Raw genomic sequence first — 57,671 nt, forward strand, 5'->3', positions numbered from 1 at the left:
CGATCCGGTTCCCGTCGACCTGGAGCCGGCCGTGTGTCGCCACCGGCGACGCGCCCGCCGCGAACGCCTGCTCATCCGTGAGCTCCTCGCCCACGACCTCCTCGCTCACGCCCTCCGACGGGGCCACGCAGCCGCTCACCAGGGCCGCCGCCTGCATCGCGGCGGCGCACAGACCGAGCCGCCAAGCTGACCCCCTCAGCATACCGAACAGCGCGCTTGTCATCCTGTCCTCCAAGAAGATGCCAGGGCAGATGGCGAGTCACGGCGAGACAGCACCTCGCGTGCATGCTCTCCCGCTCCCCCGAGGCGCAGCAGGGCCCGACGCCTGGACGAGGCATCAGGGCCGCGCGGGGAGGATGCAAGGGAAGAGCGTCGCGGGGCTCGGACCTAGGGTGCCGACTCGCTACCAGCTCCTGACTAAGTAACTCTAACCACGCCCGCTGTTCCAGAGAGGATCTCGGAGAGCGGGCAAAGAAGCAATACAGGATGTTTTAGCACAGTTTCGTCAGAACTCAACGGGATGATTCGTAGACCTCACAAACTCCAATCCCGGTGAATCTTTCGACATGGTGAGGTCGTGACGCCGTGGTTACGCCGTGAGGCCGCCGTCCCGGGCGGGCGATCCTGCGCTGCGTCAAGCGACGATGTGGGACAAGGACCTTGCGGGGTACACCGAGCGCCCGCGCTCGGGCCATGGGCAGCGCCCGATGAACGCCGCCCGGCGCGCCGCGCCCGCGCTCACCGCGCTCACCGCGCTCACCGCGCTCACTGCGCTCACTCGGATTGCGGGACGAGCACCCCCTCGAGCACGGCGGTCAGCTCGTCGACCTTCACCGGCTTCGTCAGGTAGCGGAAGAACCCGGCCTGCTCGGCGCGGCGGGTGTCCGGGGCCATCGCGGCCGCGCTGAGCGCGATGACGGGGATACGGCACGTCTCCGGCCACTCCTGCAGCTTGCGCATGGCCTCGTGGCCGCTCATCCCGGGGAGGTTGATGTCCATGATCACGGCGTGCGGCCGCCGCGCCCGCGCCAGCTCCAGGCCGATCTCGGCGCTCGGCGCGGTGATCAGGCGGACGCGCTCGAACTCCGAGAGCAGGTCTTCCATGAACACGATGTTCGACGGGTTGTCCTCGATGTAGAGGACCACGTACCGAGCGCCGCCCGGCCCGGCGAGCGGCGAGTCCGCCGCGTCCGCCGCCGGCGCCGCCGCCGCGGCGCTCTCCGCCCCCGCGTCGTGCGCCGGGAGATCGATCCAGAACTCCGACCCCTCGCCCGCCGCGCTGCGGAAGCCGACGCCGCCGCCCATGATCTCCGCGAGCCGCTTCGTGATGGCGAGCCCGATCCCGGTCCCCTCGATCGGCCCGGTCTCCTGGCCGGCGCGCTGGAACGGCTGGAAGAGCTTCCCTTGCTGCTCGCGCGCGATGCCGATGCCGTCGTCCGCCACGCAGATCCGGACGGACCCGCCCTCCGGCATCGACACGGAGAACGTGGCGCGCCCCCCCTTCCGGCCGTACTTGATGGCGTTCGAGCCGTAGTTCATGAGGATCTGGGCGAACCGCGTGCGGTCCGCCCGGACCTTCGGCAGCCCGTCCGGCAGCGGCGAGAGGGCCAGATCGACCCCGGCGCGCGCGGCCATCGGGTCCAGCGTCGCCTTGACCTCGACCAGCACGCCGAGGACGTCCACGGGCTCGAGCGACACCGTCACGCGGCCCGCCTCGATGCGCGAGAGATCCAGGATGTCGTCGATGAGCTTGAGCAGGTGCTCGCCGCCCCGGAGGACGTGCTCGACCCGCTCCCGCTGGCGGTCCGTCAGCGGCGTCTTCCGGTCGCGGTGGAGGAGCTGCGCGAACCCGAGGATCGCGTTGAGCGGCGTGCGGAGCTCGTGGCTCATCGAGGCGAGGAACTCGCTCTTCGCGGAGCTGGCCGCCTCGGCCAGCGCCCGCGCCTTGCGGAGCTCCTCGGCGCGCTGCACGTCGCCGGTCATGTCCCAGATCGTGCACACCGTCCCGCCCTCGGCGGTGCGGCGCTCGGTCATGCGCAGGCTGCGCCCGTCGCTCGTGGCGAGGTCCAGCGTGCCGCTCGGCTGCGCGTGGTAGGCGAGGACCCGGGCGAGGAAGGTCGCCGCCGGCTCGCCGCCGAGCTCGAAGACCCCTTCCGCGACGCTCTCGTCGAAGAGCGCCGCGTAGCGCTGCCCGACGATGGATCCGCTCACGCGCGCGCCGAGCAGCTGCCGGTACGCGCTGTTGCAGATCGCCAGCCGGTCCTGGGCGTCGAACACCGCGAACGACCCCTGGATGCTCTCGACCGCGCTCCGCAGGAGATCGTTCGTCCGCTTGGCCGCGGCCTCCAGGCGCAGGCGCTCGCTGATGTCGCGGGCCACCTTCGAGACGCCCACGACGTTGCCGAGCGAGTCGTGGATCGGCGAGAGCGTGACCGAGACGTCGATCTCCCTGCCGTCCTTGCGCCTGCGCACCGTCTCGAAGTGCTCGACGTGCTCGCCCCGCCGCAGCCGCTCGACCAGCCGCGGCATCTCGTCCGCCCGCTCCGGCGGGGCCAGCACCGTGACCGACTGGCCGATCATCTCCCCGGCGGAGTAGCCGAAGATCGCCTGCGCGCCCCGGTTCCAGCTGGTGATGCGCCCGTCGAGCGACTCGCCGAAGATGGCGTCCTCGGAGGAGTCGACGATCGCGGCCATCCGCTTCATCGCGAGCTCGACCTGCCTGCGCTCGCTGACGTCGCGGATCGCGCTCGAGAAGAGCCGGCCCCCCGCGGTCTCCAGCGGGCTCAGGCTGATCTCGACCGGGAACTCCTCGCCGCCCTTCCGGCGGCCGAAGAGCTCCAGCCCCGACCCCATCGGGCGCGCCCTGGGCACCGCGAGGAACGTCGACCGGTGCGCGACGTGCGACCGCCGGAAGCGCTCCGGCAGGAGGATCTCGATGGGGCGCCCGATCAGCTCGCCGCGCGTGTAGCCGAACATCCGCTCGGTCTGGACGTTCACGAACACGATGCGCCCGTGCTCGCCCACGACCACCATCGCGTCGGGCGCCGCGTCGATGAGCAGGCGGTACTTCTCGTCGTCGAGCGAGAGGTCCAGCGCGCCCCCCGGCCCCTGATCGCCGTCCGGGTCCGTCGTGGGCTCGGGCGCCGACGCCGCCGTGGGCTCGGTCGTCGAAGGGAGGTCGGCGCCGCCGGCGTGTTCACGTGTCATCGGGGAACCTCATGCAGAACACGGCGCCCGGCGCGTTGTCCTCGACCCAGATGCGCCCGCCGTGCGCCTCGACCGCCATCTTGCAGAACGTGAGCCCCAGGCCGCGGCCGGCCCGGTGGGCGGCCTGCTCGCCGCCTCCGAGCTGCACGAACCGCTCGAAGATCCTCGCGCGCATCTCGGCGGGGACGCCCGGGCCGGCGTCGGCGACGCGGATCTCCACGGCGGCGCCGGCGCGGGCGGCGCTCACGGTGACCGCGGTCCCGGCCGGGGCGTGGTGGATGGCGTTCTCGACGAGGTTCTCGATCGCGCGGCGGAGCAGGTCCGGATCGGCGAGCACGGCGGGCGCCTCGACGGCCTCCTTGAGCGCGAGCCCCTCGGCGCTCGCCCCGATCTCGAGCGCGGCGAGCACCTCGAGCACGAGCGCGCGCAGGTCGACGCGCGCGCGCTCGGGCGCGAGCCTCCCCTCCTCGCTCTTGCTGATGTCGAGGAGGTTGTAGATGAGCCTGAGGAGCGATCGCGCCTGCTCGCGGATGTGCCGCGCCGAGTCGCGCGCCGGCTCCGAGAGCGCGCGGTCCCGGAGCAGGAACTGCGCGTGCAGGTCCATGCTGCTCACGGGGTTCTTCAGATCGTGCACGACGAACGCCGTGAGCTGCTCCTTCTGGAGCTGCAGGCGCATGAGCGCGTCCCGCTGCTGCCGCACGACCTCGACGTGCTCGCGCAGCTCCGCGCCGAGCCGGCGCAGCCGGAGCGCCGTCTGCACGCGCGCGAGCAGCTCGGCCGGGCGGACCGGCTTCGTGAGGAAATCGTCGCCGCCGGCGCGCAGCGCGCCGTCGAAGGTGTCGACGTCGCGGAGCGCGGTCAGGAAGAGGATCGGCGCCGCCTCGCCCCCGGGCAGGCCGCGGATCCGCGCGCACACGGCGAAGCCGTCCATTCCGGGCATCCGCACGTCGAGCAGCACACACGCCGGCGCGTGGCGCTCGAACTGGCGGATCCCCTCCTCGCCCGTCGCGGCGAGCACGACCTCGTAGCCCTCGTCCTCGAGCGTGGCCTGGGCCAGGGCGCGGTTCTGCTCGTTGTCATCGACGACGAGCACCTTGGCTCGCGGCTCTTGCTGCTCCATCGCGCCCCTCGATCGCGGACGCGAGCGTATCCGACGGGCCCAGGTGCATCCATAGGGCGGAGGGCGGGGGCCGGCGGCGCAGCGGTCCCCGCGCCCGTCCACGCTGCGCCCGCGGCGCGCGGCGCGGAGGTGCTGGCCCGTGCGCGGCGCAGAAATGGCGACGGCCGAGGCGGGCGCTCGCGGCGCCCTGCCTCGGCCGGCCTGTGACGATCACGCTCCCCCGGAGGCGGCCCGCGCCGCCGCCGGGCCCGGCGTCACTCGATGCTCAGCTCGGCCAGCACGCTCGCGCTGGCCGTGAGGCTCGCCTGGATGTTCTCTCCCGCCTGCTCGATGGCATTGCCGGCCGGGATGAGGCACGCGCCCGCCTTCACGCTCCCGGTGACCGCGCCCTGGAGGTTCCCCGCGGCCTCGACCACCGCCTCGGCGTTGTCGACGAGCAGCTTGCCGCGCGCCTGCGCGACGACGAGGAGCCGCGGGAGGTTCGCCTGGAGCGTCGCGATCACCGCCTCGGCGTCGGTCCCGCCCGAGATGGTGACCGCGGGCTCCTTGCACGTGGCCCTGGCGCTCGCGCTCGCCTCGCAGGAGCCGCTGCACTCCGCGCTGCCCTGGCACTCGGCCTTCGGCGGCTTCAGCTCGGCCTTGCACTTCGGCGCCTTGAACTGGACGTCGCACGAGCCCGAGCAGTCCGCGTTGCACTGCACGTTCGCGTCCGCGGCGAACGTGCACGACCCGCGGCACTCGCCCGTGCAGGTGCCGTCGCACGCCCCGTTGCACTCGCCGTTCGCGCCCTCCGCGGCGCAGGTGCCCTCGCACGTGCCCTGGCAGGTGCCCTGGCAGGTGCCCTCGCAGTTGACGGCGAGGTTGGCCGAGCCCTCGCAGCTGCCGGTGCACTGCCCCTCGCACCGGCCCGAGAGCTGGCCGGGATCGCAACGCGCGATGACCTCGGCCGGGGTCACCTGGCACTCGACGTTGGCGCTGCAGCGCGCCTCGCAGTTCGCCTGGACGTTCGCGTCGACCGTGCAGCTCGGCGGCTGGAAGCTGATCGAGAGGCCGGCCGTCGCGTCCCCGAGCGCCTCGATCGCGAGGTTGCACCACGCCGTCGCCCGGTCGCTCGGCTTGGTCGCCGTGATCTGCGTCGCGTCGGCGCCGAGGTCCAGCGCGATCGCCTGGCAGGCGCCGCTCACGTCGGCGACCACGGCGCCCGCGGCGCCGGTGAAGTCCGACACCGCCTGCATGAAGGCACCATAATTGAGCTCGGCGTCGGCCTCGAGCCCCCACTCCACCGCGGCGAGATCGGCGCCCGGCGTGAACTCGCTACAACACAGGTCCTGCTGCGCCTTCGAGACCTCCTCACATCCCACCAGGGGAACTGCGGAGAGCCCCGCCAGGACGAGAGGGATTGTCGCGATTCGCCACGTCCTACGGATATTCATCAGGAAACTCCTTAGATCGGTGTCGGGAGCGCCGCAGGCGCCGGTCGTCTTGAACGCGCGACGAATGCCCGCGAAGGCCGCTCGCCTCGATGACCCGGCGGCAGCGCGCCGCCTCCGAAGCCGCGTGAGAATAGCTCATAGATCTGGCCCGCTGACAAGCATTACGTTGCCGTGATGTTGTCGTTTGCGATGCCGTCCTTAGGGCGTGGCCTGTCAGTGGACCGGCAATCCCATGTGGCATTCAGCTTTGGATGGCCGGCGCGTCGCGGATCGCTGTCTCGCGGCGTGCGCAGCGCGTGATGCGTTACGCAGCGCCGCCCGGGCGGACCGGAGCCAGTGGGGCGCACATGGTCTGTCGAGGGGATCATGGCCGCTCGGTGGATACCTGTTGCAGAGCCCGGCGGAACCATAGGACAATCGGCCCGTGAAGACGCTCCGCCCACGGCTTGCCCGATTCGCGCTCATCCCTCTCGCGCTCGTCCTCACTGCATCGTGCGGGGGCGCTTCCGATGACGTCGAGGGCAACGACGGCCCCAGCGGCGGCGGACCGGGCGGCCAGGCGGGCGGCGAGCCGCCCGCGATGCGCGGTATGACGGCGGCGCACAACCGGGCGCGCGCCGCGGTCGATCCGCCCGCGGACCCGCCGCTGCGCCCGCTCTCCTGGTCGCCGGAGATCGCCGCGGCGGCCCAGGCCTATGCCGAGAAGTGCGTGTGGGAGCACAGCGAGACCGGCTACGGCGAAAACCTTTACGCAACGAGCGGCACGTCGGCCACACCGGACGAGGTGGTCGCCACCTGGCTCGCCGAGGTCGACGATTACGATCTTGAGAGCAACACCTGCAGCGCCATCTGCGGCCATTACACCCAGGTCGTCTGGGCCGACTCGCTGGAGCTCGGCTGCGGCGTCGCCGACTGCACGAGCGGCTCGCCGCGCGACGGGGGCGCCTGGCAAATCTGGGTCTGCAACTACGATCCTCCGGGCAACTACGTCGGCGAGCGCCCCTACTGAGCCGCGGCCGCGGGGCGCGCTCTGCCGCGGCCGCGGGGCGCGCTGGTCGCTCGATCGCTCCCCGCCCCTCGCGCGCTCTGGTATTCGGGCGGCGATGGACTTCGGATGGACCGCTGCCCAGCGCGCCGCCTACGACCGCATGCGCGCCCTCGGCGCGGACGCCGACGCCGCGGCCCCCGAGGATCGCATGGGCGTGCTCGCCCGGGGCGGCGCCCTCGGCCTGGCGATCCCGCGCGCGCTGGGCGGCGAGGGCCTCGACCTGGTCACGACGGCGCTCGCCTACGAGGGCCTCGGCGCGACGCTGCGCGACGGCGGCGTCCTGCTCGCCGCGGGGGCGCACCTCTTCGGCGTGGCCTTGCTGGTCGCCCGGGTGGGCACGGCCGACCAGCAGCGCGCGTGGCTGCCGCGGATGGCGCGCGGCGACTGCATGGCGACGGTCGCGGCGACCGAGGCCGGCGCCGGCTCCGACGTCGCGTCGGTGCAGGCCACGGCCGACCGCACCGCCGCGGGCGGCTTCCGGCTCACCGGCGAGAAGCGGTACGTGACCTGGGCCGACCGGGCCGACGTGTACCTCGCCGTCGCGCGCGCCGGCGGCGAGGGCCGCGCGGTCGTCGACGTCACGCACGTCGCGCACGTCGCGCACGTCGCGCACGCCGCGCACGCCCCGCGCGCCGCCCGCGGCCTCACCGCGCTGCTCGTGCCGCGCGCCGCCGCGCCCGAGGGGAGCGTCCGCCCCGGCGCGCCGCTCGCGACCGCGGGGCTCCGCGGCGCGCGGCTCGCGCCCGTCTCGTTCTCCGGCTGCGAGCTCGGCCCCGACGCGCTCCTCGGCCGCGCCGGCGCCGGCCTCGCCGTCTTCCAGATCGCGATGACCTACGAGCGCGCGCTGATCCTCGCCTTCCGCCTCGGCGCCATGGAACGCGCCCTCGGCGAGGCCGTTCGTTTCACCCGCGAGCGCGAGCTCGGCGGCCAGCCGATCGCGCGCCACCAGGCGGTCGCGCACCGCGTCGCGCAGATGAAGCTGCGGCTGGAGACCTCGCGGCTGCTCATCTACCGCGCCGCCTGGGCGCTGGATCAGGGCGATCGCGCCCAGGCCGAAGCGGCGCTCGCCAAGTGGCACACGTCGGACTCGGCTGTTCTGTTCGCGCTGGACGCCCTCCACCTCCGTGGCGGCGCCGGTTACCTCGAGGAGAGCGGCCTCCCGTCTGCGGTGGACGACGCGCTGGGCGGCAGCATCCATTCCGGCACGAGCGACGTGCTCGCCACGGTCGTCGCGCGGTGGCTGGGCCTCTAGCCGCGCGGACAACCGGCCGCTGTCCGACCGTCCCCCGAGACCCCAGGCCCGGCGCGAGGGTGGCCGCCGCGCGGCGGCCGCCCGCGCAGCAGGCCGGGCGGCTCGGCAGCACCTCCGCCCACCAGGACGCCCCCGGGCCGCCCGTGCTCCGTGCGCCCGGCGCCCGCGCCGCCCGTGCTTCGTGCGCCCGGCACTAGCCAACCTCGGCGCTCGCCTTTACCAAAGAAGGACACGCGCGCGCCGGCCGAGGCGAGCCGGCCGCGCGCCTCCGCCGGCCCAAGGCCCCCAACCAGGAACGACAACGAGAATGACCGTAGCGACCGACAATCCCCTGCTCTCTCTCGGCTTCGAGATCCCGTTCGATCGCATCCGGAGCGAGCACGTCGAGCCCGCGGTGCGCGCGCTGCTCGAGGACGCCCGCGCCCGGCTCGCGGCCCTCGTCGCGACGCCCGGCCCGCGCACCTACGAGAACACGCTCGGCGCGCTCGAGGCCGTCACGGAGCGGCTCGACCGCGCGATGAACGTCGTCTCGCACCTCGAGTCGACCGCGACCACGCCCGAGCTGCGCGCCGCGTACAACGCCGTCCAGCCGGAGGTGAGCGAGTTCCTGAGCGGCATCGCCCTGAACGAGGGCGTCTACGGCGCGCTCAAGACGTTCGCGGCCACGCCCGAGGCCGCGGCGCTGACCGGCCCCCGGCGCCGCTTCTTCACGAAGACCCTCGACGACTTCCGGCGGAGCGGCGCCGAGCTCGACCCCGCCGGCAAGAAGCGCCTCTCCGAGATCGACGTCGAGCTCGCGACGCTGACGCTGCGCTTCTCGCAGAACGTGCTCGACGCGACGAACGCCTTCGAGTTCGTCGTCGAGGATCCCGCCCGCCTCGCCGGCCTGCCGCCGAGCGCGGTCGAGGCCGCCCGCCAGAGCGCGGAGGACAAGGGCGTGAAGGGCTACCGCTTCACCCTCCAGGCGCCGAGCTACATCCCGGTGCTCACCTACCTCGACGACGCCTCGGTCCGGGAGCGCTTCTACCGCGCCTTCAACACGCGGGCGACCGAGGGCGAGCACGACAACCGCCCGCTCATCGCCCGGGTCCTCGAGCTCCGCCGGGAGAAGGCGAAGCTGCTCGGCTACAAGGACTTCGCCGACCTGGTGCTGGAGGACCGCATGGCGAAGACGGGCGCGGAGGCGCGCCGCTTCGTCGGCACGCTGCGCGCGCGCACCGAGCCCGTCTTCGAGCGCGAGAAGGAGGAGCTCGCCGCCTTCCGCCGCGAGCTCGAGGGCCCGGACGCGCCGCCGATCGCGCCGTGGGACGTCAGCTACTACGCCGAGAAGCTCCGCCGCGCCCGCTACGACTTCGACGACGAGGCGCTCCGCCCCTATTTCCCGCTGGATCGCGTCGTCAGCGGCCTGTTCGAGATCGCCCACCGCCTCTACGGCGTGCGCATCGAGCCCTGGCAGGACGCCCCCACCTGGCACCGGAGCGTGCGCGCCTACCGGCTGATCGAGGCCGACGGCGCCCAGAGCGCCGCGTTCTACCTCGATTTCGCGCCGCGCGAGCAGAAGCGCGACGGCGCCTGGATGCACGGGCTCGTCACGGGCGTCCCGCAGGCCGGGCCCGGCGAGGACGCGCGCCACCTCGAGGTCCTGGCGGGCAGCTTCACCCCGCCCGTCGGCGGCCGCCCCGCGCTCTTGAACCACCGCGAGGTCGAGACGTTGTTCCACGAGTTCGGGCACATGATGCACCACGCCTCGAGCCGGGTGCCGATCCGGAGCCTGGCCGGCACCAACGTCGCCTGGGACTTCGTCGAGCTGCCCTCGCAGATCATGGAGAACTGGTGCTGGGAGCGGGAGGCGCTCGACCTGTTCGCCCGCCACCACGAGACCGGCGCGCCGATCCCGGACGACCTGCTCCAGCGGATGCGCGCGGCCCGCACCTTCCGCGCCGGCGCCGCGACCATGCGCCAGCTCGGGTTCGCCGAGATCGACCTCGCGCTGCACGTCGACTGGACCCCCGAGCGCGGCGACGCCGTGGAGTTCGCGCGCGAGGTCATGTCGCGGTACTCGCCGGTCCCGCTGCCCGAGGGCTACGCCATGCTCGCCGGCTTCTCGCACCTGTTCGCGAACCCGGTCGGCTACGCGGCCGGCTACTACTCGTACAAGTGGGCCGAGGTGCTGGACGCCGACGCCTTCTCCCGCTTCCAGCAGGAGGGCCTCTTCAGCCGCCAGGTCGGCGACGCGTTCCGCAGCCAGATCCTCGCGCTCGGCGACACCCAGGACCCGATGGACCTCTACAAGAGCTTCCGCGGCCGCGAGCCCACCCTCGACGCCCTCCTCCAGCGCAGCGGCCTCGCCTGACCCCCGTGGGCGCGGGGGCGGCCGATCGCGCCCCCGCCCCGCACGTGCAGCAACGAATTTTCTGTCCCAGCTAACTTAACCGGTTCCGGTGCGGTCCAGCCCTCGCACCCGCCCGGCGGCTGGCCCCCCCGCGCCATCGACACACAGGCTCCGAGATTTTTTCCGCGCGGCCGCGAGATCGCGTGAAGGACCGGAGGGCACCTCGGCATCCATGAGGCCGCGCCGAGGGCCCGATGTGCCCTGATGGTGCTTCGCATCGGTTCTGGCGAAGGGTCTCCTGGCAAGCCGACATCCATCGAGCAGCAGGCAGGTCGCCTGAAGGGCCGCTTCACGTCGACGCCGCCGCGCGACCGTCCTGCGCAGGAGCCATCATGTCTCTTCGTTATGTATCAAGGTCCCCCTTCATCGCGGCGGTCATGTGCGTCGCGGCGTCCGCCTCTCTGGCCGCGTGCGGCGACGCGGGCGCGCCCGGCGAGCTCGCCGGCGGCGACGCCGAGGAGCTCGCCGCGGGGAGCGCGCGGGCGTTATCGGTCCCGCTGGACATCGACACGCAGCGCTCGCTGATCCTCACGAAGGCCACGGACCCGCTGACCGTCAGCCGGTTCCCGCTCGACGTCGTCCTCAATCAGCTCATCACGAAGGCGGGCACCGGGGGTCAACAGACCGCCCTCACCCTCTACAACCGCTGGTGGGACTACTTCAACCGTGCCGATGTGACGCCTCAGGCGGCTCGGTTCACCGATGTTCCCCATTGCAGCGACCAGGCCAACAGCGACGGTTTCTTCACGCTCAACGGCTACCGGATCCAGTGCCCCCGGCGGGAGGGCCGCCTCGCCTGGAGCAACCCGTTCGACCCGAGCTCGCCGGACTTCGTGGAGCCGCTCGCGGTCGTGAACCGCTTCGATCTCGTGCCGGAGGACGGCGCGCACTGCGGCGAGTACCGGATCGTCTACGGCAAGAAGTCGGGCGGCCAGGCCGACCGCAACCTGATCATCCTCGAGGGCCAGCTCCCGAATCCCCACCCCGAGTGTGGCATCGCCGCGTGCCTCCCGGTCGCCGAGTTCTGGGCGCGCCTGCCGACCCTGAGCGCCGCCGAGCGCGCGCAGGAGGTCGAGAGGTTCTTCATCGCCGGCCTGTCCGAGGCCGGCTTCGGTCCGGTGCTGCACCCGGACAACTACGCCGATGCGGTCCACGGCCCCGCGGGCCGGCCCGGCACGGGCCAGATCCGCACCAACCAGTTCATGGGCAACGCCGGCGCTCCCACCCAGGTCCAGGCCGGGCAGGACTGGGGGCTCCGCGAGTTCAAGCTCGCGAAGGTCTTCGACGGGCCGAACGGCGAGCCGCGGCTCTACGTCAAGCCGGTCCCGGTGAAGGAGAACCCCTTCGCCGAGCTGTTCGGCGTGAACTTCGACCCGAACGACCCCCGCCAGCAGTCGTTCATGAATGACTTCACGGAGTCGGTGGACAAGCTCACGACGTTCAGCCCCGACATCAACGACATCAAGCTCAAGGGCTCGACGCAGGCCCTCTACAACGCGGGCGAGAGCCTCGTCAAGAGCGACAACGACTACGCGCTCCAGCTGGAGCCGCCGTTCAATTTCCCGTGGAACTTCGAGCTGCGCGACCGGATCAACGCCGAGCTCGTGCGCCTCGGGCGGGACACCACCTTCTCGGCCTGGGACGTGGCCGCGCGCGCCACGACCCAGTCGTGCGCCGGGTGCCATCAGCTGAGCGACGGACAGCCGCTCGGCAACGGCGTGACGTGGCCCCGGAAGGAGCCCGAGAAGCCCGTGGACGAGCAGGAGTTCCGGTTCGTCCATGTCAGGGAGGACGGGGAGCTCTCGCAGGCGCTCACCCACTCGTTCCTCCCGCACCGCGACGGCGTCCTCAAGGCTTTCCTCGCGGCGCACGCGGACGGCAACACGTGCTCCCCGGCGTCGGCGGCGGCCGCGTCCGCGTCCGCGGCGGAGGGCGACGAGCCGGTCCCCACGCTCGGCGGCTCGACCACGCACTGATCTCCTGCGCCTCGGGAACCGCCTGCGCCTCTCCGCGCAGGCGGTTCGCTCTCCCCGTCGCCGCATCCCCCGGAACGGGGCGCGTACGGACGCGAGCCCCCTCGCCCCCCTCCTTCACCGGAACTTTCCGCCACCGGAACTTTCCGCCCGCAGCAGAACTTAACCGGTTCCGCTGGAGCGCATCCCGTCGATCCGCCAGGCGGCTGGACCTGACACGCAGTCGACACACAGGCCCCGAGATTTTTTTCGCTCGACCGCAAGATCGCGTGAAGGACCGGAGGGCACCTCGGCATCAAGAGGCCGAGAGGACTGGCCGGCGCATGCCTCACCATGCGTCGCACGTCACCCATGCGCTGACGAGACGCTGACGAAAACGATGCTTGTGGTGCGCTGCGCGGGCCCCTCGGCGGAGGCCCCGGCGGCACCGCTCCATCCGCGCTTCGATAGCCGTGCGGCAAGGCCACGCCTCGCGACGGCGACAGAATCGTGCGCGCCCTCGTTCCATGAAGTTGTGTTAAGGATCAAATGTATCTTTCAGCACAAAACAATTTTGATCACAAAATCGACCTGACATCATTTGATAAATAGAAATCAGCGGACTATCTAAATCGCCGACCGGGTCGCGCCGCGAGCGAACGCGCGCGCCTGTGTCCATTCGCCCACTCCGGTGCGGCGACTTCGATCCTATTTGACAGGAGCGATTGATGATCTTCCGCCATGTCTCCAAGCTCTCGCTCATCGCGACGATCAGCGCGGCCTCGGCCTCGCTCATGGGCGCCTGCACCGCAGGGGCTCCCTCAGAAGATCTCGCGGGTGACGGCGATGTCGAGCTCACGCAGGAGGGCCAGGAGGCCCTCGCGTGCAACCCTGTCCCGAACATCTCGCTGGAGCGCTCGCTCATCGTCACGGACGCGACGGCCCTGGCGAGGTTCCCTCTCGACACCGTCCTGAATCATCTCCTCTCCACGGTGAGCGCCGGCCCGAGCGCGCTGGAGCTCTACCAGCGCTGGTGGGACTCGCAGAACGACGCCGCGGGCGCCGTCTTCCCGGACGCGATCCACTGCGACGCGGACGGCGCCACGATCAACGGGTTCCCGGTCCAGTGCCCCAGGAACGAGGGTTCGCTCGCCTCGAGCGACCCGTTCGACAGCGCGTCCACGAACCCTGATTTCATGAAGCCGGTCGCGATCGTGAACCGCTTCGACCTCGCCCCGCTCGACGGCTCGCACTGCGGCGAGTACCGCATCATCTACGCGAAGCGGTCCTCCGGCGCCCTCGACCGGAACCTGATCATCCTGGAGGCCCAGCTCCCGAACCCGAACCCCGAGTGCGGCATCGCCGCGTGCCGCCCCGTCGCCGAGTTCTGGGCGAACCTCACGAGCACGAACAACGCCGTCACCCGCGCCGACGCGCTCGAGGCGTTCTATTACGACGGCATCCCCGGCTTCGCTCCGGCGCTCCACCCGGACCACTTCGCCGAGGGCGCCGGCCAGATCCGGACGAACCAGTTCATGGGCGGCCCGAACGCCCAGATCTGGCAGCTCCGCGAGTTCAAGCTCGAGAAGGCGTACGACGGCCCCGGCGGCGCGGCCCGGCTCTTCTTCAAGCCGACCACGGTCAAGGAGAACCCCTTCGGCGAGCTGTTCAACGTCAACTTCTCGGACTCCCGCACGGCGAGCTTCCAGACCGATTTCATCTCGCGCGTCGAGCCGCTCATCCCGCCGGGCTCGAACGTGAACCAGATCGTGCTGAAGACGCCGGACCAGTTCAACGCGGGCCAGAGCAACTCACAGGGCCCCGAGAACGACTACTCCATCCACCTGAACGCGGGCGGCGCGAACAACGCCTTCATCCAGGCGATCAACGCCGAGGTCGCGAGCATGAGCCCGCCCCCGCCCCTCCCCGTCTCGGCCGCCCAGGTGGCCGACCGCGCCACGACGCAGTCGTGCGGCGGTTGCCACCAGACGAGCAGCGGCGATTACCTCGGCGGCTTCCACACGTGGCCGCAGCACGTGTCGGCCTTCTCGTTCGTGCACGTCGACGAGAACTCGGTGCTCTCGAAGCCGCTCCAGGAGACGTTCCTCCCGCACCGCAAGAACGTCCTCCAGACCTACCTCCAGAGCACCACGTGCGACGCCTGCACGTCGTCCGTCACCGCGTCCGCCTCCTCCTCGGAAGGCATCGCCGGCACGCTCGGCGGCTCGACGACGCACTGACCTGCCCCCCTCGAAGCGCCCGCGCCTCCCCGCGCAGCCGAAGCGCTCTCCCCCTTCGTCGAACGGCAGGCCTCCCGGGAGGTTGGCCGCCGCGCGGCGCGGGGGGACGAGCCGTTACCTGAGCCCAAGAGCGCAAGATAGAGCCGTCGGCCGCCTTCGTTGAACGGTAGGCCTCCCGGGTGGGTGGCCGCCGCGCGGCGCGGCGGACGGGCTGTTGTCTGAGCCCAATTGACGTCGTGTCTCCGGAGTGCGCAGCACGGAGGGGACACGACGTCCAAGGCGAGTTCAGCCCGTCCCCCGCGCCGCGCGGCGGCCACCCACCCGGGAGGCCGTCCACCTCGGCAACACCCCCCGATCACGTCGTTCGACGACTCCCAGCCTCCGACGGGAGCGCCCTGACCTCCTTAAGGCGCCCCCTCAACGAACCGATTCAGCCATCGTGCGTTATCCCAGCCCCAGCACGGCAAGATAACGACGTTGCCCCCGCACGATTCATCGAAGGCCCCACCTCCCCACAGACATTCACCTGGTCGAAGCGGATGAGAGTCCGCTGAGCTCAAGGAGACCATCGAATGCGACGTTACCATTTCATGATCACGACCTCGTGCGCGCTCGCGCTCGCCGCGTGCGTACAGGGGATCGACACGGACGAGCAGATCATCGATGAGACGGAGCAGGCCCTCGTGGACCCGGCGTCCGTGCTCGGGTTCGAGAGCACCGCCGACTGGACCGTCGCCGGCGCCGTGAAGAGCGCGAGCTCCGATCACTCCCAGGGCAGCTCGGCGCTCGCCCTGCGGAACTTCAACTTCGTCGAGCTCACGTCCGCGGCGCTCTCGACCGTGTCGGGCGTGACCTCGACCATCGCCTTCGACCTCAAGGCGCCGGTGTCCCCCGCCTTCGGCAACGCGCAGCTCTTCGTGAACATCCCGTCTCGCGGCGTGCACAGCGTCATGCTGGGTCAGGTGAGCCTCGCGGGGCTGCCCGCGGGCACGTACAGCCCGATCTCCTTCAACGTGCCGGCGAGCGTCGCCAGCGCCCTGAGCCAGACCTACAGCGATCTGACGTTCAAGATCGTCCTCAATGTCCCGCACACGACCGTCGATTACCTGGTCGACAACCTCCACTTCGTGGGCGGCACGCCGACCGGCCCTTCGAAGGTCGAGCTGCGCGTCTCGAGCGCGGACGACCGGCTCGTCTTCTCGGTGAACGGCCTGCAGCGGAGGGTGTTCGACATCAACGACCCGGACCTCGGCCAGCGCATCGACGTGAGCGACTGGTTCGGCAGCGGCATCAGCGACCTCCGCTTCCTGACCCTCAACACCGGCGGCCCGACGAGCTACGGCGTCGAGGTCTGGGTCGACAACCAGCTCGTCGTGAACGCGCCCTGCCCCGCGACCCTGTGCAACGGCCAGGACGTCCGGACCGGGATCGTGGCGGATCGGACGTTCTCCCTGAACATCCCGAACCGGCCCGCGGTCCAGTCCGTCACCGTGACGGCGAACAGCGCGCAGCCCGGCAAGGTCTACGTGAACGACGTGTTCACGGGGCGCACCACGCCCACCACGCTCCCGCTGCCGCCGGGCAACTACACCATCGGCGTCGGGCTCGGCACCGAGTCGCCGCCGTACGACTACACGGGCTCTTACCGGGAGCAGACCGTGACGGTCGGCGCGTCGCCCGTGGCGGTCGACATCACCGCGAACGCGCCGCTCGGCGTCCAGGAGGAGACGCGCATCGCCATCCTGCCCATCCGGCACAGCATCAACTACGTCGCGTCGCTGGGCGGACCGGACCCGTCGAACACCGGCGTGCTCTCCGACGACGACATCACGGACCTCTTGACGCAGGCGAGGGCGACCAACGCCCGGTGGCTCGAGCCGCTGTCCTACGGGCTCGCCACGTGGACCGTCGAGGTCCTGCCCACGGTCGAGGACGTGCCGATGGTCGAGCAGAACCACGACGGGTGGGACACCAGCCGCTTCCGGAGCGAGTTCCCGACCGCGGCCCTGGAGTCGCAGTACGACATGATCGTGCTCCTCTTCCCGCAGCACCAGGCCAACGGCTCCCTGGTGGACGACGAGAGCAACATCGCGTGGGCCTTCGACGAGCAGTACATCGGGTTCCCCACCACCTTCACCGGCGATGGGATCGGCGTCCCGAACGCCTCGTTCCTCCACGAGGTGATGCACAACTACGAGTCGCACAACGAGAACGTGCTGCGCCTGTACAACGGCATCAACGGGCTGCACGGCTCCGAGCAGCACGGCTATTATGGCGGCGGGAACGGCGAGGTGGACTTCCTGCACTTCTACCGCCACTTCCTCCGCGGCCAGGTCGCCGAGCTCGGCGGCATGCGGTCCGATCTCAGCTGGCCCGCCATCGGGGAGGTCTCGGAGAACTCGGATCTGTACCTCGGCGTCTTCCCGGTGCTGCGCCACGGCTTCAACCCGTGACGTGACCCCAAAAACGACATCGCTCCTCCGGCGCGCCGGAGGAGCGATGGTCACTGGCCCGTGAAGGAGCGTGCGCGCCCGCGAGCCGGGCGCGCGCCCGCCGTCACCGGATCGAGAAGTTGCAGGCCGACAGGGTGGCGCCGTCCACGGTCTGGGTCATCGCCCAGTTGGTGAGCTCCGTGACCTGCGCCTGCTCGCTCCGGAACGCGTAGTTGTTCGCGAGCTGGACCTCGCTGCCGCCGGCCGGCTGGATGAACGCCGAGTAGCGCTTCGCCGCCACGTCGATGACCATCCGGACCTTGTACGTCTTGCCGCCGGAGTACGTGAAGGCGCGATCCGCGAGGTAACGCGAGCCGTTCCGGACCCGGACGTTGCCCTGCTCGTCGAAGATGACGATCGCCGCGAGATCGGTCCAGGCGTCCGCGGCGCCGCGCGAGAGGCCGACCACGCCGTCGATCCCCGACGCGCTCGGCGTCACGTCCCAGCTCACCGTGAACGTGCCCCGCTGGGTGGCCAGCGACGCGTTCGACCACTCGCCCGGATCCACGACCGGGCACGTGGCCGCCGGCGTGGTCGGCGTCGTCGGGGTCGTGGGCGTCGTCGTCGGCGTGGTCGGCGTCGTCGGCGTCGTCGTGGACGTGGTGCCGTACTCGAAGGCGCCGAGGTCGACCCCGCCCTCGGTGGGCCGCCGGGCCGCCGAGCCGACGGCGAGGAGCGCCGCGCGCGGCGGGTGGTAGAGCGGCATCGCGAGCGTCGACGCGAGGGTGTGGCCCGAGATGCCGGACGTCGCGCTGACCCCCGCGTTCCGGAGCGGGCTCGACTGGAGCAGCGTCACGTCGCGCGCCGCCACGTTCGTGAAGCCCGGGTCGCTCACGATCTTCGTCCCCGTGAAGCCGGTGGGCACCGTCGTCCCCGTCGGCACCGCGTTGTTCACGCCCTTGATCAGCGCGCTGCCCGTCGACCAGCTCGCGTCGTCGCGGAAGACCTGGACGCTCCCGCCGCCGACGCGGTGGAAGATGTTGTTGTGCAGCTCGATGCTCTCGATGCCGTCGAACAGGTGGATCGCCGCGCTCGAGCCCTGCATGAGCAGGAACGTGTTGTTCACGAACCGATAACGCCCGTTCGTCTCGCCGGTGCCGTCGCCGCCCACCCGCACCACGAACTGCGTGTGCGTCTTGCGGAAGACGTTGCCGACCACATCGGAGTCCTCGCGCACGAGGCCCGGATCCTGCCCGTCGGCGCCGATGAGCTCGAGCTCCTTGTAAAGCCCGCCCTCGATCCAGTTGTAATAGATCTCGTTCCGGCTCGCGCGCGACTTCACGGCATTGCCGCCGTTCGCGTCGTGGACATACGAATATTGCATCCGGAACACGCCGTTCGGGTACTTCGTCTGGTCCATGCCGATGTAGATCGGGTGCTTCGTCGTGCCGGCGCCGCACTTGTAGACCTCGACGTACTCCAAGGTGAGCGAGCCTGCGTCCTCGTCGGCGCCGAGGATACCGTGTGCGGGGCAGTCGCGGACCACGGCGTCGCGGATGGTCACGTCGTGGCCGTGGTGGAAAATGCAGCGGGACGAGCCGCCGGTCACCTCGAAGCCCTCGAACACGATATGGTTCGCGTTCAGCTCGATGGTGTTCGTGCCGCCCTGGAGGAGGGGGCGCTTGCCATTGACCTTCACGCCGCGGATCGTGATCTTCGACGTGGGCGTGCCCGACTTCGTGAGCCGGATGTTCCCCGCGTAGGTCGCGTTGCCGTCGACCTCCACCACGTCGCCCGCCTGCAGGCGGCCGGCGAGCTCGGTGATCGTCTTGTACGTCCGCGTCGGGCCGACCTTGTACGTCGTGCCGGCGGCCTGCTCGTCCGCGTCGAGATCTTCCGCGGCGATGTCCTCGTCGAGCGGCGCGCAGCCGGCACCGACGATGGACAGCGCCGCCAGCGAGGCGATGCACTTACCAACGGCAAACGACCGCGACCCGAAGCCCTTGATCATCGAGTTCATTGGCTTTTCTCCCCCGGCGTCGTCGAACCCCTGTGGTGAACAGGACCGTTACGGCCGAAGGACCCAGGGAGCAGAAAGGTGCCTCCCGCTGGGATCCTTCGCGCCGCGAACCTTCGGTGCAAGCCATTCAGCACCAGAGGGGCGGATACCGGCGCTCTCGTGAATCAACTTATTCCCGGAACAACCCGATGCGTCAAGATGAAATGGCTTTGGATGACCGAATGTCGCTTTTTTGGTCGCACCAAAGCCCCGCTTTTCACATCGAGATTGCAAAAATGCGATGCGCCGCTGGAATTGCGCAGCCCGGCCGCCATGCAGGGCCTCTGTAGGGAAAACGTCGCCCGCCGGCTCGCAAGTGCGCGAAATCCCGGAGAATGTTGGGCAGCAACCATTTGCGGATCGATTTCCACGGCATTTAACGACCTTCACCTACCTGACCGCGCAGTTGCTCCCCCGATGTCGCGGGTAGCGCGGTGTAGGCAGAGCCGCTGTGGGTCGTGTTCCCGCGGTCGGCGGCGGCGCGTCCGCCAAGCTCTCCACGATCTTCATCGTGGCGGGTTTCGTCCGCGGCATCCTGTAATGGGGCCCATAGGAGCATCACCACGAGCGCCTCGTTGTGGTCCTTTCGGTCATCGCCCTTACCGATTTTGGCCGCGCAGGATTCCGAGCTCACGGCGGCCTGGTTCAACGGGACGGACGCTCGTATTTGGTTGTGACTTTCTCCGCGACAGCGACGTCGGACGCGCGCGATTCTTCTTCGGCGGGTAACACGACCGCGGGAGGTGCCCCGGGTCAGCAGAAAAAACGCCAAGGACGCCAAGGGCGCCAAGACGCCAAGAAGAGAAGAGGGGAAGGGGCGTCACCGCATTTGCTCCCCCAATTTCTCTGCTTCTTGGCGTCCTTGGCGTCTTGGCGCCCTTGGCGTTTTGGCGCTCTTGGCGTTTTGGCGCTCTTGGCGTCTTGGCGCCTCGCATCCGGGCCCGATTTCCCGCAGAGGCAGGGAGGGCTCCCGAGGGAGGCCGGAGCGGAGGAGGGCCCCGCGGCCGACCATTGCGACGGCGAGCGGCTCGACGCGCACGATCGTTATGCGCCGGCGCGCTCGGAGCGCCTCCACGACGCCATTTCGAGCCCTATTTCCAGGGCGGCGCGCCGTGCGGCCTGCGGATTGACGAGATGGATCCGAAATGGCGGCAGAGCGCCGAGGAGGACGGCTGGTCGGCGCTCGCGCAGGGGATCCGGCGCACGCGCGAGGTGGACGCGCGCTTCGCCGGGCGGCCGGGCGGCGCCGGGGAGGCGGGCGGCGGCGTCAGCGCCTTCCCTTGAATCCCATCATCTGCTGCACCACCGCCTCGCTCTCCTCGGCGATGGCCCCCTCCTGCGCCGCGCGGTCGGCGCAGTCCTCACAGACCTTCTTCTTCTTGGTTCCGACCTTGATCGTCTTGAGCTCGTCGACCTCGCTGTCGCACTCGCGGCACGTGGGCATCTCCGGACCTTCCTTTCGCTGGCCCCATCCTATCGCACGGAGGCCGCCTTGCGCGCGGCGCGCCACGCGGCGGCGGCGGCGCGGCGGCGCGGCGGCGCACGCCGACCCGGGCAGGGGCCGCCCGCCCGATGTTTGGCCCGGGCCGGCGGCGCGGCCTACGCTGCCTGCGCTCGAGGCCGCTCAGGAGGAGAGAGGACTGCATGGATCGAAGGCAAGGCGCGCGCGCTCAGGTCGACTTCCCCGTCTCGGCGCTGCTCGACGGCCACAGGCACCGTTGCCGCGCGATCGACCTCTCTCCGACGGGCATGGTGGTCGAGCGCGCGCCCGCGCTCGCGGGCCGGGCGCTGCCCGCCATCACCCCGTTCGAGCTCGACCTCGGCGGCGGACGCCCGATCCGCCTGCGCGCCCGGCCGATCTGGGACCGCGACAACCTGCTCGCCGTCCGCTTCGTGGTGATGAGCGACGCCGACCGGCTCACCATCGCCGAGCACCTCGACCAGAAAGCCCGGCGCCGCGAGCCGCTCCACTGAGCCCTGCGCGCGACGGCGAGCCGACCGCCCCGTAGCCAGGCCCCCCGGCCGCCGGCGCACTGCGCGCCTGCAAGGCGGCGATCGCAGGACTGCAACGTCCGCACGTCCGCCCCGGACACCTCCGCGGAATTGCACGGGTTCCTGACGTTCGCGCCCTGGCACGCGAGCTGCTTCTTCCTGGAGCAGCGTTGCTGGTGTGGCCTTCCCCCCCCCGGGCCCCGGCGACGCTTTTTCTTTTTGTCGCGCTGAGCCCACGGCGCATGACCCGCCGTGGGCCCAGCGCCGGCGCGCGGCGGGTCGGGCGCCGTGGGCCCAGCGTCAGCGCGCGGCGGGTCGGGCGCCGTGGGCCCAGCGTCAGCGCGCGGCGGGTCAGGCGCGCGGTTCGCGGCGCCGGCGCGCGGCGGAGATGGCCGCCCGCGAGATCGTCGCGGTGGAGCGGCGGAGCTCGTCGAGCGCGTGCTCGGCGGGGCGCCGCTCGGAGCGCGGCTCGGCGGGGGCGACGTGGCGGGCGCCGAGGTACGGCCAGAGGCTCTCGCGGATCGGCTCCGGCAGGACGTTCTCCAGGTACTCGAGCGCGGTCCCGCGCAGGTGCGGGTCGTCGGCGTGCAGCGCCCGGTAGGCGATCTCGAGCGGCTCGCGCTCCAGGCAGAGCGAGAGCACGCGGAACACGTGCTCCAGGCTGCGGCTCGTCCGCTCGATGAGCAGGCGCGTCAGGTGCGGCGCCTCGCCCTCGAGCTCCCCGTTCGGGGGCTGCGCGTCCCACACCTGCCGGTCGGCCGCGATCTCGCGCTTCGCGGACTCGATGACGTCCTCGCGCCGCAGGTGGATCGGCGCGCGCTGCTGGAGCAGGCGCGCGAGCGCGACGCCGCACTGGTAACGCACCTCGAAGCGCTCGTCGGCGAGGCCGAGCATCAGCCCGTCCGCGGCGCGCTGGGTGGGGCAGGCCTGGAGCACGCGCGGGATGCGGCGCCGGACGGCGAGGCTGAGGGACGGGTCGAGCAGCGCGTCGAGCAGCTGGCCGGTCGCGCGCGGGGCGACGCCGCGGAGCGCGCGGAGCGCGTCCGAGAGGAGCCCCTCGCGCTCGAGCAGCGGGATGACGTGGGGGACGAGCGCGGGCGCGAGCTCGCCGGCGAGCGCTCGGCGGACGCGCTCGGCGTCGCCGGAGCGGAGGTCGGCCGTGGCCGCGAGCACCGGGTCGGCCGCGAGCGCCGCGGACGCCGCCCTCGCGGAGAGCGGCCCCTCGGCGAACGCGCGGGCCTCGGCCGACCGCGCGCCGGCGCCGGGCTCGCGGCCGTCGACCGACCGCGGGCCGGCGCCACGGCTGATCGGCCCGGCCCCGCGGCTGATCGGGCCGCCGCCGCGGCTGATCGGGCCGGACGCGCCCGCGTACGACGTGCGGTCGCCGTCGCCGGTCGCGGCGCGCCCCCCCGGCGCGGCCTTGCGGAGCGCGGCGAGCTCGGCGAGCACCTTGTCGCGGCTGAGCGCGTCCACGGTGCCGCTCAGGGTGCGGCGGGTGGTCCGATCGACCACGTTCTGGGGGTCGAGCGAGACGGCGCCGGAGATCAGGCTGCCCTCGAGCGCGGCGACGTAGCCGCGGTGCAGCCGCGGCGTGAAGAGCAGCGTGACCCCGGCGGCGGCGCACCCGAGGCCGAGGAGCAGCGGCAGCGATCCGCCGGGCGAGGCCGCGAGCAGGAGCATCGCGAGGCCGCTGCCCGCCGCGGTGCCGATGCGGTCGAAGCCGACGTCGATGAGCGTCTTGACCGACCGCTTCTGGTCGGGGGAGAGCGGCGTGTAGAGCAGCTCGTAGCCCGACCGGAAGAGGGAGTTCCGGAGCACGGCCTCGGTCGAGCGGACGATGGCGGCGGCCCAGAGCCGCGGCGCGACCACGACGGAGAGCGAGCTCGCGAGCACGGCGGCGGGCAGGATGCCGATGGTGGCGGCGAGCCCGAGCCGGTCGAGCGAGAGGGTCGCGGCGAGCGACTGCACGACGAACGAGAGCAGGCTGACCGCGAGGTGGAAGAGCGCGAAGAACGAGAGCAGCTCGTTGCGGTCGCGCATCGCGGCGGCGGCCTCGGCGCTGAGGGCGACGTCGAAGAGGGCGCCGCTGACGGCGCCGAGGCCGACGAGCAGGGCGAGGTCGCGGAGGTGGCCGCTGTCGCGCAGCGCGGCGAGGCCCATGCCGCCGGCTGCGGCGCTGGTGGAGGCGCCGGCGGCGCTGGTGGAGGCGCCGGCGGCGCTGGCGGAGGCGCCGGCGGCGGCGCTGGCGACGGCGGCGTCGGCGGCGCTGCCGGCGTCCGCGGGGGCCTCGTTGCTGGCCACGTCGCCGGAGGCGCGCGGGAAGCCCACGGCGCCGGGCTCGCGCGAGAGGCTCGCGCCGAGCCGGTGGGTGGCCCAGGCGGTCAGCGCGCTCGTCCCGGCGAGGGCGAGGAGCATGGTCGGGGCGTCCATGAAGCGGCCGGCGCGCCAGGCGAACAGGCCGCCGATCACGCCGCCGAGCGTGCCGCCGCCGGCGATGCGCCCCATGGAGAGGCGCGCGGTGTGGGGGTCGAAGCGCTCGTTGACGAGCGACCAGTAAGCGGAGATGAGGGTCGCGCCGAAGACGGCGACGTGGAGGTAGAAGGCCAGGGCCGCGGCGGCGAGCGAGCGGAGGGCGAGCGCCCACTCCAGGGCGAGCAGCACGGCGCTCACGGCGAAGGTGGCGGGGACGACGCGCGCCGGGGAGAACCGGAGGAGGGCGCGCGAGAGCAGCAGGACGGCGGAGAACGAGAGCACCGCGCCGGCGGCCATGGCCCTCGGGACGCCGGCGGCGCCGAAGCTGGCGAGGAAGAGGGCGTCGCGGGTCGCCCGGCCGGCCACCTGCTGGGCGATCATCGCGCCGGACGCGATCGCCGCGATGAGGGTGGCCCTGTCGCTCGCGGTCTCCTGTTCCACCACTACCTGGTTCCTCGGGGCGGCTCCGCGGGCATCCTGTGCGGGATCGCGGGGGCGCACGTTATCCGCGGAGGGGGCGCGCGCGCTAGCCGGGACGGCGCGGGCGCTAGCCGGGACCGGCGGGCGTGCGATGGGGGCCCGTCGCGTGGGGGCGCTTCTGGTCGGGCGCGGTGGGCTCCCTCGCCGGGGGCGGGCGGTGTTCGCGGCGCCGGTGGACCTGGAAGGCGCGTGGATGGCGAGGGGCTAGTGCCGTGCCTCACAAGGCTGGCCAGGGATCCGGAGAGAATTCAACGCAAAGGCGCAAAGGCGCAAACCAGAATTTTGTGAGTATTTTTGAGTGCTTGCGCCTTTGTGCCCTCGCGTTGGGATCTCTCTTCTCTCGCCGTGATCCCTGCCAAGAAGTCTGACAGGCCGAGCTAGCCGGGGTCGGCGGCGAGCACGCGGGCGTCGGTCACGATGGTCGCGAGCGGGACGTCCTCCTTCGTGGACGGGACCTCGGCGATGAGCTGGAAGTCGAAGGCGACGCCGACCGTGTGCGCCGGGGGGGAGAAGCGGGGCAGCGTGCGGTCGTAGAAACCGGCGCCGTAGCCGATGCGGTGGCCGCGCGGGTCGATCTGGAGCGCCGGCACGACGATGACGTCGAGCTCCGAGGCCTCCTCGTCGGAAGGGGCCGGCTCGCGGAAGCCGAGGCCGCGCTCCTCCATGGCCTCGGGATCGGCGACGAAGCGGAAGGTCATCGCGCGCGACTCGGGGTCGATCGCGGGGTACGCGACGCGGACGCCGCGGGCGCGGAGCAGGGGGTCGAGCTCCCGGAGGTCGACCTCGTTGCGGTCCTCGATCGGGTAGAAGAGCGCCACCCGGCGGGCCGAGGCGACGGCCGGGAGCTCGGCGAGGGCGCGCTGGATGCGGCGCGAGCGCTCGAGGATGGCGTCGCGGGGGAAGGAGTTGCGGAGCGCGCGGGCGCGCTTGCGCAGCTCGCCCTTCGCGCGGTGGCGCAGGGCGGCCTCGACGTCGGGGTCCATGGCGCGGTCATCCATATCCGGTGCGCATCCTACGAGAGCCGCCCCGGACTGGGGGAACCGTCGCGGTGAGATTCGGCACGCGTGATGCTTTCTGCCTCAGGTGTGGCGATCTTGACCGAGGCAGAGCAGTCGGGCGGGCATGGAAATGCGCAAGTCGACGCGGGCCTGACAGGCGAGCGGGCTGGTGATTGGTGGACGGGTAACGCCCGCAGGATGGCCGAACGGGCAGGCTCAGCGGCACTCTTCGTGCTTCGGGCGCGGAATTTTCGGCCATGGCCAGGTCGCCACGAGGCGAGAGCGGTACGAGGCAATGACGGGTCCCCCGGGGGCGCGCGCCCGGGGTGAGAAGCCCTCGGAAATCGGAGAAGAGGCATGTTCTGGGAGGATTTCAAGAAGTTCGCGATCCGCGGCAACGTCGTCGACATGGCGGTCGGCGTCGTCATCGGCGCGGCGTTCGGCAATATCGTGAAGGCGATCGTCGATCATCTGATCATGCCGCCGATAGGGCTGCTGACCGGAGGCATCGACTTCAGCCGGCATTACATCATGCTCAAGCATCCGAGCGGGCCGGGGCCCTACGCGAGCCCCGAGGAGATGGTGAAGGCCGGGGCGGTGCTCGTCCAGTACGGCGTCGTCATCAACAACCTGGTGAGCTTCATCATCGTCGCGTTCTGCGTGTTCATGATCATCCGCCTCATGGGGAAGCTCCACCGGACGCACGAGGAGGCGGCGACCACGAAGGATTGCCCCGAGTGCGCGATGAGCATCCCGATCAAGGCCGTGCGCTGCGGGCACTGCACGACGGAGCTGAAGACGGCGTAGGGCGCGCAGGGAGACGCGGCGCAGGAAGAACGCGGCGCACGCAGACGCGGCGCACGCAGACGCGGCGCACGGAGACGCGGCGCACGGCGTCGCCACAGGCGTGCCATGCAGAGCGCCGTGAGCGCCCGCTCCACAGCACGATTCCAGCGCCTCGTGCCCGATCGCCAGATTCCGACATCGAATTCAGCTTACTCAGCTGTGGTTACCTCCGTTGTCGTGCTCCGTTCCGATGACCATCCAGAGCTCGCCCTCTCGACCGCCCGAGCGGCGCGGAGGCGGGCGACCACGCCATTCACGGAGGTGACCTTGCGCAATCTCACGATAGGGGACCTGAAGCTCGCCCTGCGCGACCTGCTCGACGAGAGGGCCGACGAGCTGGCGGCGGCCGCCGCCGCGCAGCAGGCGTTCGTCCCGAAGCTCGACGTGCTCCGCGCGCCGTATGCGGACGAGGCGTCGGCGGCGCTCGACAACCGGCCCGAGTTGGCGCGGCTCAAGGCGGAGCTGAAGGCCGTGGCCACGCCCAGCACCAGCCAATGTCCTGACATGCCCACCGCCAGTCGCCAGGCGGATTGAGCCTGAAGGACCTCGTAAAATGTCGTGTCTCACGACCGGAGAGGTGCCGCGTCCGGGGTGGCGCCGGCGGCCTAACAGGGCTGGAAGAAGTCGGGGCTGTAACGCTGTGCATTTCCCGTTGATTTCTTCTGCCCGTCGGTCTGAGCTCGATCGTCGGATGGCCATGCAGGACCAGGGAGGGCTCTGCCGGGACGCGCCGGTGCCGGGCCTAGACAGGCAGCGCGCGACGAGCCGGGCGCCCGGTGGGCCAGACGAGAAGGCGTGGCAGCGCTATGGGATGCAGAAGTTTGGTAGCACGCTCACGGTGTCGCTATCAGCGTTCGCGACGGCAAGGTCGGGTTGACCGTCGCCGTTCAGGTCCGCAGCCGCAATCGAGCTGGGTCCATTCCCGGTCGGGTAGTCTAGCTTGGTGGCAAAGGTGCCATTGCCGTTGTTGAGCAGCACGCTCACGCTGTCGCCCCAGACGTTCACGATGGCAAGGTCGGGCTGGCCGTCGCCATTCAGGTCCGCAGCCGCAATCGGGTCGGGGGCATCGCCCGTTGCGTAGCCAACCTCGGGGGCGAAGGTGCCGTCGCCGTTGTTGAGCAACACACTCACGCTGTCGCTCTGACCGTTCGTGACGGCGAGGTCGAGCTTGCGGTCGCCGTTCAGGTCCACGGCCGCAATCGAGTAGGGGCCGTTACCCGTTGGGTAGTCGACCTTAAGTGCGAAGGTACCGTCGCCGTTGTTGAGCATCACGCTCACGGTGGCGCTGACGTGGTTCGTAACGGCGAGATCGGCCTGGCCGTCGCGGTTCAGGTCCGCGGCCGCAATCGAGTAGGGCCTGTCGCCCGTAGGGTAGTCGACCTTGGAGGCGAAGGTGCCGTCGCCGTCGTTGAGCAGCACGCTCACGGTGGCGCTGTAGGAGTTCGCGACGGCGAGGTCGGTCTTGCCGTCGCCGTTCAGGTCCGCGGCCGCAACCGACTGGGGACCATCACCCATTGGGTAATCGAGCTTGGAGGCGAAGGTGCCGTCGCCGTTGTTGAGTAGTACGCTCACGGTGTCGCTACCAATGTTCGCAACGGCGAGGTCGGGCTTGCCATCGCCGTTCAAGTCCGCGGCCGCAACCGAGATGGGGCTATCGCCCGTCGGGTAGTCGGCCTTGGGTGCGAAGGTGCCGTAGCCGTTGCTGAGCATCACGCTCACGCTGTCGTCCCCATGATTTGAGACGGCGAGGTCTGGCGTGCCATCGCCGTTCAGGTCCGCGGCCACAAGCGACATGGGACCATCACCCATAGGAAAGACGCGCGCGCCGGTGAACCCGGGCCTTCCACAGACGCAGGCACCGTTACCGCAGTGCTCTCCCGCCACACAGACCACCGGGTCGCCGGTCTTGCATGCAGCGGTATTTGGATCACAACCGATGCAGGGGTCGCAGGCAGAACCTTTATTCTGCCAGCTCCCGCTCATGTCGCAGTACTGCGGGACGTTTCCCGAGCACCGCAAGTCCCCCGGAGTGCAGGTCCGAACGCAGTCGCCGCCCGAGCAATGAAACCCATGAATCACATCGCACGGTTCACGCGTGCTCGCCCATTGCCCGTTCTCGTCACACGCCTGCGGCGTGAGTCCCTGGCACCGCTTGCCCCCGGGGGCGCACGCACCCGTGCACTCGCCGGCGACGCAGGTCTGACCATCGCACGGGGGCTCTGACGCGTCCTGCCATCGCCCCGCCGCGCAGCTCTGGGGCTGCTGGCCGCTGCACTGCTTGGCGCCATCGACGCACACGGGGCCGCACTCGCCAGCCCTGCACGTCTGAGGAGCACACGGGCCCTCCGACACCTCCCACCATTGTCCCCACAAGCAGAGCTGGGGCCAGTCACCGAAGCACCGCCCGGCTCCCTCGTCACACATGGCCGACTTGAACCCGTCGATCCCCAGCACACTGTTGCACGCCCACAGGACAAAGCTGACGAGGATCGCCCCTACCGTCCGGGCGCCGCTCGCGATCCCCCCTTCTTTCGACTGGCGCATCAGAATCTTCCTCTCACCTCGAAGCCCCCGAGCCCCACACCCGCGCTCACGCTCGGGCCGGCGCGCCGTTCATCGCTCCCGGGCCGCGTGAGCAGCAGGGCCGCTGCCGCCCCGAGCCCCACCCCCAGGCCAACCGTGGCTGCCGTTCCGAAGGCCGCCGCGGCGCGCTGGGTCCCTGCCTCGGTGGAAGGGCACAGCTTGAGCGGACAGCGGGCGTTGAGTTCATTAACCTTGTCGAGTGCCAGCCCTCCGGCCACGGCAAACACCCCGAGCCCCGCCCCCCCCCACGCCGTAGACCAGCCCGAGGGCGATCTTCCTGTCCCTCGCGGCGCGCGCCTCCGCCTCGAGGTCCGGCTGCCGCTCCAGTGCCACTGACAGCTCCCGCTGCTTGCGCCGCTCGATCTGCACGGTCTGCTTCGCAGGGAAGAACCCGCCCGCCCTCACCTCGATCACATGGTCCCCCAGCGGTAGCCGCCCCTCCCACGGCGCTTTGCCCACTTCCCTTGAATCGATCTTCACCGTCGCCCCCGCCGGCGTAGACTCGATCCGCAGCGACGCATCTTGCTCCTCCGCCCCCAGCACCATCCGGGTCTCCTCGTACAGCTTCACCGACACCACGTCGACGCCCGAGGCCACCTTGGCCCCCTCCTCCGCCGCCGCCGCGGGCGCCTCGCACGCGGCCAGCGCCGCCACCCCCATGAACCCGTGCAACCGCACCTTGTGCTCGCCGAGGTCCACCAGCCCTTGCCAGGGCGTCACGCCGACGTCTTTCCCGTCCAGTTCCACGCGAAGCACCCAGTTGTGCTTCTCGTTCACCACGAGCCGCCCCTTCCTTGACGCCGCCACGAGCTCCGCGACGTTCTCCCTTCCGGCGCTCACCTCCACGGTCGCCGCGAGCGGCGCGAACCCTTCTTTCTCCACGCGGACAGCCCGCCTGCCCGCGCTCACCCGCAGCGGCTTTTCCAGCGGAAGCTTGCCGCGCAAGCGATCGTCGACGAACAGCGACGCGCCGGCCGGCGCGTCTCCCGCCACCGTCAGCGTCCCGACCAGGCCCGAGAGCTCCGCCATGTCCGCCGCCACCATCGCGTCTATCTTCGCGGGCAGCTTCGGGTACTCGCGGCGCATCTCCTCGTACTGCTCCAGCGCGTCGTCGTACTGGCCGAGCTGCTTGAGGCACGAGGCGATATAACCCATGGTGTTCCGGTTCTTCTTGAGCCAGAGCGACCTGCGAAACGCCTCCAGCGCCTCGCGGTACTCCCGCATGTCGAATCGCGCGACGCCCTCGTCGAAGTGCGCCCGAGCCTCGGCCTCCTCTCCGGAGACAGCCGCCTGCGATGCCTTGGTCCATCGCGCAGGCGGCGCCGCCCTCGCGCCGGAGTCGAGCAGCATCAGCGCGACGACCCAGCCAACCAGCGTTCTCGCATGAAATGGACGCACAACCCCTGCCCTCCTCCCGATCATCCCGCCGTCACGACACCCGTGACATCATCCGTCGTCGAAGCCGCCGAAGCGCGCCGGTCTCTTCGGCGCCTTCCGGGCCGGTCTCGGCGGCAGGGCCTCGTTCAGGTCAATCACCGGCGGGGAAGGCTGGTTCTCCTGAATCAGCACCGGCCTCTCCGGCGCCTTGGCCCCCTTCCACACGCGCACCCAGCGCTGGTCGCCGACCTTGCCGGCGAGATCGACCGCCCCGTCCCGGCGATAGGCCGTCTGGCCGTCCACCTCCACGAGGGCGTCACCCGGCAGCACGAGGAGGGGCACCCGGCGCTCGGCCGGCCCGAGGACGGCCATCCCGGTGCGAGCCGCCGCCCTGGGCACCGCGACCTCGGCCGCGCTCGACACCGCCGGCACACCGCCGTCGCCGTCCGGCGCGCCGCCGTCGGCGCCCGACTGCGGCCGTTCGCAAGCGACGAGGCACATCGCCGCCGCCGCGACGATCGCGCCCCCGCGACGCACGCGCCCCCTGCTCCTGACGCTCATGGCCCCTCCTGCCCCCTCTTTACGACCGGTGTCCTCGAATGCTCGCGCTCGCACGCCGCATACCGCTCCGACGCTCTGTCCGGCGCCTCGCCGAGATGGAGCCCCCGCAAGCTCGCGGGAAGGCAATCCACATTGCTCGACAGGAGGCCCCGCCGGAGCTCGTCGGCGTCGATCGTGAAGGTGCGGGTCGTGTTGTCGGCCGCGACCGTGAAGAGCCGCTTCCCGCCGTCGAGGAAGACCATCGCGAGGATCGCCGCCTGCGTGTCGAGCAGGACGGGCTCGCTCATCCCGGGGCGCTCCCACGCCTCGCGGCTCCACAGGAGGACGCCGCCCTGCCGCAACGCGACGGCGATCCGATCGCCGCCAGGGCTCCAGATCGCCTGGAGGACGGCGACGCCGCGATCGAGGGACGCCATGACCGCGCCGCTCCGCGCGTCCCAGACCTGGACGGTGCCGTCCTCGGAGCCGGTGGCGATCCACGCCCCGTCGGGGCTCCACGCCGCGCTGTACACGGCGCCCCCGTGCCCCTTGAACGCCACGAGCTCCTGGGCCGCCGAGGCCAGCCAGACGCGCGCCGTGTGATCCATGGACGTGGTGACGATGCGCTGCGCGTCCGGGCTCCACGCGGCCGAGGTGAGGCCGTCGGTGTGCCCGGACAGCACCCGCGCGCCCCCCCACGCGCCGTTCACGGAGATGATGCGCGCGGTCCGGTCGTCCGATACCGTGACGAGGAGCGTCCCACCCGGGCTCCACGCGGCGGCGCGCACGGCAGCCGTATGGCCCAGGATCGACACGAGATCTCCCGTGCCGTCCACGCGGACGATGCGCGTCACCCCGTCAAAGCCAGCCGCGGCGACGCGCGCGCCGTCGGGGCTCAACGCCGCGCCGGCGATCCACGCGCCCTGCTGCGCGAGCACGACGCGCTCGCCGGTGCCGTCCGCGCGCCACACGCGCACGGCGCGGTCGTCGTATGCGGAAGCCACGAGCTCGGCGCCGGGGCCGACGAACGCAGAATGGTAGAACGCGGGGCGCTCGCGCGGCAGCGACTCGAGCATCGCCGGGCGCCAGATCCGCACCGTGCTGTCCCGCGAAGGGACCCCGACCAGCGGCGCCGCGGCCGTGAGCACGCGCGCTCCATCCGGGCTCCACGCGGCCGACAACACCGGGGCGTCGTGCCCGGCGAGGACGAGGTCCTTGCCTCCCTCCGACGGCCAGAGGCGCGCGGTGTGATCGAGCGAGGCCGTGGCGACGTACCTGCCGTCCGGCGGCCGGAAGGCCACGAAGGTGACGGCGCGGCCGTGCCCCGCGAGGACGACCGGCTCTCCGGCGCCGTCGGCTCTCCAGATCCGCGCCGTCTTGTCGGCCGACGCGGTGGCGACGCGCGCGCCGTCGCGGCTCCACGCGGCGAAGAGGACGTTGCCCTGATGGCCCTCAAGAACCACCGGTTTTCCCTTGCCCGAAGCATCGAAGATCCGGGCTGTGCCGTCGCTGCACGCGGTCAGGACGCGGGTCCCATCCGGGCTCGGTACGGCGAAGAGGACGCCTGCCTCCGACCCTCTCAAGATCACCGGCTTCCCGATACCGTCGGCCGCCCAGACACGCGCTGTCCCGTCGTCCGAAGCGGTGAGCACGCGCGCCCCGTCATCGAAGAAAACGGCCGCGTTCAGCGGTCCCGTGTGGCCCGTCAGCTCCACCACGCCGCCGCCATCGACGCCGTGGATGCGGGCAACGTGGTCGGCCGAGGCGGTCACGACGCGGCCTCCGTCGCGGCTCCACGCAGCGCGGCGCACAGGCCCGCCCCCAGCATTGAGCACCGCGATCAGGTTGCCGCCGGCGCCCCAGAGGCGCGCTGTCCCGTCCTCCGAGGCGGTGAGCACGCGCTTGTCGTCGGGGCTGAAGGCAACGGCGTTGATCCGCCCCTCGTGCCCGGAGAACACGACGGGATCGCCCGTTCCGTCGGCCTTCCAGAGCCTCGCCGTCCCGTCGTCGGACGCGGACAGGACCCGCTGACCATCGTGGCTCCACACGGCCGCGCGCAGCGGCTGCTCGTGGCCGCGGAGCGTGACGAAGAGCGCATTCTGGCGGAGCGCGTCGCTCGCCAGCGCGACCCAGCCGCGCGCGGCCTCGGGCCGCTGCACCTCCGGCAAGAGCTTGATGCCCCACGCGATCTGGCCGCTGTTCTTGAGCTCGCGAAAGCCCGCGAGCAGGCGCGCGTCGGAGGCCTCGATCTCCTTGTCCTTGGCGTTCGCCTCGGCCGCCCGGGCGTCCCTCTCCGCACCCTGGGCGTACGCCCGCTGGCGAAAGGCATAGAGGACCAGCATCACGGCGCCCGCCGCCACCACGACCGCCACGAGCGCCAGGGTCGCGAAGAAGCGCCGCTGCGCCCGCGCCCTCGCGAGCCGCCTCTCCGCCTCGCTGCGCTCGCGCGCGAGCTCCCTCTCCTGCTCTTCCTCGCGGCGGCGCTGCGCTTCCTCGCGGCGGCGCTGCTCCTCCTCGAGCTCGCGCTGCTGCCGCGCCTCGGAGACCCGGCGCGCCAGCCAGTCGTGGCCGATCTCGAAGTAACGGCTGCCCTGGTGCTCCTCGGCGTGGAGGATGGCGGCGCCCTCGAGCGCCTTGAGGATCGGCCCGAGCTCCTCGGCCGGCAAGAGCCGGAGCAGCTCCTTCTCGGTGCGCAGCGTGCGGCTGCCGTCCGCCGTGACGAGGTGATCCTCCAGGAGGCGCCGCGCCGCCGCGCTGAGCGCGCCGAGCTCGTCGAGCGTCGCCTCCAGGTAACGGCGCAGGATCGGCTCGGCCTCGACGGCCTCCTGCGCCGCCGCGTCGCCGCCCTGCGCCCGCTGCTGGAACAGCGCCCGGCAGACGATCTGCGCGTAGGCGGCCTGCGCCTCGGCGTCGTCCGACTCGGCCTGGCCGGGCATACGCACCTGGAGCATGAGCGCGCGCATCGGCTCGAGCTCCCAGGTCTGCGGCGGCTGCCCGCCGGCAGCGGCCTTGCAAACCGCCTCGGAGAGCTCGGCCACGCTGAGCGGACCGACGCGGAAGCCGTGGCTCAACAGCCGGCGATGCTCGCGCAGCCGATCGCGGAAGCGACCCAGGTAATCCTCGCGGAGCAAGAGCACCACGCGCAGGCTGCGGAGCGGCGTGTCCACGAGGCGATTCAGCGCGGCGAAGAACGCCTCCACCTCGGTCGTGCTCCGGCTCGGATAAAGCAGCTGCTCGATCTGGTCGAGGTACAAGAGCACGATCCGGGGCGACTTGCGCGCGGCGCGCTGCGCGGCCGACAGCAACGCCTCCTCGGCCGACAGCTCGGGGGGCCGCTCGCCGAACGAGAGAGCGGCGTAGACCGCGTCCGCGAGCCATCGCGTGGGCTCCTTGTCCTCGGGCCAGGCGTCGACCCGCACGACGCGGAGCCGCTGCGCGTCGACGAGCGCCGGGATCACCGACGCTTGCATGAGCGACGACTTGCCCGCTCCAGATGGCCCGTAGACGGTCACGCAGCGATTGGCGAGGACGCTCGCTTCAAGGCGGTACGAGAGCTCTTCGCGGCCGTGGAAGCGATCCCGATCGGCGGCGCGGTACGGCTGCGGGCCGGGGAACGGGTTCGCCGAAGGGACGATGCCGGTGCGCTCCGCCGCGTCCGCGGCCGAGAGCCCGCCCATGGAGGGCGGGGGTTGGCTCATGGGCGGTTCGTCCGCCGGCGCGCCTCCCGGCGGCGTGCTCCCGCTCATGACCCCTCGTCGGGGACGAACGCGTCGAGCTGCGGTACGAGCTCCGGGTCCTCGATGACCGAGGCGATGCGCCCGCCGCCCGGGAGCCCGCAGCCGGTCTCCCAGATCTCAGGCTCGCCGCGGTCGGCGTCCGGCGTCAAGATCGCCAGGCTGTCATTCGGCGCCTGCCGTTGATCGTAGAGCCAGCGCAGCAGCATGCGGTGGCGAAAGTCCAGCGCCGAGAGCCCGACGAAGAGGCCCGGCTGGACGCGCGGCCGCGCGAGCAGCTCCTCCATCCACACCGGAGGGTCGACCCCGAGGGCCCCGAGCAGACCGTGGATGTGATCGTCCTCGGTGAGCACGGGGTGGGAGAAGATGGGGCGGGGCCCGGCCGAATATCCGCCGTAGAGGCGCAGGATCATGAGATCGCTGTCGAGATCGAACCGCCTCGGAAGGACGGGCTCCATCTTCCACGCGGCGGCCCCGGCGGCGCGCTTCACTACGAGCGGCTTGCCGCCCGTGCCCAGCAGCGAAGGCTGGATGGCGAACACGTTCCGCTGCGGGTGCGCCTCGGCGATCGCGCGCTCCAGGTGCGGCCGCCAGAGGAGCGTGATGTGGACGCCGGGAGCGATGAGGCGCGCGAGCGCCCGGGCGAGCGGCGGGACCGGCTCCTCGAGGGAGGTCATGAGCGCTTGCTGGAAGAGCACGTGCAAGCTCTCCTGCCCGAACCTGAGCGCGCACCGCTGCGTGAGCGCGCTCAGCGAGAGGGCCTCGGGCGCGGTATCGCCGCTCTCCTTCATGAACGAGAGGAGCTCGGCCTTCAGCGCGGCGCGGTCCTCCTCGACATCGCCGAGCACCATCGTGAACGGCCTCTCGAGCAGGCTTTGCAGCGCGGGCGAGAGGCCCCGCGAGCTCCGCCGCGCGCGCTGGCGGGAGACGCGTCGCTCGCCGAAGTCGAAGATGGCCGAGCCCGTGCCGCGCAGGAAGAGAATCGGAGAGAACGCCTCGGCGCTCTGCGCGAGCAGCGTCCTGCGCGCCGCCGCCACGCTCGCGCCGATGTCGCCGAGGCCTCGCTCCGCGCCCGTGAGGGACCGGTAGATCTCGGACGAGCAGAGGCGCGCCGCGTCCGCCTTCACGGGCCAGAGGTGGGCCACCACCGCGTCCGCGCCGGCGGTCGCCAAGATCTCGGCGGCGCTGCCGAACGCGCCGGCCTTCGCGCCCTCGCAGGCCTCCAGGACCACGAGGCGCAGCTCCTCGCTGAACCTCGCGGAGAGCTCGCGTCCGAGCGCCTCCGCGGTGATCCACACCTCCTCGCCGTCCTCGTCGTCGGCCACGCGCAGGACGGGCCTCCCGGAGAGATCCACCCCGCCGTGGCCGAGCCAGTGCAGCACGTGAGGGGTCTTTCCGCGCCGCAGCCGGTCGAAGAGGGCCTGAGCGCTGATGTGCGGGCCGGCGATCGGATCCAGCCACTCCACCTCACCGGCCTCGATGGATGGCGAGAGGGCCTCTTTCAGCACGACGAGGCTCCGCTCATCCCTGCCCGGCGCGATCGCCAGCACGCGGACGGCGCCCAGGACATCCCGCGGCTCCCACGGGTCCGGCGATGTCACCCCGCGCGCCAGGAGAATCTTGGGGTCGGTCCCCAGGAACCCTTCCGTCGTGCCCGGACGGCAAAGGGCCTCCCAGGGGATCCCCACGAGCGCGCGGTCGCGCAGGAAGAGCCGCACGAGGACCGGGCTGTCCTTCGACGCCTCACGGAGCCTCGCCAGCACGTCCCGGAGATCGTCCTTGAGCAGCTCGCCGTGGAGCGCCTGGGCGTCCTTCACGACGGCAGGATCGAGCGCCCGGCCGCTCCGGACGGCCCTCCCCACCTTGCTGGCGAAGCCGTGCAGCGCATCCATGCCCAGCTCGGGCGAAAGCGCGTGCGCCGGGGGGCGCTCTCCGCGGCTCCCTCGCGCGCTCACGCGCACGCCCTGCCCGCCCGCGTCCACCTCGATCTCGAGCCACATACGTTTACTCAGGTTCAGATGTGCGCATAGTCGCAAAGCATCGTACCCGGGGCGGCCGTGGTCATGTCAAGCGAATCGCGGGCGCAACGCGACCGCGCGAGGCCACGGCGCCGCGTGCCCCCGAGCGGCCACGCCGGCCAGATGATTGCATCGCGCATCGAGAGGCCCAACCGGACGGACACTTCAGCGAATTTACCGCTCGTTTGGCGCGCACCGGGCCGCCTCGTCGGCTGGGCCGATCCTGGGAGAAAAGGAACGATCATGCGTCGCCTTCCTGCAAGAGCCATGGCGGGCTGGATCCTCGCGCTGGGGCTCCTCGGTGCAGAGGCGGATGCGGATCCGCCGGACATTGCGGCCCAGGTCGACGTATCCGGCGACGAGGCCGCCGCCCGAGCCCACTTCGACAGGGGCGTGGCGCACTTCGACCGGCAGGAGTATCGCGAGGCGATCGAGGAATTCCGCAAGTCGCTCGAGCACAAGAAAACCCGCAATGCGATGGGCTTCGTGGCCTCGTGCCTCAAGCAGCTCGGCCAGTACGACGACGCGCTGGAGCACTACGAAGCGATGCGCCGCGCGTACCCGAGGCTTCCTCCCAGAACGGAGGCCACGGTGGCGGCGGACATGGCGGAGCTCGCGGGTCTCGTGGGGACGCTGGTGTTGACGGGCGACGTGCCGGCGGGGGCGTCGCTGTTCATCGACGATCGGCTCCGGGGCAGGCTGCCGCTGGACAGGCCGCTCCGCCTGAGCGCGGGCAGCCGGGCGGTCCGCGTGGAGAAGGAGGGGTTCGCGCCGATCACGAGGACGGTGGAGGTCCAGGCTGGAAGAGAGAACGTGGCCGAGCTCGTGGCGAGGTCGCGGAAGGGGCGGCTCCGGGTGAGCGAGCGGCACAACTGGCCGCTGGAGATCGAGATCGACGGAAAGGCCACGGGCGCCGTGACGCCGTGGGAGGGGCTCCTCGATCCCGGCGAGCACACGGTGAGGCTGCGCGGGTTCCTCGACGTGGAGGCGCTGCTCTCGTGTGATGTGCCCGGGGTGAAGCCTGGAGAGAAGCGTGAGGCGGCGCGACGAGGCGCGAGGATGGAGTCGGGGGTCGAGAGGGTGGGTGTGCGGCTGTACGAAGTGACCGAGGTGGCGCTCGGGGCGGAGGACCAGGACGCGTCATTGAAGGTCGAATCCGCGCCCAGGAGAGCGCGGCTGTGGATCGACGGCAAGGAGGCGGGACAGACGCCGTGGGAGGGGCGCCTCCCGCTGGGGGAGCACACGATCGAGGTCCGGGCGGAGCGGTATCTCGGGGCAAGACAGGACGTGAAGCTCGAGCGGCGCAAGCAGCGGGAGGTGACGGTGGCGCTGGACAGGGTGCCACGGGAGCCGGGGTTCTGGACGCCGGAGTTCTGGACTGCGAGGAAGGTGGGGGCGACGGCCGCGTACGGGGCGGGCGTGCTGGGGCTCGGGGTGTTCGCGGTGAGCGGCGCGCTGGCCTTGAACACGAGCGCCGACCTGAAAGAGGCGTGCCCGCGCAACCTGTGTCCGCGCGAGAGGGCTGGGCAGAAGGAGCGAGCGCATGCGCTCGGGATCACGGCGCTCGGCGGGCTGATCGTGGGAGGGGCCGGCGCCGTCGCGGGGACGGTCGTGCTGGTCGCGGTGCGGCCGAGAGGAGCGGAGCAGCGAGGGAGATCGGCAGGGACGGCGTGGAAGGTGGGCATCGGGCCTGGCCGACTTTCGGTGGAGGGGGGCTTCTGATGGGCGCGGTGAAGAGCAGGATCGCGAGGGTCTTCGTGGCACTGGTGGTGCTCTTGATCGGGGCCGGTTGTGTGTCGAGCTGCGACGGGGTGCTGGGGATCGACGAGCTCGAGATCGCGTGCTCGCCCGACGACGTGAAGTGCGATGGCAAGACACCCCTGATTTGTAATGCCAGCGGTGTATGGGAGAACCAGCCGGCGTGCGGAGAGGGGTGCCAGAACGGCAGGTGTACCTGTACATCCAGCGAGACGTGCATCTGTACATCGAGCGAGGACGGGTGCTCGAACAACCAGACCTGCGTGAGGGGCCTGTGTGTGGGTGTTTGCGGCCCCGGGGACAAGGGGTGCAGAGGCCAGCAACCACAACGCTGCGGCGCGTCGGGGAGCTGGCGGGACGAAGGTCCCGCGTGCATGGACCGGACGTGCAAGGACGGCGAGTGCGTCGGCGAGTGCGCGCCCGGGAAGCGGTGCAAGGGTCTGACGCCCGAGACGTGCAACGACGAAGGGCAGTGGGCGGCGGGGGAGCCGTGCGACCCGGACTCCGGGTTTCATTGCTCGGGCGGCAAATGCGTGCAAACCTGTACGCCAGGGGATTTCCAGTGCTCCGGAAACATCCCGCAGGGCTGCGACGAGAGCGGGAGCTGGCAGAACAACGGTCCTGACTGCGATCCCTGTATCGGTTGTGATCCGACCACCGCTGCGTGCAAGACCAGTAGCCCCGTGGTCTGTGGGTTGGGAGAGAGCTGCGGCAACGGGACCTGCATCTGTCGAAAACCCAGGTTCACGGGCGTGCCGTTCTTTCCTGTGGGGAGCGGTCCCGATTCGGTGGTGGCCGCGGACCTGAACGGCGACGGCAAGCCCGACCTCGCCGTCGCGAACTACTACAGCGCCAGCGTGAGCGTGCTGCTCAACAACGGCGACGGCGCCTTCGCCCCCGAGGTCGACTACCCCACGAGCGCTGACCCAGAGGCGGTCGCGACCGCGGACCTGAACGGCGACGGCAAGCCCGACCTCGCCGTCGCGAACGGTGGTAGCGGCACCGTGAGCGTGCTGCTCAACCACGGCGACGGCACCTTCGCCCCCAAGGTCGATTATTCAACGGGCCATCATCCCAGCTCGGTTGCGGCCGCGGACGTGAACGGCGACGGCAAGCCCGACCTCGCCGTCGCGAACGGTGGCAGCGACGCCGTGAGCGTGCTGCTCAACCTCGGCGACGGCACCTTCGCCCCCAAGGTCAACTACCTCACGAGCGCTGCCCCCGAGTCGGTCGCGGCCGATGACCTGAACGGTGACGGCAAGCCCGATCTCGCCGTCGCGAGCGCGTTCATCAACACCGTGAGCGTGCTGCTCAACAACGGCGACGGCACCTTCGCCTCCAAGGTCAACTATCCAGCGGGCCATCGTCCCAGCTCGGTGGCGGCCGCAGACATGGACGGCGACGGCAAGCTCGACCTCGCCGTTGCGAGCGGCGGTAGCGACACCGTGAGCGTGCTGCTCAACAACGGCGACGGCACCTTCGCCCCTGAGGTCTGCTATCCAGCGGGCGAAGGTCCCAGCTCGGTCGCGGCCGCGGACATCAACGGCGACGGCAAGCCCGACCTCGCCGTCGTGAACCGCGGAGACCGCAGCGTGAGCGTGCTGCTCAACGACGGCGACGGCACCTTCGGCCCTGAGGTCGACTATCCGACGGGCGAAAGCCCCAGCTCGGTCGCGGCCGCGGACATCGACGGCGACGGCAAGCCCGACCTCGCCGTCGCGAACCGCGGAGACCGCAGCGTGAGCGTGCTCCTCAACAACAGCGACGGCACCTTCGGCCCTGAGGTCGACTATCCGACGGGCGAAAACCCCAGGTCGGTCGCGGCCGCGGACATCGACGGCGACGGCAAGCCCGACCTCGCCGTCGCGAACGAGTTCAGCGCCAGCGTGAGCGTGCTGCTCAACAACAGCGACGGCACCTTCGGCCCTGAGGTCGGCTATCCGATGGGCGGAAGTCCCAGCTCGGTCGCGGCCGCGGACGTCAACGGCGACGGCAGGCCCGACCTTGCCGTCGCGAAGGCTTTTCGCGGCACCGTGAGCGTGCTGCTCAACACCGGCGACGGCACGTTCGGCCCTGAGGTCGACTATCCAACGGGTTATGGTCCCAGCTCGGTTGCGACCGCGGACATCGACGGCGACGGCAAGCCCGACCTCGCCGTCGCGAACGCTCTCGGCGCCAGCGTGAGCGTGCTGCTCAACCACGGCGACGGCACCTTCGCCTCCAAGGTCGACTACCCGACGGGCGAGATCCCCAGCTCAGCTGCGGCCGTGGACATGAACGGCGATGGCAAGCCCGACCTCGCCGTCGCGAACGCCTCCAGCGACACCGTGAGCGTGCTGCTCAACCACGGCGGCGGCACCTTCGCCTCCAAGGTCGACTATCCAACGGGCGACCACCCCAGCTCCGTTGCGGCCGCGGACATGAACGGCGACGGCAGGCCCGACCTCGCCGTCGCGAACGATGGTAGCGCGACCGTGAGCGTGCTGCTCAACAACAGCGACGGCACCTTCGGCCATAAGGTCGACTATCCAACGGGCGAAAGCCCTCACTCGGTTGCGGCCGCGGACATGAACGGCGACGGCAGGCCCGACCTCGCCGTCGCAAACGCGCTGAGCGCCAGCGTGAGCGTGCTGCTCAACGACGGCGACGGCATCTTCGCCCCCCAGCTCGACTACCCGACGGGCGAAAGCCCCCACTCGGTTGCGGCCGCGGACATGAACGGCGACGGCAAGCCCGACCTCGCCGTCGCGAACGCTCTGAGCGACACCGTGAGCGTGCTCCCCAACATCTGCATTCCGTAGCGCCGCCACGCCTCGAGCGCGCTCTTTTCATGCCCATGCGACGCCAGGCTCGCCGCGCGTTGATCATACCGAGGGATCCCCGGGGTCAGGCTCCTGCCCGATGTCCTGACGTGCCCGCCGCCTGCTCGGCCAGGCCCCTGCCCATATCCCGACATGCTGGCCCGACGCAGCGCCGCTCCCGCGCAGCGTCGCCCGTCACCCCCCCGCGAGCAGCCGCGCGATCTCCCCCCGCTGCCGCCGCGCCGAGCGCGCCAGCGCGAGCTGCCCCGCCGCCCGGTGCAGGTTATGCGCAACCCGCGTCGGGAACCGCGCCGGATCCCAGCCGAAGTACCGGTCCTCAAAGGCGTCCCGGCAGAACCGCGCCGCGAGCTCCAGCGCGATCCGCTCGACGGCGTCCGCGAGCGCCTCCCGCTCCTCCGCGCCGAACGGCCGCACCTCGCGGTAGCCGGCGACCGCGGCGGCGAACACCTCCAGATCGAAGCGCGCCTCGGTCGCGTCCTCCCCGACCGGGTTGCACCACGACCGCCACGCGTCGCCGAGCTCCACGTCGATCGACTGCAGCGCCAGCGTGTCGAGATCGAGCAGGCAGATCCCCTCCTCCGCCTCGGAGAAGCGCAGGTTCGAGATCTTGAGGTCGCCATGGCAATGCCGCAGCGGCAGGTCGAGCCGCCCTTGCCAGGTGCGCCACGCGTCGAGGATCGCGTCGGCGAGCCGCCTCCCCTCCCCTCCTCCGGTGGCCGCGCCGTCCAGCCTCTCCATGTGCAGCGCCGTGTCGTGCGCGCCGACGCGGACGTGGCGGTACGTGTGCTCGAGGTCGTCCACCGCCCGGTGGAACCGCGCGACCAGCGCCCCCGCCGCGCGCGCGAGCGCGGGGGAGTCGACCCGGTGGTGCGTGCGGCCGGGGACGAAGTCCATCACCCGCCACACCGCGCCCGCGCCATCCCGCGCGCAGAGGGCGCCGTCCTCGGCGCGCAGCAGGCGCGGCGTCAGCAGGCCGCGGCCGGCCAGGTGGGCGGTCACCGCCTCGATGTCGTCGTGGACCTCGGGCGCGAAGATCGGGCTCACCCGCTGCACCACGAACCGCGGCGGCTCGCCGGCCACGCCGGCCACCCACGTTCCGTTGATCAGCCCCTCGTCATCGCAGCGGCGAACGCTGAGCCCACGCAACGGCGCCCACACATCCGGGATCATCGGCCCGGCAAGCTACCTGCGCTCCGTCTCCGGCGGCAAGGAAAGCTCCGTCTCCGGCGCCCCCGAAGACCCCGTCTCCTGCGGCGAGCGCACCTCCGTCGCCCCCAGCTCCGCCACCGCCAGCTCCGCCGCCCCCGTCGCCGCCGCCCGCCGCCGCAGCATCCACTCCAGCCCGATCCACGCGAGCACGCCCGCCCCGAGCCCGATCCACGCCGCCGACGCCGGCGCCTCGATCCGCTCCGCGACCACCGCGCCCCCCAGCATCGTGGCGCACAGCCCGATCGTCAGCGCCAGGTTGTCCACCGCCGACAGCCGCCCGACGAAGCGGTCCGGCGACAGCCGCTGCAGCTCCGAGCTCGACAGCACCCAGTTCGCGCCGCTGCCCAGCCCCCACACGAACGCCACCCCGAGCAGCACCGCCCAGTGCCAGTGCCGCGCCAGCGCGACCGCCGCGATCCCCCCGAACGCCGTCCACGCCGCCGCCGCCGCCGCGACCTCCCCCCGCACGCCGCGGCGGACGAGCGCCACGCCAACCAGCGGCCCGATCCCCGTGCCCGCCCCGCGCACGCACTGCATCAGCCCGAGCGTCAGCGCCGCCGTCCCGGCGAACGCGCGCTGCGCCGCGATCACGTTGAGCAGCAGCAGCGCCCCGCCGTTCGCCAAATGGACCGGCGTCTTCGCGAGCACCGCAGCGAGCAGCCGCGGCCGCTCCCACGCATGCCGCCACGCGAGCGCCAGATCGCGCCGCACCGACGCGATCGCGCTCGCGACGCCGCCCTCCGCCGGCCGCCCCTCCGCCACCATCGGCGGCAACCCGCCGAGCAGCAGCGCCCCCAGGCCGAACGACGCCGCGTCCAGGACGAGCGCCGTCGTCGGGCCGAGCGCCGCGATCGCGCCGCCCGCCGCCATCCCGACCGCGAGCATCACGCTCCACGTCGCCGACAAGATCGCGTTCGCCTCGAGCAGCTCGTCCTCCTCGACGACGTGCCGCAGCACCGCGCTCTGCACCGGAAAACGCAGCGCACCCACCGACGCGCGCACGAACACGAGCACCTGCACCGCCGCCACGCTGCCCAGGACGACCGCGCCCGCCATCGCCAGCGTGAGCACGCCCTGCACCACGCTCGTCACCACGAGCAGCCACCGCCGGTCGAGCCGATCCGCAAGCACCCCCGCCACCGGCGCGAACAGCGCGATCGGGAGGTGATGCCCCACCATCACCAGCGCGAGCGCCACGACCCCGCTCCCGTCCCCGAGCGCAAGCAGGCTCACCGCGACGAGGCTCATCCAGTCGCCGAGCAGCGACACGATCTCGCTCAGCCAGACGCGCCGGAGATAAGGACGCCGGCGGAGCAGGCCCGGCCGCGCCCGCGGTCGCGCATCCACGGAGGTCGCAGAGGTCACGGAACCCACGGAAGCCCTGACGACGTGGAGGACAGATCGCGCCTGCCGCTGTTCATCCAGGGCACACCGTGGTAATCGCGGCAGGGTCCATGCGAATTTGCGCCATCATTCCCGCCTACGAGGCCGAGCGCAACGTTGGGGACGTCACACGCGAGACGCTGCGGGTCCGCGAGCTGGCCGGCGCGGTGATCGTGGTGGACGACGGATCGAGCGACCGGACGGCGGAGCGGGCGCGCGCGGCGGGCGCCTCCGTGCTGATCCACCCGGAAAACCGGGGCAAGGGCGCCGCCCTGCGGACCGGCATGGAGTTCGCCCTCGCCGCGGGCTTCGACGTCGCGATCACGATCGACGCGGACGGCCAGCACCCGCCCGAGGAAGCGCTGCGCCTGCTCGACGCCGACCCGGACCCGGAGGCGCTGGTGCTCGGCGTCCGGGACCTCGTCGGCGCCGGCGCGCCGCGCGCCAACCAGATCTCGAACCGGATCTCGAACTTCTTCCTCTCGCTCTTCGCCGGCCGCCCGTTCGCGGACACGCAGTGCGGCCTGCGCCGCTACCCGCTCCGGCGCACCCTCGCGCTCGGCGCGCGCGACGACGGCTACGCCTTCGAGGCGGAGATCCTCCTGCGCGCGGTGGCCGCCGGCGCCCGCATCGTCGAGGCGCCGATCCGGGTCATCTACCCGCCCGAGGACGAGCGGCTCACGCACTTCGACAGCGTGCGCGACCCGGCGCGGATCGTGACCCGCGTGCTCGCGACGCTCGCGCTCACGCGCGGCCTCCGCCACGTGCCCGCCGCCCCGGCCCCGGCCCCGGCCGCGCGCCGCGCCGCCGTCGCGAGCGCGCTCGTCCCCGAGCTCGACCCGCGCCCGTCCCAACCGACCGCGGCGTCTCCCTGAGATCGGGGGCGGGCGTGCGCCACCGCCGCAAGCTCATCGCGGCCGCCGCGCTCCTCGTCGCGCCGGCGCTCGCGCACCTCGCGGTCGGCGCCGCCACGCGGATCGAGCCGCCGCCGATCCGCGCCACCGCCGGCGAGCCCGCGGCCGGGCCGGCGGGGCTGCGCGTGCTCGGCCCCGCCTACGCGCGGCCCCGCGGGCGCATCCTCGAGGCGCGCCTCGCCGGCTCGCCCGAGGAGATCGGCCACCAGCACGGCCGGCTCTTCTACCCGGAGATGGTCCAGAACGAGGGCACCCTCTACGACCAGTTCCGCCGCTACGTGCCCGTCGCGCCGCTCCGGTGGCTGCTCATGGACCTGTCGCGCCTCCAGTTCCGCGGCGTCGACCAGGGCATGGCCGACGGCGTCAGGCGCGAGATCGCCGCGCAGGCCCGCGCCTTCGCGCCCGACCCGTTCGACGGGGTGCTGCCCACGTACCACCGCTTCGTCTTCCTCCAGTCGCTCTACGACATCGCGCTCTCGTTCGAGCACTCCCCGCTCATCGGCTGCACGAGCTTCGCGCTCACGGGCGGCGCCTCGGCGGGCGGCCACGCGCTGCTCGCCCGCAACTTCGACTTCGAGGCGGGCCCCGTCTTCGACGAGGGCAAGGCGGTGTTCCTCGTCCACGAGGCGGGCAAGATCCCCTACGCCTCGGTCGCGTGGCCCGGCCTCGTCGGCGCGGTGACCGGGATGAACGCCGAGGGCCTCGCGCTCGTGGTCCACGGCGGGCGGGCGGGCGAACCGCGCGCCGCCGGCGAGCCGGTCGTGCACACGATGCGCGCGGTGCTCGGCCGCGCGCGCGGCGTCGACGAGGCGCTCGCCCTGCTCGACGACCCCGCGCACGCGCCGATGGTCTCGCACCTCGTGATGCTCGTCGACGCGGCCGGCGAGGTCGCGATCGCCGAGCGGGCGCCCGGCGCGCCGCTCCACGCGCGCAGGGGCGGCGCGCGCCGCGGGAGCGACAGGGTCCCGCTGACGAACCACTTCGAGGGGCCGCTCGCCGGCGACCCGCGCAACCAGCGCGTCGAGGCCGAGACCTCGACCCACGCGCGGCGCGCCCGCCTCGACGAGCGGCTCGCGGCCCTGCCCGACGGCGTCACGGTGGAGGGGGCGGTCGACGTCCTGCGCGACCGGCGCGGCCCCGGCGGCGCCCCGCTGCCGCTCGGCGACCGGCGCGCCATCGACGCGCTCATCGCCACGCACGCCGTCGTCATGGACGCAACCGCGCGCGTCCTCTGGGTGAGCGAGGGCCCCCACCTCGCCGGCCGCTTCCTGCGCTTCGACCTCGGACGGCTGCTCGACCCGGCGTTCGACCCCGCGCTCGACGCGGCCGAGCCCGAGGCCCTCCCCGAGGACCCGCTGCTCACGAGCGGCGACTACGCCGCCTGGGAGCGCGCCGGCTCGCCCCACCCCGGCGGAGAGCGCGGCGCCGCCGCACCTGATGCCGGCGCGTCGACTTCCCCGCCCGGCGGCTGAATGCCCGAACCCGCTGCTTGCACTATACGCCCCGCGCCCGGCAGCGGAATACCTGAGCCCGCCGCCTGCACGCCCCGCGCCCGGCGGCTGAACACCTGAGCCCGGCAGCTCCACGCCCCGCCCCGGGCGCAGGTGTGCCAGGGCGGCGCACGCGCCGATTTCCTGGGGCATTTCAATAAGCTGTCGAGCGCAACCCCTCACCCACGCCCGTACACCGGGGCTAGGACACCTCTCGTCCGGCGCTCCCCTACCGCATGATTGCCTAGCGCGAGCTTCCGGCCGACAATGCGATCCGGGGCGCAAGGTCACGGCAACGGAAGCGGTGACCTGGTCGACCGGACCATGACTGAAATCAACTTGATCAACAGCACCCTCGATTCCCGGTACCTCATCCTCGGGCTGCTCGGCGAGGGCGGAATGGGGGCGGTCTACGAGGCAAGGCACCTGGGGACCGGTCGCCGCGTCGCCGTCAAGGTGATCACGAGCAAGCTCGCGCAGGACGAGGCCGTCATGGCGCGCTTCGAGCGCGAGGCCAGGGCGGCCGGCGCCATCGACAGCGAGCACATCGCGAGCGTGCTCGATAGCGGGAGGGACCGCGCGACGGGCCTGCCGTACCTCGTCATGGAGCTGCTCTCGGGCGAGGACGTCGACCAGCTGCTCCGGCGGCTCGGCCCCCTGCACCCCGAGCTCGCGCTCTGCATCGTCGGCCAGGCGTGTGTGGGCCTGCAGAAGGCGCACGACGCCCGCGTCATGCACCGCGACATCAAGCCCGCGAACCTGTTCCTCGCCCGGCGCGACGAGGGCGAGGTCTCCGTCAAGCTCCTCGACTTCGGCGTCGCCAAGATCCAGGCGGAGGAGGCGGCCGAGTTCCAGCAGGAGCTCACCGCCACGAGCAACCTGATCGGCTCGCCGATCTACATGTCGCCAGAGCAGGCGCGCAACATGAAGGACGTCGACTTCCGGACGGACCTCTGGTCGCTCGGCATCGTCCTCTACAAGATGCTCACCGGCCGCACCCCGTACCGGAACTCCCGCGGGCTCGGCGAGCTCATCGTCGCCATCTGCTCGACGCCGGCGCCGCCCCTCCAGGGCCTGGCGCCCTGGGTGCCGCCCGAGGTCGCCGAGATCGCGCACCGCGCCCTCCAGATCGACCGCAACCTCCGCTTCCAGAGCGCGCTGGAGATGCTGGACGCCTGCCGGTCGCTCCTGCCGCACGGCATCTCGATCCACGAGGACATGCTGCAGCCGCTGCCCGACTCGGTGCAGTCGCAGGTCCCGCCGCCCTCGCGCTCGTTCCCGAACCCCGACGCCCCGACGCGGCGCCCGCCCACGTCGCCGGGCACGGCCACCAACTGGCCCGAGGGCCCCGAGTTCGCGACGCGTCGGCCGCCGACTCCGGTGGCCACGCCCCGCAGCTGGCGCGACAGCGCCGAGCTCGCGACACGTCGGCCGCCGACGCCGGTCAGCACGCCCCGCAGCTGGCCCGAGCACGTCACGCCGGTCGGCCACCAGACGAGCACCACCGGGCGCGGGATGGACCACCGGCCCGACGGGCCGCCCTCGTCGCGCACGGTGACCGGCACCTCCGTGCCCTTCCAGCAGACCGTGGTCGCGGGCGGCGGCGAGCCGGCCCCCGCGGCCTCGCGCCGCGGCAGCAGGGCAGCCCCGCTGCTCGCGGCGGCGGCGCTGGTCGCCGTCACCGGCGCGGGCGTCGGCGCCTGGCTGGTGCAGAAGACGACCGCGGCCGCGTCCGGGACGGGCGCCGCGCCGGCGGGCCCCGCCGCGCCGGCGGGCGCCGCCGCGCCGGCGGCCGCCGCGCCGGTCGGCGTGGGCGAGGGCATCATGCTGGATCCGGAGCGGCTCGCGAGCTTCGGCCCGCTGCCCTCGGTGGTGACGACGTCGACCAACCCGCTCACGGACGAGAAGATTCACCTCGGCCGGATGCTCTACTTCGACAGCCGGCTCTCGAAGAACCACGACCTCTCGTGCAACTCGTGCCACCCGCTCGATCGCTACGGCGCGGACGGCATGAAGGTGTCGATCGGGCACGCCCACCAGAGCGGCCGGCGCAACACGCCCAGCGTCTACAACTCCGCCGGGTTCTTCGCGCTCATGTGGGACGGCCGCATCGACAGCCTCGAGGAGCAGGCGAACGGGCCGATGATGAACCCGAGCGAGATGGCGATGACGCCGGTGCGGCTCGAGTCGACGCTGCGCTCCATCCCCGATTACGTGAAGGCGTTCAGCCGGGCGTTCCCGAACGACCCGTGGCCCGTCACCGTGAACAACACCGCGCGCGCGCTCGCCGCGTTCGAGCGCAAGCTGTTCGCGCGCGGGCGATGGGACCGGTTCCTCGAGGGGGATCCGCGCGTGCTCACCGAGGCCGAGAAGGAGGGCTTCAACGCGTTCGTCGACGTGGGTTGTGTCACGTGCCACTTCGGCCCGCACATCGGCGCGACGATGTTCCAGAAGCTCGGCCTGGTGAGGGCGTGGCCCGACACGATGGACCGCGGCCGCTTCGAGGTGACGAAGAAGAACGCCGATTTCATGGTGTTCCGGGTGCCGACGCTCCGCAACGTGGCCGCGACGGCGCCGTACTTCCACGACGGCTCGGTCTCGTCGCTGCCGGAGGCGGTGCGGCTCATGGCGAAGCACCAGCTCGGCAAGGACCTGAGCCACACGACGGTCGACCAGATCGTGACGTGGCTCAAGTGCCTGACGGGCGAGCTCCCGAAGGACTACATCGTGAAGCCGGAGCTCCCGGCGAGCGGACCGAACACGCCCGACCCGATCGCGGACTGAGCGCGGGCCGAACGTGGACTGAACGCGGGCCGAACGCGGGCTGAACGTGGGCTGAACGTGGACTGAGCGCGCGCGGGCGGAGCGAGCCCGCGGCGCGCTCGCGGGCGCTGCGGCGCGCGGCTGACCGGACGGGGCGCCGCCGGGGCTCGCTTGCCCGCGCGCTGGGCGTGTGGGATCGAATCGCGGGCCCGCGCGGCTCGTCCGAGTGAAACAGGAGAACGACGGCGATGCAGAGGCGATCTTTCCTGGTGGGTCTCGCGGCGTGCGGCGGCGCGCTCTCGCTGTCCGGCCGCGGCCGCGCGGACGAGGTGGGCGACGCGCTGGCCGAGATCACGCGGGCGCGGGCGTCGGTGAAGACGCTGGTCGCCCCGTTCACGCAGGAGCGGAGCATCGGCCTCCTGGCGACGGCGGTGAAGAGCGACGGGGAGATGACGCTCGTCCTGCCCGATCGCCTGCGCTGGGAGCTCAAGCCGCCGGACGCGATCACCTACTGGCTCACGCCGGAGGGCTTCGGCTTCGCGACCCCGAAGGGCGCGGCCGGCGCGGGGCGCGGCGCGGCGGGGCGCTTCGGCGCGGTGCTCTCGGACCTGCTCGTGCTGCTCGGCGGCGACCTCGGCAAGCTCCGGGCGCGCTACGACCTGTCGATCCCGAGCCGCGCGGACGGGATCACGCTCGCCGCGCGGCCGCGGGCCGAGGAGGTGGCGAAGCACGTGCGCAGCCTCGAGATGACCTCGGGGCCGGAGCTCTGGTCGGTGCGGCGCGTCGTGATCGAGGAGAAGAACGGCGACCGGAGCGTCATCACGTTCGGCAAGGTGGCGCGCGACGTGACCGTGGACCCGGCGCGGATGCGGGCGCCGAAGCCGGGCTGAGCGGGCGCCGCGCGAGGGCGCAGGACCGCTCCTCGAAGAGATCGAAGATGCAAGCGAACTCGAGGTCCCCGGCGCCCCCCGCCGGGCTCGTGTACTCGCGACCGTTGATGTTGTTCCACCCCGTGTCGGCCGGCTGAATGGCCTCATCGCCGGTGATGAGCGCGCGGCGCCTGGTCCCTCTGGCCGCGATTTCGACTATGACGCCCGGCATGCGACGCCTCCTGCTCCCCCTCCCCGCCCTGACGCTCGCCGCCGCCTGCTCTGCCGCTCCGCCGGAGCCTGCCCAGCCGGCGGGCCCGATGCGCGATGAACGCCCAGAGCCCCCGCCCGCGGCCGCGCCCTCCCCCGCCGGGACCGCGGGCGCGGCGCCCCCGGCGGCGGAGGCGGGCGCGCCTCCTGCCGAGGCCGGTGCGGCCGGCGGGGAGAGCGCGGGCGGCGCGGCGTCGCAGGTGTGCCCGGCCGACATGAAGCTCGTCGACGGCGAGTACTGCAGCGAGGTCGAGCACACGTGTCTCCGCAGCTGGTACGACAAGTCGAACAAGAAGACCGTCTGCGAGGAGTTCGCCCCCACGCCCGGCCGCTGCACCGGCGAGAAGACCAAGAAGCGGTATTGCATCGACACGTACGAGTGGCCGAACAAGAAGGGCGAGCGGCCCGAGGTGATGAACCGGTTCCACCAGGCGCAGATCAAGTGCGCCGCCGTCGGCAAGCGCCTCTGCACCGAGTCGGAGTGGACGCTCGCCTGCGAGGGCCCCGAGATGAAGCCTTTCCCGTACGGGTATTCGCGCGACGCGACGAAGTGCAACGGCGACCACCTCTGGGACGACCCCGACATGAAGAAGGTCGCGAAGCGCGATCCGGGCGAGCTGGCGCGCCTCTGGAAGGGGGTGAGGAGCGGGTCGCAGCCGCAGTGCATCAGCGACTATGGCGTGGCGGATCTGCCCGCGAACACCGATGAGGTCGTGGCGAGCGAGACGACCGGCGGCTGGCGCGGCAAGTTCGACAGCGTGCACACCGGCGGCCCCTGGTACAAGGGCGTGCGCAACCAGTGCCGCCCGAAGATCTACACGCACGACGAGGGGTTCTACTATTACTTCCTGAGCTTCCGCTGCTGCGCCGAGCCCGACGGCAAGGCCACGGACCCGCGGACGCCGCGCCAGATCCAGGAGGGGTGGCAGATGGATCGGGTCGAGCGGCTCGCGCAGTTCACGATCGCGGACATGCGGGAGAAGCTCGAGCTGAAGGCGCAGGGCAAGTGCGAGTGCAAGGCGCACGACATCCTGTGCAAGACGATGTGCGGCACGCTGCTCGGGCCGGGGGCCGTCGACGCGACACCGGGCGCGGCGCAGGGCGCCGGCGCGGCCGCGCCGGGGAGCGAGAAGCGGTGAGCTAGCACCGCGCCGCCCAGGGACGAATTTGCGGTGCAGAACCGGCGCGAGCCGTGGGATTCGGCGCGGTCTCGGGGGGCGCGACGACGGCAGGCATCTCCGGCGGCGTACGCGCCCGGTCGCCCTGAGGAGACCTTTCGCTGCCATCCGAGATCCGGAGCCTAGCTCCGAGCGTCACAAGCCTCGGCCAGGGATCCCGAGAGATTTAACGCAAAGGCGCAAAGGCGCAAAGGCGCAAACCAGAATTTTCTCTGTATTCTTGCGCCCTTGCGCCCTTGCGCCCTTGCGCCTTTGCGCCTTTGCGTTAAATCTCTCTTCTCTCGCCGTGATCCCTGCCAAGGCCTCTCACAGGCGGAACTAGCTGCGTTTCACGCGGAGGCCGACCTCGCTCTGCGCTGGCCTGGGCATAAGCATGGGCTATAGGTTGCCTCATGTCATCCCAGTCCCCCACCCCAGCTGCCCCTTCGCCTACTTCGCTCACCTTGGCCGCGGACCGGCCCGACGCCGACGAGCTCGCGCGGCTCGTGCTGCGCTTCTGCGACGCCTTCAATCGCGAAAACCTCGACGAGGCGATGACCTACTTCCACGAAAACGCGCTCTACGTGCCGATGGACGGCAAGCGGCACCACGGACGCGCGGCCATTCGGGCGGCTTTCGAGCCTCAGTTTCAGGGCGCCTACGGACGCCTCGAGTTCATCAATGAAGATTTGATCGTCGACGCCGCGCGCGGCCGCGCCGTGCTGCGCTGGGTCTGCCGTCACCACCTCGACGTCCCCGCGCGCGGATCGCTCCGTCGCCGCCTCGGCGCCACGCTGCTCCGCCGCGCCCTCGGCCGCGGGCGCGACTGGCAGGGGCTCGACGTCTTCTACTTCGAGGGACGCCAGATCGCGGAGAAGCATAGCTTCTCCAGGACGTCGTTGCCGCTGTTTCGACGTGAGCTCCAGCCCGAGCCCTGGCGGGGACCCGCGGACCTCGAGGACGAGGCGCGCCCGCGCAAAGACGGCTGAACGAGACGCCGTCGACGCGACGGGATGGCGAGTCCCGCCAGCGGCTCCGTCCGCCCGGCTTGACAGAGCCGGCTCACGTTGCTTCCATGTTCACATGGAGCGCGAGGACCCCTCGCCGTGCGAGCAGCTTCGCCGCTCCGCGGAAGGCACGGCGCCAGGGCTGTCGCCCCGGAGGGCGGTCTCGTCCCACCCGCTCGGCGCCGCCGAGATGATGATGATCGACGGTGGGCCGCCGCGGTCGGTGCACGAGCCGCGCTCCGAGACCGGCGGAGGGCACGCTGTCCTGCTTCAGCTCGAGGGAAGCTGCGTCATCGAGCAGCCCATGGCCACCTGTGAGCTCACGCCCGGCTCGATGGTGATCCTCGACGACGCGATACGAACGGTGCGCACGGCGACCGGCAGCGATCCCGCGCAGCGGTGGCTGTTTGCGCGCGTTCCATCGCGCTCCTTCGGAGGTGGCATGTGGGGGCGCGCGGCGCTCCGCGTCATGACGAAGGACAACGCCGTCGATCGGCTGCTGCACGACCTCCTCTTGAACCTCTGGTCCTCGGCGCCTCACATCGACGGCGTGCAGCAGGAGGCGGGTCTCGCGGCGCTCGACGCCTCGGCGAGGATGTCGTCCGCCGCGCAGGATGCGCGTCGGACTGCGCGCGTCCATGTCCGGGTGGAGCGTGCCATCGAGTTCATCGAGCGCGAGCTGGCGGATCCTGACCTGACGGCCGAGCGGGTGGCCTCTGCGCAACGGGTCAGCCGGCGGCACCTCGATGGGCTGTTCGCGGCGAGCGGATCGAGCGTCGAGGCCTGGATTCGAGAGCGTCGGCTGCAGCGCGCCGCGGAGGCGCTGCAACTCGGCGGTCCGGACAGGAAGCTCCTGGCGGTCGCGGTCGAGCACGGGTTCTCCAGCCAGAGCCACTTTTCGCGCGCGTTCGCCCGTCGCTTCGGCATGACGCCCAGCGCGTGGCGCAAACGCGCCTCGCTCATCTGAGCAGATCTCGGGCGCGGCGCATTCTCTTGAGGACACGAAGGCTCAAGAGCAGCGGGGCGCCGACGAAGGCGGCGACGAGGACGGATATCGTGAAGGCGCGCGTCCCCGTCGTGAGGTTGTCGAGGGCGCCGATGTTGAACATGACGACCGGCGGCACCAGGATGGCCGCGCCGAGCATCGTCGCCGCCGCGGTGTGTACGGCGTCCACGGTCGCGTGGCGCAAGGCCCGCGCCGTCCCGAGCGCGATCCCGATCGCCACGGCGCCGAGGAGCCCGATCGGGAGGCGCGCCAGCGTCCGGTAGGCATCGGGACCGAAGAGCCGCGCGGGCATGACGAAGCACGCGAGGCCGAGCGCGAAGACCGCCGCGCCGACAGCGCCGATCACGACGCGGATCCAGGCGGGTGCTCGCGCGGGCGTCACGCGTCCTCCAGGACGAAGTCGAAGGTCGCGACCGGAAGGCCCGAGGCGGTCTCTCCGAGGTCGACCACGAGCCTCGGATTGAACGTGGGGTCGTTCGCATGGCTCTTCGCATCCTCCGGAAAGAAGATCTGCGTGGTCAGGAGCTTTGTCCTCGCCCCCTGCACCTTGACGTGGATATGAGGGGACCGGGCGAAGCCGAAGAGCACGTACCCCTTCGGGAAGATCGTGCTCACCTCGAACTCGCCGCCCGGGCCGGTGAGCTGATGGCCGCGGTACCCGTAGTCGACGTTATCGTAGAGCGCGTTCTCGTCGGTCTGCCAGAGATCGATCACGGCCCCCGAGATCGGGCGGCAGCGCACGTCGAGCACGCGGCCCCGCAGCACGAGCTCGCGGCCGCGGTGGCCCTGGCGCCGGAAGTCCTTCTTGAGCGGCGTGTTCGGGGCGTAGAAGGGCCCCTCCTCCGTGCGGTCCGTCGCGGGCCGCTCGACACACGCGGGCGTGGGCGCGAGCGAGGCGTCCGGCGGCGCCGACGCCGGCAGCTCGTAGACGAGGGGCTGCGGGAAGAGCTGCTTCGATACCAAGCCGCCGAGACCGAACGCGGCCAGACCGAGGCCGCCGAGGCCGGCCGCCAGGACATCGCGGCGCGTAGGACTGCCGTCGTCACGCGTAGGGTTCACCGAGAAGTTCGCGCCGTCTTTCATCGCAGAGCTCCTTGCCCCGTTACCCCGGAACGGGTCATCGGAACATGCCGCAGGCGGAGCTCGGACGTTTGCTCGAGGTGGAAGTGAAGGTTTGGCCGACGTGGAGGTCGAGGGCGTCGTCCACGGCGTTCAGCCGCCGCCCTCCCCCGAGCGGATCGCGCCCGCGCGCCGGCGAGACCGCCGCGCGTCGCCGCCGGCGAGCTCGTGGCCGGGGCGGCGGCGCGGATCGACGGCGGCTCGATGCCGGCCTCTCGATCCCGCTCTATACTCGCGAGGTCGCCGCGCCTGACCTCGCGTTCAGCGGCGCCGGGGCGCACCCTTGGGCGGCGTTCGACGGACAGGAGAGGATGAGCACATGAAGGCATACGAGCTGCAAAAGACGCAGGAGACCGGGGGAGCGGATGCGTGGGTGCAGGTGGAGAGGGACGCGCCGAAGGCGGGACCCGGGCAGGCGCTCGTGCGCATACGGGCCGTGTCGTTGAACTACCGCGATCTGCTGATCGCGAAGGGCGGCTACCTGCAGCCGGTGACGCGGCCGGTGATCCCGGTCTCGGATGGGGCTGGCGAGGTCGTGGCGGTCGGAGAGGGGGTGACGCGGGTCAAGGTGGGGGACCGGGTGACGCCGACGTTCTTCCAGACGTGGACCGACGGCGAGGCGAAGCGGGAGCAGCTCCGGGACAGGGCGCTGGGGGCCGGGAGCACGGATGGGGTGCTGGCGGAGCTCGTGGCGCTCGACGCCGAGGGGCTCGTGCCGCTGCCGGAGCACATGAGCCTGGAGGAGGGGGCGACGCTGCCGTGCGCGGCGGTTACGGCCTGGAACGCGCTGGTGCCGCAGGGGAAGCTCCAGGCGGGGCAGTCGGTGCTGGTGCAGGGCACGGGCGGGGTGTCCATCATCGCGCTGCAGCTCGCGCATGCGCTGGGGGCGCGGGTGATCGTCACGTCGAGCAGCGACGAGAAGCTGGCGCGGGCGCGCGAGCTCGGGGCGGACGAAGGGATCAATTACCGGAAGCACCCTGACTGGGAGGAGAAGGTGCTGGAGGCGACGGGTGGTCAGGGAGTGGACCACGTGATCGAGGTAGGCGGGCAGGAGACGCTGCCGAGATCGATCCGGGCGACGCGAGAAGGGGGGCACATCTCGCTGATCGGGCTCCTGAGCGGGGCGTGGGGGGCGCCAGAGCCGAAGGTGATCGAGCAGAAGAGGCTCCAGGTGCTGCCGGTGTTCGTCGGGAGCCGGGTGATGTTCGAGGAGATGAACCGGGTGCTGGTGGCGCACCGGATCAAGCCAGTGATCGATCGGGTGTTCGGGTTCGACGAGGCGCCGCAGGCGATGAGGCACCTGGAGTCGGGGGCGCACTTCGGGAAGGTGGTGATCCGCGTCTGAACGGCCCGAGCCGGACCGGCGCCGAGAGGCCGCACCACCGCCACGACACGTCCGTGTCGTCCTGGGGCACCGATCATGTTGTTCGAGCGAGAAATCAAGCGCCAAGGACGCCAAGGCGCCAAGATATTCTCTTCTTCTTGGCGTTCTTGGCGTCCTTGGCGCTTCGAATTCTGCTCGTTTCAGGCTGGTTCAACCCGCTTGTCGCTCTAGCCGCTGCCCACCAGATCCACGGCGTCCAGCCCTTCGCCCTCAATCGCGACCTGGATTCCCAGCAGCGCTCGCGCGCCGCCCGGTAGATGGATCCCTGGGCGACGGGCAGCAAGACCCGCAGCTCCGCTCTCGCGGGCACCTCCGCTGATCACCACGACCCGCACATGACTCGGGACCATCGTGGCTCGCTGCGCCTTCGATGTAGGTCTCTTGCATACCCGGGTACGGCCGTCGCGGCCTCCTTGGGCGCGAGCGGGGCAGTCGTGCTCTCCGCGTGAGCGCACGAAGGCCGCTGCGAGGGGCGCCGGCGCGCCGAGCCGCGAGGGGCAGCGACGCGATGCCGAAGAAGTTGATTGTACACAAGGCCCACGTCTGTTATAGCGGACGCACGTCTTCTTTTGCGGATGCGATGCGCTGCGTCTGGCCCGCATGAACGATCTCCGAGCCCCTCCGACAGCAGCCCAGCGCCCTTCGAGCGGCGGAGACGGCTACGCAAAGGTTCCCTCTCAAAGGTTCCCTCTCCATGACCCATCGCTCATCGTCCGAGCGCCGCTGGATCCATTCGCTAGGCATCGCCGCAGCGCTGCTGAGCGCTGCCCGTCCTGCGGCGGCGCAGCCCGCGGGGCCGAGCCCGACGGCCGCCGCGCCCGACGGCGCGGCGCCACCGCCGGGCGGAGCGGCCCCTCCCGCGCCTGTCGCCCAGGCGACGGCACGACCTCCGCCGGCGAACAGCGCCGTATCCCCCGCGGCGGCGGCGACGGCGGAGGCAGAATCGGCGCTGGCCCTCCGCATCGGCGGGGGAGCTATCGTATGGTACTATCAGCCGTTCCTGAGCGGCTACAAGCCCAACATGCAGCTAGCCTTCATCGCCCTCCGCATCAAGGCGACGTATGGCAGGTTCGGCGTCTACGTCCACCCCCGCATCCGCGACACGAAGGCCGCCCCGTTCTTCGAGGGGACTGTATGGATCGAGGAGGCGTACGCCTGGGCCGACCTGGTCACGGGTGAAACGCCGCTGACGCTGAAGATCGGGAAGATCTATAACCAGCTCGGCCTCTTCTGGGACAACTCCTTCTACGGCAACATCCAGATGTTCGACGGCCTCAAGCTCGCCCCCGAGCACGGGCTCTCCCTGGAAGGGAGGTTCGGCGCAGAGGACAAGGCTGGGGTCCGGTATACCGCGCAGTTCTTCCCTGTCGACGGGCGGACCAACCTCTCCTCCCAGGACCGCGACACCGTCTCGATCCCGGGCGCGCGCCGCCGTTACCAGGCCATCGTGCGGGGCGAGCCCTTCGTGCAGCTCGACGGCGCGACCTCCCTCAAGGCCGGCGTCTCCGCCGAGTACCTGCAAGCGGACCTCCCGTCCGGCCCGAAGGACGTGCTCCGCGGCGCGCTGGATACGACGCTGACGATCGGGAAATGGGGGCTCTGGGGGGAGTTTCTCTACCAGAGGGGCCAGACGGTGACCGACTTCCCGTACGCCGGAAAGCCCGCGACGGACACCGCGCCTGCCGTCCCCGGGCGCGCCTCGGCTCACAACTACTATGTCCTCGCCGGCACGGAGTACACCTACGGCCGCGTCACCGCGCGCTACAACTTCAGCTACGGCCGCTACGCAGACCAGGCGGTGAGCGAGTGGATCCACGAGCCCGCGGTCGGCGTCGCGCTGGCCGAGAACCTCGGCATCCTGACGGAGCTCGTGCTCTGGGAGCGGAGCGCCCCCGAGGGCCATTCGTTCGTCGACAGGAGCCTCGCCATCTCGCTGAACGGGCGCTTCTCTCATCTCGTGACCGGCAAGGAGTAGATCGCGATGGCCCTTGTTGCTGGTTTTCGTAAGCTCTTCGCGGCCGCGCTCACGCTGCTTGCGCTCCTCGCCTGGGCCCTGCCCGCGCCCGCCGCGGAGGACTGCGGTAAAGTTCGCCTCTCCGACATCGGCTGGACAGACATCACCGCGACGACCGCGGTCGCCTCGGCGGTGCTGCAGGATCTGGGGTACGAGCGCCGCGTCGACCTGCTCTCGATCCCGGTCACCTTCGAGAGCCTGAAGAACGACGACGTCGACGTCTTCCTCGGGAACTGGATGCCCGCGCAGGCGGACGGCATCAAGCCGTACATGGAGAGCGGCGCGGTGGTGGACCTCGGGGTCAACCTGGAGGGGGCCATCTACACGTTCG

Annotated in this window: 39 protein-coding genes (2 of these 39 only partly in view); 22 read left to right on the top strand and 17 right to left on the bottom strand. The window is 71.5% G+C overall.

Going from position 1 to position 57,671, the window contains the following annotated elements:
• The 4 genes from WMF43_RS39335 to WMF43_RS39350 all read right to left on the bottom strand — a co-directional run.
• Positions 1-223, bottom strand: the beginning of a protein-coding gene (locus tag WMF43_RS39335) for a glycoside hydrolase family 5 protein (protein WP_437672897.1). Its footprint begins 1,280 nt before the window's first position; the window shows 223 of its 1,503 coding nt (coding positions 1-223); it begins with the start codon at positions 221-223; its stop codon lies off the left edge, out of view.
• A 551-nt stretch (positions 224-774) separates the two neighbouring features.
• The gene (locus WMF43_RS39340) at positions 775-3,207 is read right to left on the bottom strand and encodes a PAS domain-containing hybrid sensor histidine kinase/response regulator (protein WP_437672900.1); all 2,433 of its coding nucleotides are present in this window, start codon (positions 3,205-3,207) and stop codon (positions 775-777) included.
• Positions 3,197-4,327 (bottom strand): hybrid sensor histidine kinase/response regulator, encoded by a 1,131-nt coding sequence (locus tag WMF43_RS39345; RefSeq protein ID WP_437672902.1) that lies wholly within the window; start codon positions 4,325-4,327, stop codon positions 3,197-3,199. Before WMF43_RS39345 ends, WMF43_RS39340 begins: the two co-directional genes overlap by 11 nt.
• Before the next feature lie 254 nt (positions 4,328-4,581).
• Complete coding sequence (locus WMF43_RS39350) at positions 4,582-5,760, bottom strand: hypothetical protein (RefSeq protein WP_437672904.1); 1,179 nt, start codon at positions 5,758-5,760, stop codon at positions 4,582-4,584.
• A 424-nt stretch (positions 5,761-6,184) separates the two neighbouring features.
• Between WMF43_RS39350 and WMF43_RS39355 the strand changes: the two genes are divergently transcribed.
• The 6 genes from WMF43_RS39355 to WMF43_RS39380 all read left to right on the top strand — a co-directional run bounded on the left by WMF43_RS39355 (position 6,185) and on the right by WMF43_RS39380 (position 17,097).
• A complete protein-coding gene (locus tag WMF43_RS39355; protein ID WP_437672906.1) occupies positions 6,185-6,769 on the top strand; it encodes a CAP domain-containing protein in 585 nt (194 codons plus the stop codon).
• Positions 6,770-6,863: 94 nt separating this feature from the next.
• Positions 6,864-8,060, top strand: a complete 1,197-nt coding sequence (locus WMF43_RS39360) for an acyl-CoA dehydrogenase family protein (RefSeq protein ID WP_437672907.1) — start codon at positions 6,864-6,866, stop codon at positions 8,058-8,060.
• A 307-nt stretch (positions 8,061-8,367) separates the two neighbouring features.
• The gene (locus WMF43_RS39365) at positions 8,368-10,413 is read left to right on the top strand and encodes a M3 family metallopeptidase (protein WP_437672908.1); all 2,046 of its coding nucleotides are present in this window, start codon (positions 8,368-8,370) and stop codon (positions 10,411-10,413) included.
• A gap of 371 nt (positions 10,414-10,784) precedes the next feature.
• Complete coding sequence (locus WMF43_RS39370; RefSeq protein WP_437672910.1) at positions 10,785-12,428, top strand: hypothetical protein; 1,644 nt, start codon at positions 10,785-10,787, stop codon at positions 12,426-12,428.
• 704 nt (positions 12,429-13,132) lie between these two features.
• Complete coding sequence (locus tag WMF43_RS39375; RefSeq protein WP_437672912.1) at positions 13,133-14,644, top strand: hypothetical protein; 1,512 nt, start codon at positions 13,133-13,135, stop codon at positions 14,642-14,644.
• A 572-nt stretch (positions 14,645-15,216) separates the two neighbouring features.
• On the top strand, positions 15,217-17,097 hold the full coding sequence (locus WMF43_RS39380; protein WP_437672914.1) for a hypothetical protein: 1,881 nt from the start codon (positions 15,217-15,219) through the stop codon (positions 17,095-17,097).
• Between the two features lie 103 nt (positions 17,098-17,200).
• Here the strand turns inward: WMF43_RS39380 and WMF43_RS39385 are convergent, their stop codons facing one another.
• A complete protein-coding gene (locus WMF43_RS39385; RefSeq protein WP_437672916.1) occupies positions 17,201-19,096 on the bottom strand; it encodes a hypothetical protein in 1,896 nt (631 codons plus the stop codon).
• A gap of 1,173 nt (positions 19,097-20,269) precedes the next feature.
• Between WMF43_RS39385 and WMF43_RS39390 the strand changes: the two genes are divergently transcribed.
• Positions 20,270-20,419, top strand: a complete 150-nt coding sequence (locus WMF43_RS39390; protein ID WP_437672918.1) for a hypothetical protein — start codon at positions 20,270-20,272, stop codon at positions 20,417-20,419.
• On the opposite strand, the gene WMF43_RS39395 is transcribed toward WMF43_RS39390, so the two are convergent.
• A complete protein-coding gene (locus WMF43_RS39395; protein WP_020740062.1) occupies positions 20,403-20,579 on the bottom strand; it encodes a hypothetical protein in 177 nt (58 codons plus the stop codon). The two genes, WMF43_RS39390 and WMF43_RS39395, sit on opposite strands and share 17 nt — an antisense overlap.
• 200 nt (positions 20,580-20,779) lie before the next feature.
• Here WMF43_RS39395 and WMF43_RS39400 point away from each other — a divergent pair, with 200 nt between their 5' ends.
• The gene (locus tag WMF43_RS39400) at positions 20,780-21,109 is read left to right on the top strand and encodes a PilZ domain-containing protein (RefSeq protein ID WP_437672920.1); all 330 of its coding nucleotides are present in this window, start codon (positions 20,780-20,782) and stop codon (positions 21,107-21,109) included.
• Between the two features lie 369 nt (positions 21,110-21,478).
• On the opposite strand, the gene WMF43_RS39405 is transcribed toward WMF43_RS39400, so the two are convergent.
• Together WMF43_RS39405 and WMF43_RS39410 are read right to left on the bottom strand one after the other, a co-directional pair.
• Positions 21,479-24,040, bottom strand: coding sequence for a hypothetical protein (locus WMF43_RS39405; protein WP_437672922.1), 2,562 nt, complete (start codon positions 24,038-24,040; stop codon positions 21,479-21,481).
• A gap of 416 nt (positions 24,041-24,456) precedes the next feature.
• Positions 24,457-25,077 (bottom strand): 5-formyltetrahydrofolate cyclo-ligase, encoded by a 621-nt coding sequence (locus WMF43_RS39410; RefSeq protein ID WP_437672924.1) that lies wholly within the window; start codon positions 25,075-25,077, stop codon positions 24,457-24,459.
• A 357-nt stretch (positions 25,078-25,434) separates the two neighbouring features.
• Between WMF43_RS39410 and mscL the strand changes: the two genes are divergently transcribed.
• Both mscL and WMF43_RS39420 read left to right on the top strand, forming a co-directional pair.
• Positions 25,435-25,884 (top strand): large conductance mechanosensitive channel protein MscL, encoded by a 450-nt coding sequence (mscL, locus tag WMF43_RS39415; RefSeq protein ID WP_437672926.1) that lies wholly within the window; start codon positions 25,435-25,437, stop codon positions 25,882-25,884.
• Between the two features lie 306 nt (positions 25,885-26,190).
• Entirely contained in the window at positions 26,191-26,457 is a 267-nt protein-coding gene (locus WMF43_RS39420) for a hypothetical protein (protein WP_437672928.1), read from the top strand.
• 270 nt (positions 26,458-26,727) lie between these two features.
• Here WMF43_RS39420 and WMF43_RS39425 read toward each other — a convergent pair whose 3' ends face one another.
• From WMF43_RS39425 to WMF43_RS39445, 5 genes are all read right to left on the bottom strand, one after another.
• Positions 26,728-27,717 (bottom strand): FG-GAP repeat domain-containing protein, encoded by a 990-nt coding sequence (locus WMF43_RS39425; protein ID WP_437672929.1) that lies wholly within the window; start codon positions 27,715-27,717, stop codon positions 26,728-26,730.
• A 975-nt stretch (positions 27,718-28,692) separates the two neighbouring features.
• Positions 28,693-29,904 (bottom strand): PEGA domain-containing protein, encoded by a 1,212-nt coding sequence (locus WMF43_RS39430; protein ID WP_437672931.1) that lies wholly within the window; start codon positions 29,902-29,904, stop codon positions 28,693-28,695.
• Between the two features lie 48 nt (positions 29,905-29,952).
• Positions 29,953-30,444: a hypothetical protein gene (locus WMF43_RS39435; protein ID WP_437672933.1), complete on the bottom strand. Its 492-nt coding sequence runs from the start codon at positions 30,442-30,444 to the stop codon at positions 29,953-29,955.
• On the bottom strand, positions 30,441-34,121 hold the full coding sequence (locus WMF43_RS39440) for an nSTAND1 domain-containing NTPase (protein WP_437672935.1): 3,681 nt from the start codon (positions 34,119-34,121) through the stop codon (positions 30,441-30,443). Before WMF43_RS39440 ends, WMF43_RS39435 begins: the two co-directional genes overlap by 4 nt.
• A gap of 44 nt (positions 34,122-34,165) precedes the next feature.
• Positions 34,166-36,157: a CHAT domain-containing protein gene (locus WMF43_RS39445; RefSeq protein ID WP_437672936.1), complete on the bottom strand. Its 1,992-nt coding sequence runs from the start codon at positions 36,155-36,157 to the stop codon at positions 34,166-34,168.
• Between the two features lie 261 nt (positions 36,158-36,418).
• On the opposite strand from WMF43_RS39445, the gene WMF43_RS39450 reads away from it, so the two are divergent.
• Together WMF43_RS39450 and WMF43_RS39455 are read left to right on the top strand one after the other, a co-directional pair.
• Positions 36,419-37,897, top strand: a complete 1,479-nt coding sequence (locus WMF43_RS39450) for a PEGA domain-containing protein (protein WP_437672938.1) — start codon at positions 36,419-36,421, stop codon at positions 37,895-37,897.
• 8 nt (positions 37,898-37,905) lie between these two features.
• The gene (locus tag WMF43_RS39455) at positions 37,906-40,734 is read left to right on the top strand and encodes an FG-GAP-like repeat-containing protein (RefSeq protein WP_437672940.1); all 2,829 of its coding nucleotides are present in this window, start codon (positions 37,906-37,908) and stop codon (positions 40,732-40,734) included.
• Positions 40,735-40,929: 195 nt separating this feature from the next.
• On the opposite strand, the gene WMF43_RS39460 is transcribed toward WMF43_RS39455, so the two are convergent.
• The gene (locus tag WMF43_RS39460; protein ID WP_437672942.1) at positions 40,930-41,925 is read right to left on the bottom strand and encodes a phosphotransferase enzyme family protein; all 996 of its coding nucleotides are present in this window, start codon (positions 41,923-41,925) and stop codon (positions 40,930-40,932) included.
• 12 nt (positions 41,926-41,937) lie between these two features.
• Positions 41,938-43,311 (bottom strand): MFS transporter, encoded by a 1,374-nt coding sequence (locus tag WMF43_RS39465; RefSeq protein ID WP_437672944.1) that lies wholly within the window; start codon positions 43,309-43,311, stop codon positions 41,938-41,940.
• A gap of 107 nt (positions 43,312-43,418) precedes the next feature.
• Here WMF43_RS39465 and WMF43_RS39470 point away from each other — a divergent pair, with 107 nt between their 5' ends.
• The 7 genes from WMF43_RS39470 to WMF43_RS39500 all read left to right on the top strand — a co-directional run bounded on the left by WMF43_RS39470 (position 43,419) and on the right by WMF43_RS39500 (position 52,784).
• A complete protein-coding gene (locus WMF43_RS39470) occupies positions 43,419-44,222 on the top strand; it encodes a glycosyltransferase family 2 protein (protein ID WP_437672946.1) in 804 nt (267 codons plus the stop codon).
• A 14-nt stretch (positions 44,223-44,236) separates the two neighbouring features.
• Positions 44,237-45,733 carry a C45 family autoproteolytic acyltransferase/hydolase gene (locus WMF43_RS39475; RefSeq protein ID WP_437672948.1) on the top strand — a complete coding sequence of 499 codons (1,497 nt, stop codon included), beginning with the start codon at positions 44,237-44,239 and terminating at the stop codon, positions 45,731-45,733.
• 342 nt (positions 45,734-46,075) lie between these two features.
• Positions 46,076-48,535: a cytochrome c peroxidase gene (locus WMF43_RS39480; RefSeq protein ID WP_437672950.1), complete on the top strand. Its 2,460-nt coding sequence runs from the start codon at positions 46,076-46,078 to the stop codon at positions 48,533-48,535.
• 227 nt (positions 48,536-48,762) lie between these two features.
• Positions 48,763-49,404, top strand: coding sequence for a LolA family protein (locus WMF43_RS39485; RefSeq protein ID WP_437672952.1), 642 nt, complete (start codon positions 48,763-48,765; stop codon positions 49,402-49,404).
• A 209-nt stretch (positions 49,405-49,613) separates the two neighbouring features.
• Positions 49,614-50,792 carry an SUMF1/EgtB/PvdO family nonheme iron enzyme gene (locus WMF43_RS39490; RefSeq protein ID WP_437672954.1) on the top strand — a complete coding sequence of 393 codons (1,179 nt, stop codon included), beginning with the start codon at positions 49,614-49,616 and terminating at the stop codon, positions 50,790-50,792.
• A 431-nt stretch (positions 50,793-51,223) separates the two neighbouring features.
• Complete coding sequence (locus WMF43_RS39495) at positions 51,224-51,799, top strand: YybH family protein (protein ID WP_437672956.1); 576 nt, start codon at positions 51,224-51,226, stop codon at positions 51,797-51,799.
• A 94-nt stretch (positions 51,800-51,893) separates the two neighbouring features.
• Positions 51,894-52,784 (top strand): helix-turn-helix domain-containing protein, encoded by an 891-nt coding sequence (locus WMF43_RS39500; RefSeq protein ID WP_437672958.1) that lies wholly within the window; start codon positions 51,894-51,896, stop codon positions 52,782-52,784.
• On the opposite strand, the gene WMF43_RS39505 is transcribed toward WMF43_RS39500, so the two are convergent.
• Both WMF43_RS39505 and WMF43_RS39510 read right to left on the bottom strand, forming a co-directional pair.
• Positions 52,777-53,169, bottom strand: coding sequence for a hypothetical protein (locus WMF43_RS39505; RefSeq protein ID WP_437672960.1), 393 nt, complete (start codon positions 53,167-53,169; stop codon positions 52,777-52,779). The two genes, WMF43_RS39500 and WMF43_RS39505, sit on opposite strands and share 8 nt — an antisense overlap.
• 32 nt (positions 53,170-53,201) lie before the next feature.
• On the bottom strand, positions 53,202-53,906 hold the full coding sequence (locus WMF43_RS39510; protein ID WP_437672961.1) for a hypothetical protein: 705 nt from the start codon (positions 53,904-53,906) through the stop codon (positions 53,202-53,204).
• 355 nt (positions 53,907-54,261) lie between these two features.
• Between WMF43_RS39510 and WMF43_RS39515 the strand changes: the two genes are divergently transcribed.
• From WMF43_RS39515 to WMF43_RS39525, 3 genes are all read left to right on the top strand, one after another.
• Positions 54,262-55,287, top strand: a complete 1,026-nt coding sequence (locus tag WMF43_RS39515; protein ID WP_437672963.1) for a zinc-dependent alcohol dehydrogenase family protein — start codon at positions 54,262-54,264, stop codon at positions 55,285-55,287.
• A 733-nt stretch (positions 55,288-56,020) separates the two neighbouring features.
• Positions 56,021-57,301, top strand: coding sequence for a hypothetical protein (locus WMF43_RS39520; protein ID WP_437672965.1), 1,281 nt, complete (start codon positions 56,021-56,023; stop codon positions 57,299-57,301).
• 6 nt (positions 57,302-57,307) lie between these two features.
• Positions 57,308-57,671: the start of a glycine betaine ABC transporter substrate-binding protein gene (locus tag WMF43_RS39525; RefSeq protein ID WP_437672967.1), read on the top strand. Its footprint extends 1,448 nt past the window's final position; only the first 364 of its 1,812 coding nucleotides appear in the window; its start codon is at positions 57,308-57,310; the stop codon falls past the right edge of the window.

Origin of the sequence: Sorangium sp. So ce131 (assembly GCF_051519095.1) — a bacterium.
In the GTDB taxonomy this organism is placed as follows: Bacteria; Myxococcota_A; Polyangia; order Polyangiales; family Polyangiaceae; genus Sorangium.

Excerpts from the sequence above, each read along its gene's own strand:
- WMF43_RS39340 (WP_437672900.1), bottom strand. The coding sequence starts at position 3,207 with ATGACACGTGAACACGCCGGCGGCGCCGACCTCCCTTCGACGACCGAG.
- WMF43_RS39345 (WP_437672902.1), bottom strand. The coding sequence starts at position 4,327 with ATGGAGCAGCAAGAGCCGCGAGCCAAGGTGCTCGTCGTCGATGACAAC.
- WMF43_RS39350 (WP_437672904.1), bottom strand. The coding sequence starts at position 5,760 with ATGAATATCCGTAGGACGTGGCGAATCGCGACAATCCCTCTCGTCCTG.
- WMF43_RS39360 (WP_437672907.1), top strand. The coding sequence starts at position 6,864 with ATGGACTTCGGATGGACCGCTGCCCAGCGCGCCGCCTACGACCGCATG.
- WMF43_RS39365 (WP_437672908.1), top strand. The coding sequence starts at position 8,368 with ATGACCGTAGCGACCGACAATCCCCTGCTCTCTCTCGGCTTCGAGATC.
- WMF43_RS39370 (WP_437672910.1), top strand. The coding sequence starts at position 10,785 with ATGTCTCTTCGTTATGTATCAAGGTCCCCCTTCATCGCGGCGGTCATG.
- WMF43_RS39375 (WP_437672912.1), top strand. The coding sequence starts at position 13,133 with ATGATCTTCCGCCATGTCTCCAAGCTCTCGCTCATCGCGACGATCAGC.
- WMF43_RS39380 (WP_437672914.1), top strand. The coding sequence starts at position 15,217 with ATGCGACGTTACCATTTCATGATCACGACCTCGTGCGCGCTCGCGCTC.
- WMF43_RS39385 (WP_437672916.1), bottom strand. The coding sequence starts at position 19,096 with ATGAACTCGATGATCAAGGGCTTCGGGTCGCGGTCGTTTGCCGTTGGT.
- WMF43_RS39390 (WP_437672918.1), top strand. The coding sequence starts at position 20,270 with ATGGATCCGAAATGGCGGCAGAGCGCCGAGGAGGACGGCTGGTCGGCG.
- WMF43_RS39395 (WP_020740062.1), bottom strand. The coding sequence starts at position 20,579 with ATGCCCACGTGCCGCGAGTGCGACAGCGAGGTCGACGAGCTCAAGACG.
- WMF43_RS39400 (WP_437672920.1), top strand. The coding sequence starts at position 20,780 with ATGGATCGAAGGCAAGGCGCGCGCGCTCAGGTCGACTTCCCCGTCTCG.
- WMF43_RS39410 (WP_437672924.1), bottom strand. The coding sequence starts at position 25,077 with ATGGATGACCGCGCCATGGACCCCGACGTCGAGGCCGCCCTGCGCCAC.
- mscL (WP_437672926.1), top strand. The coding sequence starts at position 25,435 with ATGTTCTGGGAGGATTTCAAGAAGTTCGCGATCCGCGGCAACGTCGTC.
- WMF43_RS39425 (WP_437672929.1), bottom strand. The coding sequence starts at position 27,717 with ATGTCGCTTGTGGCCGCGGACCTGAACGGCGATGGCACGCCAGACCTC.
- WMF43_RS39435 (WP_437672933.1), bottom strand. The coding sequence starts at position 30,444 with ATGAGCGTCAGGAGCAGGGGGCGCGTGCGTCGCGGGGGCGCGATCGTC.
- WMF43_RS39440 (WP_437672935.1), bottom strand. The coding sequence starts at position 34,121 with ATGAGCCAACCCCCGCCCTCCATGGGCGGGCTCTCGGCCGCGGACGCG.
- WMF43_RS39445 (WP_437672936.1), bottom strand. The coding sequence starts at position 36,157 with ATGTGGCTCGAGATCGAGGTGGACGCGGGCGGGCAGGGCGTGCGCGTG.
- WMF43_RS39450 (WP_437672938.1), top strand. The coding sequence starts at position 36,419 with ATGCGTCGCCTTCCTGCAAGAGCCATGGCGGGCTGGATCCTCGCGCTG.
- WMF43_RS39460 (WP_437672942.1), bottom strand. The coding sequence starts at position 41,925 with ATGATCCCGGATGTGTGGGCGCCGTTGCGTGGGCTCAGCGTTCGCCGC.
- WMF43_RS39470 (WP_437672946.1), top strand. The coding sequence starts at position 43,419 with ATGCGAATTTGCGCCATCATTCCCGCCTACGAGGCCGAGCGCAACGTT.
- WMF43_RS39480 (WP_437672950.1), top strand. The coding sequence starts at position 46,076 with ATGACTGAAATCAACTTGATCAACAGCACCCTCGATTCCCGGTACCTC.
- WMF43_RS39485 (WP_437672952.1), top strand. The coding sequence starts at position 48,763 with ATGCAGAGGCGATCTTTCCTGGTGGGTCTCGCGGCGTGCGGCGGCGCG.
- WMF43_RS39490 (WP_437672954.1), top strand. The coding sequence starts at position 49,614 with ATGCGACGCCTCCTGCTCCCCCTCCCCGCCCTGACGCTCGCCGCCGCC.
- WMF43_RS39495 (WP_437672956.1), top strand. The coding sequence starts at position 51,224 with ATGTCATCCCAGTCCCCCACCCCAGCTGCCCCTTCGCCTACTTCGCTC.
- WMF43_RS39500 (WP_437672958.1), top strand. The coding sequence starts at position 51,894 with ATGGAGCGCGAGGACCCCTCGCCGTGCGAGCAGCTTCGCCGCTCCGCG.
- WMF43_RS39510 (WP_437672961.1), bottom strand. The coding sequence starts at position 53,906 with ATGAAAGACGGCGCGAACTTCTCGGTGAACCCTACGCGTGACGACGGC.
- WMF43_RS39515 (WP_437672963.1), top strand. The coding sequence starts at position 54,262 with ATGAAGGCATACGAGCTGCAAAAGACGCAGGAGACCGGGGGAGCGGAT.
- WMF43_RS39520 (WP_437672965.1), top strand. The coding sequence starts at position 56,021 with ATGACCCATCGCTCATCGTCCGAGCGCCGCTGGATCCATTCGCTAGGC.